A 57,671-nucleotide genomic window follows, 5' to 3' on the forward strand; every position below is an offset into this window, starting at 1 on the left:
AGCTCATCCAGTCTCAACAGCTCGAAGCTGCCGAAGTCGGCCGAAGCTTCACCCTGAAATACGGGGGCAAGCTGCTCCAGCACCTCCTCCGACTGCTCTCTTGAAGCGAGCAGCGGGAACGGAAGATGCTCCAGATTACGGGCGATCCGCATACGGCTGCTGATGACAATCTCGGAATGGCTGCCGCCGCAGCGCATCCAGTCACTCAGTGCTTGTTCGGTAAACCGGAGACTTGACATGCCCGGATCCCTCCTATATATCAAAGACTTTACTCTTGTGGCATTTCTTTTTCAAGCTTGCGGATTCTGTCCCTCAGCTCAGCTGCGGTCTCGAACTCCTCCTGCACGATACTCTGCTGCAATTCCTGCTTCAGCTCATCAATCTGGCGCTTGCACATGATCTGTGCGCCCGCCCGTTTGGGAAGCTTGCCGACATGCGCTGTACTGCCATGCACCCGTCTGAAGAGCGGGTCGAGCGTACTGTCGAAATACTTATAGCAAGAGCTGCAGCCGAACCGTCCCAGCTTGCTGAACTGTGAATAGGTCATGCCGCAGTTTTCACAATGCAGACCCTGCACATTCTGTGCTGCTGTCTTGCTCTTGCCTGCGCCTTCCAGATCCAGAAGACCGGAAAGCAAGCTGTGGATAGAGAAGCCTCCCGCAGTTCCGGGAATCAGTTCACCCTTCTCCCGCGCACAGCTTTCGCAGATATGAAATTCCGTCTTCTCCCCGTTCACAATCTTCGTGAAGTGGAGTGTAGCCGGTTTGACGCCGCATTCCTGGCATAGCATGAGCGGTGTCCCTCCTTACCATTTGACAAATTATTTGCCCAATAAAGAGATTAGCATAGCCTTCATAAGCTTGGCACGAATCTCATCCCGGTACGGCAGATTAACCGTCAGGCATTCCCGGGAAACCGCAGACCGCATCAGACACGCTTCACGTTTGGAGAGGAAACGGGCCTCCTCCAGCTGATAAATCAGCCCTTCGGCAGAATTCTGATCAATATCATTCCCTATCGTGGAGTTCAGATGTGCGTATAAGGCCACATTCTGAGGCAGCTCATAGCGCTGAATCCGGATATATCCGCCGCCGCCGCGTTTGCTCTCCACCACATATCCCTTTTCCAATGTGAACCGTGTGCTGATGACGTAATTGATCTGTGACGGGACACAGGAGAACTGGTCCGCCAGATCATTGCGCTGAATTTCCACCGTACCTTCGGGACTTTCATGCAAAATATTCTTCAGATATTGTTCAATAATATCGGAGATATTACGCATCACTCATCCTCCAGTGTATAAGCATTGGTTAAATCTGTGCTGCGCCAACGCCTGCCGTCAGAGACATGCTCTTAAGAACTTAACCCGGGCAATGTAATAAGAATCGGCTGCAATAGCCTCTGCACTGCGCTTTTTCTCTAAATGTTACATTCCTGAGAACGATGATATCCGGCCTGCGTTGACTTTGACTTTCTTTGACTTTTTCATATTATAACATATTCTCGCTGAATGCCAAGGGGTTACTCTTATTTTCTACGTTTTGGCTGTATTGTATTCCGGTTGCCTGCTTCGTTCACTGAATGGAGGCGTTATGTATAGGACAGCTCTTCCCTTTCCAAGGGAAGAGGAAGAGCCGTTCTCTGTCAGAAAAAATCGAATAATGCCGTCTCGGCCTGCGGAATCAGCGCTTCAAGCCAAGCTGTCGCCTCAGCAGTCCCGGATAATTGTCCGTACTTTGCCGCCTGAAGCGGGCGCTTGTATCCCATCAGCAGCACAGTAAGCGTGCCGATACTGCATTCCAGGTCAGCCTCTGACCGCTCGCCCTGAATCCGGGTGAACGTCGCTGCCCCTTGCTCCGACACAGTCCACTGCCATAACCCGTTGTTCCATGATGCATGCTTATCTTCAATATAAAGCACCCGCTCCCGGTCACCCTCCGGCACATTGAAGATCATGTTCTCCACAAAAGCCTTAGCATTGACGATACGCGCCATGAAGTATGGATAATTCTCCTGCGCAATCCGCGGATCGGGAAGCAGGAAGGGCAGAATGTCGTCAGCCGGCACCAGCTTCAGCTGTGCAGCCGTAATCATGGAGTCGTGATTGGCCAGGAATGTCCACAAGCCCTGGCGGGCAAGCTCGTTCCCATAGATAAACTCATCGATGACCAGCTCCTGCTGCACTATTTTATACAGCACATAGCCCTCCGGTTCACCCTGCTCTGAATAAAACACACAGGAATGCGTAGCATCATCAAGCACACTTTCCTTCCACCAGGTCTCAGTGCGCTGGAGAGTCCCGTTATACCTCATGGCGAATTGGTCGTACAACTGCTGGAATACTGCAAGATCCGGGATATCGCGCTTCACGCTGCCCTTAATCTCCGTCTTGTGCGGGAACTTCCCTACCGGAAGAGTATACTTCTTATATTCACAGTAGATCTCCCATCCGAATTTACGGTAAAAGGGAATCAGGAACGGATGCAAAAAGGACAACGTCTGACCGGCTTCATTCATCGTCTCGAGCGCATGGGTCAGCAGATGGGCTACATAGCCCTGCCGGCGGTTCTCCGGCCAAGTGGCTACACCGGCGATGCCCCCCATAGAAATGGGCTTGCCTTGTATATATACCTGTAACGGAAGAAGCGTCAGCTTCGCACCTATGCTGTCTCCTTCAAAAATCGCCCAGGTTTGTTCCGGCTTGAAGTTCTCCCTGGCGCGTACTCTATCTTCTGCAGAAACCTTATACTTAAAAGCATATTCGGACAAGCTCAGGCTGTCCTCAAATTCTCCGGCACGTAATTGCCTGATTTCCATGCTGTTCCCCCCGTTACATTCCATAAATTAGCTCCAGATATTTGCTTAATAGAGAGTATAACAAGCCAAGCCGCCGGATGCTAATAAAGGCTGGCCACCAGTTGCAAAAAGAATAGTTATCCACAGCTTTTGCACAGCAAAGCAAAAAACCGGAAAGAGTTTCTTTCCGGCTGAAATGAGTTATCCCCGATTACATTTTATCTATCCACAATATTCACTTTTTATCCACAAAATCGGTGTATTACTTATGTTTTCGCTTGACTCATCCACAATATTGTGCGTGATCCCCCCATGATCCGGGGATCATTCTGTTCCTGTAAAGGTATCCACATGTGCGCAACTTTTCTGTACTTACTGAAATCTATCCACAGCTTTTCCACAGCCCTGCCCGCACGCAAAAAAACCACTGTCGATTGCTCAACAATGGCTCATGTGCTTGGCAACGTCCTACTCTCCCAGGACCCTTCGGTCCAAGTACCATCGGCGCTGGAGGGCTTAACGGTCGTGTTCGGGATGGGTACGTGTGGAACCCCTCCGCTATCGCCACCAAACGGGCATTTACAGCGTAAATGCTTCAGGAATTGATTCCTGAAAACTGAATCCGAAACGAATTTGTGTGTTAGTCTTTTTGGATAAGCCCTCGACCGATTAGTATTGGTCAGCTCCATGCATTGCTGCACTTCCACCTCCAACCTATCTACCTCGTCGTCTTCAAGGGGTCTTACATGTTGGGAAATCTCATCTTGAGGGGGGCTTCACGCTTAGATGCTTTCAGCGCTTATCCCGTCCGTACGTAGCTACTCAGCCATGCTCCTGGCGGAACAACTGATGCACCAGCGGTACGTCCATCCCGGTCCTCTCGTACTAAGGACAGCTCCTCTCAAATTTCCTGCGCCCACGACAGATAGGGACCGAACTGTCTCACGACGTTCTGAACCCAGCTCGCGTACCGCTTTAATGGGCGAACAGCCCAACCCTTGGGACCTACTTCAGCCCCAGGATGCGATGAGCCGACATCGAGGTGCCAAACCTCCCCGTCGATGTGGACTCTTGGGGGAGATAAGCCTGTTATCCCCAGGGTAGCTTTTATCCGTTGAGCGATGGCCCTTCCATGCGGTACCACCGGATCACTAAGTCCGACTTTCGTCCCTGCTCGACTTGTAGGTCTCGCAGTCAAGCTCCCTTATGCCTTTGCACTCTGCGAATGATTTCCAACCATTCTGAGGGAACCTTTGAACGCCTCCGTTACTCTTTAGGAGGCGACCGCCCCAGTCAAACTGCCCGCCTGACACGGTCCCCGTACCCGATAAGGGCACTAGGTTAGAACCTAGATACGATCAGGGTGGTATCCCAACGGCGCCTCCGCAGAAGCTTGCGCTCCTGCCTCACCGGCTCCCACCTATCCTGTACAGATCGTACCCAAATTCAATATCAAGCTGCAGTAAAGCTCCATGGGGTCTTTCCGTCTTGTCGCGGGTAACCTGCATCTTCACAGGTATTAAAATTTCACCGGATCTCTCGTTGAGACAGCGCCCAAGTCGTTACGCCATTCGTGCGGGTCAGAATTTACCTGACAAGGAATTTCGCTACCTTAGGACCGTTATAGTTACGGCCGCCGTTTACTGGGGCTTCGGTTCACAGCTTCGGGTTTAACCCCTAACCGCTCCCCTTAACCTTCCAGCACCGGGCAGGCGTCAGCCCGTATACTTCGCCTTACGGCTTCGCACAGACCTGTGTTTTTGCTAAACAGTCGCTTGGGCCTTTTCACTGCGGCCCCCTCGGGCTATTCACCCTACCGAGGCACCCCTTCTCCCGAAGTTACGGGGTCATTTTGCCGAGTTCCTTAACGAGAGTTCTTCCGCGCGCCTTAGAATTCTCTTCTCGCCTACCTGTGTCGGTTTGCGGTACGGGCACCTTCTCCTGGCTAGAGGCTTTTCTTGGCAGTGTGAGATCATGACCTTCGCTACTATAATTTTCGCTCCCCATCACAGCCCAGCCTTACGATGTGCGGATTTGCCTGCACACCAGCCTCACTGCTTAGACGGACATCCATCAGTCCGCGTCACTACCCTCCTGCGTCACCCCATCGCTCATAGCGGATTACGGTGGTACAGTAATTTCAAACTGTTGTCCTTCGACTACGCCTGTCGGCCTCGCCTTAGGTCCCGACTTACCCTGAGCGGACGAGCCTTCCTCAGGAAACCTTGGGCTTTCGGCGGATCAGATTCTCACTGATCTTTTCGTTACTCATACCGGCATTCTCACTTGTATGCTGTCCAGCGCTCCTTACGGTACACCTTCAACCCACATACAACGCTCCCCTACCCCAGATGCAAAGCATCTAGCCATAGCTTCGGTGGTGTGTTTAGCCCCGTTACATTTTCGGCGCAGAGTCACTCGACCAGTGAGCTATTACGCACTCTTTCAATGGTGGCTGCTTCTAAGCCAACATCCTGGTTGTCTGTGCAACTCCACATCCTTTCCCACTTAACACACACTTGGGGACCTTAGCTGATGGTCTGGGCTGTTTCCCTTTTGACAATGGATCTTAGCACTCACTGTCTGACTCCCGGCAAGAAGTAAATGGCATTCGGAGTTTGACTGAGCTTGGTAACCCTTGCGGGCCCCGCACCCAATCAGTGCTCTACCTCCACCACTCCATTCACCGAGGCTAGCCCTAAAGCTATTTCGGGGAGAACCAGCTATCTCCGAGTTCGATTGGAATTTCTCCGCTACCCCCACCTCATCCCCGCATTTTTCAACATGCGTGGGTTCGGGCCTCCAGTGCGTGTTACCGCACCTTCACCCTGGACAGGGGTAGATCACACGGTTTCGGGTCTACGTCCACATACTCAGTCGCCCTATTCAGACTCGCTTTCGCTGCGGCTCCGGCTTCTCACCTTAACCTTGCATGTTAAACGTAACTCGCCGGTTCATTCTACAAAAGGCACGCCATCACCCATAGAAAGGGCTCTGACTTTTTGTAAGCACACGGTTTCAGGTTCTATTTCACTCCCCTTCCGGGGTGCTTTTCACCTTTCCCTCACGGTACTGTTTCACTATCGGTCGCCAGGTAGTATTTAGCCTTAGCAGATGGTCCTGCTGGATTCATACGGGGTTTCACGTGCCCCGCACTACTCGGGATCCGTCTCGGAGAGAACACAGTTTAGGCTACAGGGCTTTTACCTCTATCGCGGGCCTTTCCAGACCTCTTCGCCTACCATATTCCTTTGTAACTCCATGTGAGACGTCCCACAACCCCAAGAGGCAAGCCCCTTGGTTTAGGCTGTTCCGCGTTCGCTCGCCGCTACTGACGGAATCACTATTGTTTTCTCTTCCTCAGGGTACTTAGATGTTTCAGTTCCCCTGGTCTGCCTCTGCGTATCCTATGTATTCAGATACGAGTAACTGCGAATTACCACAGCTGGGTTTCCCCATTCGGACACCCCCGGATCAAAGCTTGCTTACAGCTCCCCGAGGCAGTTTCGTTGTTCGCCACGTCCTTCGTCGGCTCCTGGCGCCTAGGCATCCTCCGTGTGCTCTTAGTAGCTTAACCAATGCGTTTTCCCTAAGGAAAACCGCTTAGCATCGCCATTAATTCAAAACTTGTTTACACAAGTTCAGCTTAAAGGAATGTTCTAAAACGCAAATTCGTTTCGGTATCCAGTTTTCAAGGATCAAGTTGTATCTAGTATTTCAGACATAACAAATAGATGAAGTTTGTTGGTGGAGCCAAGCGGGATCGAACCGCTGACCTCCTGCTTGCAAGGCAGGCGCTCTCCCAGCTGAGCTATGGCCCCGCAAATTCCATCAAAACCGAACAAATGGAAACGCTCAAGGCTTTACGAAGTAAAGCCTGCTTCAGGAAGTAAGCTTCCTGAAGACTTTTATTTGAATGTCTTCGTTGCAGAAGACGATTCTCCATAGAAAGGAGGTGATCCAGCCGCACCTTCCGATACGGCTACCTTGTTACGACTTCACCCCAATCATCTACCCCACCTTCGGCGGCTGGCTCCCTTGCGGGTTACCCCACCGACTTCGGGTGTTGTAAACTCTCGTGGTGTGACGGGCGGTGTGTACAAGACCCGGGAACGTATTCACCGCGGCATGCTGATCCGCGATTACTAGCAATTCCGACTTCATGCAGGCGAGTTGCAGCCTGCAATCCGAACTGAGACCGGCTTTGCTGGGATTGGCTCCACCTCGCGGCTTCGCTTCCCGTTGTACCGGCCATTGTAGTACGTGTGTAGCCCAGGTCATAAGGGGCATGATGATTTGACGTCATCCCCACCTTCCTCCGGTTTGTCACCGGCAGTCACTCTAGAGTGCCCAGCTTCACCTGCTGGCAACTAAAGTCAAGGGTTGCGCTCGTTGCGGGACTTAACCCAACATCTCACGACACGAGCTGACGACAACCATGCACCACCTGTCTCAACTTTCCCCGAAGGGCACCTGATGCATCTCTGCTTCGTTAGTTGGATGTCAAGACCTGGTAAGGTTCTTCGCGTTGCTTCGAATTAAACCACATACTCCACTGCTTGTGCGGGTCCCCGTCAATTCCTTTGAGTTTCAGTCTTGCGACCGTACTCCCCAGGCGGAGTGCTTACTGTGTTAACTTCGGCACCAAGGGTATCGAAACCCCTAACACCTAGCACTCATCGTTTACGGCGTGGACTACCAGGGTATCTAATCCTGTTTGCTCCCCACGCTTTCGCGCCTCAGCGTCAGTTACAGCCCAGAAAGTCGCCTTCGCCACTGGTGTTCCTCCACATATCTACGCATTTCACCGCTACACGTGGAATTCCACTTTCCTCTTCTGTACTCAAGTCACCCAGTTTCCAGTGCGACCTCAGGTTGAGCCCAAGGTTTAAACACCAGACTTAAATAACCGCCTGCGCGCGCTTTACGCCCAATAATTCCGGACAACGCTTGCCCCCTACGTATTACCGCGGCTGCTGGCACGTAGTTAGCCGGGGCTTTCTTCTCAGGTACCGTCACTCCGGTAGCAGTTACTCTACCGGACGTTCTTCCCTGGCAACAGAGCTTTACGATCCGAAAACCTTCATCACTCACGCGGCATTGCTCCGTCAGGCTTGCGCCCATTGCGGAAGATTCCCTACTGCTGCCTCCCGTAGGAGTCTGGGCCGTGTCTCAGTCCCAGTGTGGCCGTTCACCCTCTCAGGTCGGCTACGCATCGTCGCCTTGGTGGGCCGTTACCCCACCAACTAGCTAATGCGCCGCAGGCCCATCCCCAAGCAGCAGATTGCTCCGCCTTTCATTCTTCTCTCAGGAGAAAAAAGAAATTATCCGGTATTAGCTACCGTTTCCGGTAGTTATCCCAGGCTTGAGGGCAGGTTGCCTACGTGTTACTCACCCGTCCGCCGCTAAGTCTGAAAGGAAGCAAGCTTCCTCTCAAACTCCGCTCGACTTGCATGTATTAGGCATGCCGCCAGCGTTCGTCCTGAGCCAGGATCAAACTCTCCAAATTGGTATTTAGAAAGAGCGATTGCTCATTTTGAAACTGACGATTCATTGAATGAATCTTGTAAAAATTAAAGCGTTCCATTTGTTCAGTTTTCAAAGAACTTGCTCCGTGCATTTCAACGTTATGTCTCTTGCACAGGAATTAGATCATATCATTTTATTGCGTTTGTTGTCAACTTATTTTTCTTTCGCCGCTCAATTCAGCGTCGATGTCTCATAAGCACAAGAGATAATATATCACGCGTTCCAAACGTTTGCAAGTCTTTTTTTACAATAGGATTAAGCATTGCTTTTTTTGAGTTAATAATGAATAGTTCACCGCAGCCCTGCACAAATTGATTCCCATAATACTTCATTTGTCGCTACAATAGGATTTATCTTCGTATCCATAGATAACTTACTTATTAACTGTTCCTGAAAGGAGTTCAAATGTCCAACAAGACCCTGCCTCAAGCTCCACCCGGCTCTTTGGGTGAATCACGCAATCTGCAGCAGGCTACCATCTACCGTATTTTGCTTGCTGTCAGCTTTGTTCATTTATTCAACGATTCCATTCAGGCATTAATTCCGGCGATGTTCCCTGTACTAAAGGATAACCTGGTGCTCTCTTATGCCCAGATCGGCTGGATTGCGTTCGCGCTGAATATCACCTCTTCGGTGATTCAGCCTATTATCGGCTTCGCCGCTGACCGGAAGCCGCGTCCGATCCTGCTCCCGCTGGGGATGTGCTGTACCTTTGCCGGGGTCTTCCTGCTCGCTTTTGCCGGTAATTATGTATTAGTGATTGTGTCCGTAATGCTTGTGGGCTTCGGATCAGCTGCGTTCCATCCGGAAGGCATGCGCGTGGCTCATATGGCTGCCGGTCAGCGCAAGGGGCTGTCGCAATCCATATTTCAGGTGGGCGGCAACGCCGGCCAGGCCTTGGGTCCTCTATTAATGAAGTGGGTATTCATTCCCTTCGGTCAGATGGGTGCTCTCGGCTTCACCGTTATCGCCGCTGCCGGAGTCGCCATCCAGGCCTATGTGGCCCGCTGGTACCGAGAGATGCTGGATGCCGGATACACCTTCCGCAAAAAGTCAGCGTCACGCTCTATCGACCCTGCCCGCAGCAAACGTATTCTGATTACAACGGTTATTCTGGTCTTCATCGTATTCGTGCGATCCTGGTACGGCGCCTCCATCGGCGGGTATTACGCCTTCTATTTGATGGACAAATACGGGATGACGCTGGATAAGGCACAGATCTATATCTTCATCTATCTCGCTGCCGGCGCTGTGGGCACCTTCTTCGGCGGACCGCTGGCAGACCGCTTCGGCCGACGCAATCTCATCCTGGTGTCGATGATCGGGACGGTGCCGTTTGCGCTGGCCCTGCCTTTTGTGAATCAGTTCTGGGCGGCCGTGCTGCTGATCATCTCCGGGTTCATTCTACTATCCAGCTTCTCCGTCACTGTGATCTACGCGCAGATGCTGTATCCGGGCAATATCGGTACGGTCTCGGGTCTGATTACCGGCCTTGCGTTCGGGCTTGGCGGAATTGGCTCTGTCGTAATTGGGCATCTGATCGATACGATCGGAATCGCCACGGTGTTCGTGGCCTGCGGATTCCTTCCGCTGCTCGGCCTGCTGGCCCTGCTGCTGCCCGGTGACAAGAAGCTGGAGGAATGGGCGGCGGAATAAGCAAATCTATTCATAGCATGGAGAGAACCTTGGAGAACATAGCAGCTGCAAGCCCGCTGCCGGCAGTCATGTAGTTGTCGGGATCAGAGCGGTCGAAACCCATCCATACCGCCGCTGTCCATCTAGGGGTATAGCCTACAAACCATAAGTCCCGGTTGGCCTTGCCGGGGACTCCCGGCAGGTCCAGCTGCGTGGTTCCTGTCTTACCGGCCACCGTAACGTTCATTTGCGCCCGTTTGCCCGTCCCTTCATTCACCGCCTGACGGAGCATCGCTGTCATATCCGCTGCGGTACGTTCCGAAATGGCCTGCTGCGGCGCAGCGACATGTGAATACACCACCTGATTCTGCGAATTCCTGATACTACGCACCAGATACGCCTTGTTAAGAATGCCTCCATTTGCAAAGACGGTGTAGGCTTGAGCCATCGTGAGCGGAGAAACCCCGCTATGCAGACCTCCAAGGGCAATAGCCAGATGGTTGTCTTCTGCATCGAGTTCCATTCCCAGCCTGGCTGCAAACCCACGGGCATAGCTGACCCCCACCTGCTTCAGCAGCCATACCGCTGGGGCATTAATGGACTGCTGCAGGGCAACCCTCATGCTCACCTGCCCACGATATACACCGTTCAGATTAGCCGGACTGTAGCTGCCATAGGTTGTTTTAATATCAGGCAGGAGACTGTCCGGCGTATATTTCCCGCTCTCCAGCGCCGGTCCATAATCTATAATGGGCTTGAGCGCGGAGCCTGGCTGCCGGGAAGGAGTTACGGCTCTGTTCAGACCGCCTGTACGCGGGCTTCGCCCGCCCAACAGTGCGGCCACTTCACCGGTCCGCTGGTCCATGATGACCATGGCTGCTTCTGCTCTCTGGTTTTTGCCATCCGGCGGAAATGCCTCTTCCTGTGAGAAGGCCCGCTCCATAGCCCGCTGCGCCTCAATATTCATGCCCGTCACCAGTGTATAACCGCCTGTGCTTAGCTCCTTTTGCGATAATCCTGTCTGCCGCATCGCTTCCTGAATTGCCGCATCCATATAGGACGCCCCGACAATCTCAGTCTTATCCTTAATCGGAGGTACGTAGGTGCTCTTCATTGCTGCCGTCATCTGCTCGGTTGTTATCAGCTTGTGCTGCTGCATAATCCGCAGGACCAGATCCCGTCTGCCTGTTGACAATTCAATGTTGTCTGCCGGGTTATAGATGGAAGGCCCTTTGGGAATAGCCGCCAGTGTCGCGATCTGTCCAATCTCCAACTGCTCCAGATCAGTTATACCAAAATAACGCTCCGCTGCAGATTTCACCCCATATTGCCCTTGCCCCATATAAATTTGATTAAGATACAGCTGCAAAATCTCATCCTTCGATAACTGCTTCTCCAGCGCCAACGCTATTGAGGCCTCGTTCAGCTTACGCAGCAGATTCTGCCCCCGGTTCAGATACAACCCCCTTGCCAGCTGCTGAGTGATGCTGCTTCCACCCTCCGATACCCCCATACGTAAGGTATTGTTGACTAATGCGCGGGCTATTCCCTGGTAGTCCAGACCCTTATGACTGTAAAAGCGGCGGTCCTCAACAGCAATGAAAGTATCGATGAGCAGCTGCGGCATCTCTCCAAGTCCTGCTTTGATTCGGTAGCCTGTCTCAGGTAGCGGTATTCTCCGCAACATTGTTCCGTCAGAGGCCATAATGACACTTGATTCCGGTAAAATCATTTTCTCCGGATAACGATCCAGCATCAGCTTTCCATAATGACTCATATAAATAATTCCTGCTAGCATGAGAATAGCAAGGATGACTGTCAGATCAAAAACGGCATAGCAAATACGCAGCAGCGATCTCCGTCCTGTTCTCATACCTGCCGAGTCCAATGCTCCAGAAGCTTTTCCATTCCCAATGCCTCCTGCTTAGCCATCGCCAGCTGCTGCAGAACTGCAGCAGGGATATTACAGACCTCTTCCTCTGACTCCGCCACTGTCAGTTCCAGCATGCGGATCAACGCCCGTGTCCGCAAAATAAGCGCCATGAATTCTTGTGCATCCGGCTCCGGCATTAGTATTTGCGGTGCAGGGGCCGCTGCTGGCCGCAATCCGGCCTGATGAATCCGGCGCAGACTGGCAGCCAACCGTCTGAATTCCCCACCCGATTGCACCTCAAGGTCCGCAAGCTCACAGGCGCCGTGAACCGCCAGTTGTTCCGCGGCGCGCAGCAGCGCGGTAGTATCGTTGGCTGCTTTTTGTGAACGGAGCAGGAACAGCCCTGCACATACAACGGTGAACATCATGACAGCCGCCGGTCTTGCGCCGATATGATTGATGATCCAATGCATGAAACGGACAAACAGCGCAGCCGATTCCGGCGTATACCAGGAGTAGAACATAGTAAAAATCCCCCGCATAAGCAGCAACAGCCCTGCACTAAGCAGAACGCTACCGCAGAATATGTAGAGGTAAAGTGTGCGGATCGTGTGTATTTTTGACATCAGCCAACTTCTCCTGCCTCCCCGGGTCTCATCCCATAGCCCAAGGATATCGGCTAAATCTTAAGAAACACCATTGCCATTTCTTAAGAAATACTGAAGATTGTCAGGAGGATACCGGAAACCGGGTAACAAAGTCAGTCCGGGATCTGGTGCTGTGAGCCGTAATCTCCCCATGGTGCCTTTCCACAATTCCCTTGGCAATCGCCAGACCCAATCCCGAGCCCCCGGTAACCTGCGATCTGGAGCGCTCCGCCCGGTAGAACCGCTCAAAAATATGTGGAAGATCCCCCTCCGCAATCATCTCGCCGAAATTGCTGATCCGCACAACTGCATCGTTACCTTCACAGCTGAGTCCAATCTCAAGCCTTCTTCCATCCTTCCCGTACCGGATCGCATTGGCAATCAGATTCTCATAAGCACGCACCAATTCGTAAGGTGCCGCTTCAATCCACAGCGATTCGGTATCATCCTGCAGTTCATAAGTCATGCCTGCACGGGTCAGTGCCGGAACCGATTCCTCCGCAAGCTGGCGCATAAATGCCTTGAGATCGAGCCGTTCCAGCACTAGCGGCAGTCTGCTGCTGTTAACCCGCGTGTATTCAAACAAGTCGTCAATCAGCTTGCGCAGCACCAATGACTTCTGATAGGCAATCCCTACATAGTAACGTATCTCCGCCTCTTCCCGGCAGCGGTCCTGCTCAATATACTCCAAGAAGCCAAGCACCGAGGTCAACGGAGTGCGGAGATCATGCGATACACCGGTAATTAGCTCGTTTTTGGACTCGACAGCCTTGCGTTCTTCCAGCAGCGAATGCTGTAGCCGCTCAGACATAATGTTGATGTTCTCCGCAAGTACCCCCAGCTCGTCCGACGTTCGGACCTCAATCCGGTGCGATTCATCAAGCTTCGTGATCTGCTGGATACCGGTGGTGATCTCTTCGAGGTACGAGACGATTTTACGCGTATAGATGAAAAAGAAGATCAGGAAGCTGGCAATCCCGACAGCGGTCATCAGCGGCGCTGAACCGATATGGTTGATCATCCATTTCAGAGTACGCGAATACAGTGCGGAGGGCTGCGCCGGCTGCAGATAAATTAAAGAGTTAACCAGCCGATAGCCCGCCAAAAGCAGAGCTGCCCCCGACAAAATACTCAGCACAAAGGCCCAGATAAACTTCCAGCGGATGGTGCTTATATATTTGGTGTTCACTACAGTTCCCCTCAGCTTTCAGGATGGATGATCCAGTTTGTAGCCAATGCCCCATACGGTCTGCACATAACGGGGCTGCTTTGCGTCCAGCTCGATTTTGTCGCGGATATTGCGGACATGCACCATCACGGTGTTGCCACCATCCAGAAAAGGCTCATTCCACACTTTCAGATAAATCTGCTCCATACTGAGCACCTGTCCCTGATGCCGCGCCAGAAGTTCCAGGATAGAAAACTCGCGGGGTGTCAGCTTCACCTTGCGATTGTCCACACTTACCTCATGCCGAAGTGTATCTATCAGCAAATCTTCAAAGATCAGTTCGTGCTCATTCGTTCTGGCAGAAGTGTCCCGATTCAATTTATGGTAACGGCGCAGCTGCGATTTGGCCCGCGCCACCAGTTCCAGCGGATTAAACGGCTTGCCCACATAATCGTCTGCACCGATGCTGAGTCCAAGGATTTTGTCCATATCGGCATTCTTGGCGGAGAGCATAATAATCGGCATGTTGCGTTCTTCACGAATCTTCATGCAGGCGGCAATCCCATCCATGTGTGGCATCATCACATCGAGTATAATGAGATCCACCTCTTCCTTGCCAAGGCATTCAAGCGCCTCCCTTCCGTCAAATGCCTTAAGCAGCCGGTACCCCTCATTGCGAAAATAGATATCCAGCAGTTCCACAATCTCCACTTCATCATCCACCAGCAGTATCGTTTCTTGGTTCACGGGCATTTAATCCTTTCCTTAGCTCTTTCCATTAGTCTATAAGAAAAAGTTCAGGGAAGGCAACCATACGGTCGGGCTTGATCGGGGTAATATTATTCAGCAGTGTTTTTTTGCGGTACAATTAGTTAAAACTTAAATTAATATGATATTGGACACTTATTCATCAACGGGAGGGACTGCAGGTGAAAAAAATATTGACCGGCATCCGTAAAGGATACGGAAAGAAGCTCGTCTCGATTCACTTGTGGAATGCCTGGCTGGTCTTAATTCTTGCCCTTAGCGGTCTGATGCTGGTAGGCGGCTTCTGGAGAGAGCTGCTGGGTGAGGGCAGAGTGTGGCTGAAATGGGGCCATATCATGTTCGGTCTGGCGCTGTTGATCCCTGTGGTCTATTATCTGCTCCTGGCGGCGAAGCACTGGAAGCGGCTCAAGGGTAAACCTGCGCAAAAAGCCAACGTCCTCTTCGTGCTGACGCTTTTGATCGGCTGGCTGATCTCAGGGGTTGTGCTCTGGCAGTTCAGACTTACCGGGCCGAGAGCAGCGAATACTGCGTTATTCATTCATGATCTGCTGACCTGGGTCGGCCTGCCAGTCATCATCTATCACTCCATTACACGGGTGAAGTGGCTGAAGGAGCCCAAGAAGCGCACGATTGTGGCAGAAACTGTACCTGTTGAAGAGGCCTCTTCTCCCGCAGGACGGACTCGGCCTGCGGCTCCTTCTGAAGCCCAGCCTATGTATTCACGCCGTGGGTTCATTAAGGTTGCGGTAGGCGCAGGGCTTGCTGTCACGCTCGGCCCAACTTTTGTCCGCTGGATCGGTAAATCCCTGCAGTTTCCCGGCACAGCCGACTATGCGGCAAGCAATGCCAATGCATTGGTTCCCGATCCTATTCCGCTGGCGGAATCTGCACCTCCTATCGGCGGGGGAGCCGAGGGCAGCTTTCGCGTATATACGGTCACGGCCATTCCCGCGTTCGACAACTCCAACTGGTCTTTTACCATTGATGGCCTGGTGGATAAGAAGCTGAACTGGAACTGGGAAGAGTTCGTCAAGCTGCAGCGCGAGGTGCAGGTCAGTGATTTTCACTGCGTGACCGGCTGGTCTGTGTACAAAAATACATGGGAGGGCCTCCCCCTCTCGAAGCTGCTAGATATGGCCGGTGTGCAGCCTGGGGCCGTCATGGTCAAGTTCTACTCGGGAGACGGTGTCTATACGGACTCACTCACTCTGGATCAGGCGAGGATGGACGATATCATGGTGGCTGTGATGCACGATGGCAAACCTATCCCCAATCAGCTCGGCGGGCCGGTTCGTCTCGTTACTCCGCAAATGTATGCCTATAAATCAGTCAAATGGCTGAACCGCATTGAGTTAATCAATGAAGATTATGTCGGGTACTGGGAACAGCGGGGATACGATAAAGATGCCTGGCTGCCGGGTGCGAAGCGGGTGTAATGTAGCTTCTGTCCTCTATTTCAGAAAAAACCTCCTTTCCCAATCCGGGATTTGGAGGTTTTTTTGTTCTTGCTTCATGGATCACAGGCTTTTGAAGGAAGCATCGTACAGGCGGAAGATGGTTTTGTAGCCGGACTCGTCAATCTTGATTCCCACATCCAGGCGCCCCGATATTTCCAGCGGACCTGAGGTGTAGCGGAGCTTACTGCCTTCAGGAACAAACACGATCATAATCTTGTTCCAGTAGGTTTCATCCCCATTATCGAACGGACACTCTGCACCCGGTTCGGGAATAAGCAGGAACCAGTTTTTCTCAAAAGAAAGGACCTCACCCATGAATCCCTTAATGGTAACCTGCTGTCCGCTGAGATCCCAGAAGTGCTCTGAGGGCCGGGTCTGATCGTCTCCGTCAAAAAAACCGTTCCAGTCTATGGCCTTATTCCCTGTGGAGGTGGCACTCACGGTAGACGCTGCCTCTGCTGCCGCAGACGGTGACGGTGAAGGGGACACGCTCAATGCCGGAGCAGATCCAGCCTTGACGGGTTCTGCTTCAGCGCTGCTCCCCCCGGTACCCTTAGACGCTGCCGCTGGGCGGGGGCTTTGTACAGAAGAAGAGGCGGCTGGACTCGGCGTAATGGTTACATTCTTCCCGGAGGGCTTCCGGGTAGCCGTTCCAACAGGTGCAGCAGTAGGCGATGGAGACGGCTTGAACGTAACCGTCACCTTGGTCCCGGTATCCGTACCTTTGGATGGCGCAGCGGATGCAGCAACTCCGCCCTCGGCAACTGGAGCAGGGGCCTGCGGGGAAGGGGATGCGGACGACTCAGCCTCCGCCGTGACTTCCTCAGTGCTCTGCGGAGCTTCCACCACCGCCGCAAAGGACTCCCCGTTCCCATTAGCAGCAGTATTCTGGCCACATGCCTGAAGCAGCAGCATACCTGTCACAGCTCCCGACAGCAGAAGCATTCTTCCTTGTAGTCGTATCAATTGAACGTACCTCCTATGATTTGAACAAGGCGAGCGGATGCATCCGGTACATCCGGAAGGCCGGTCCAAGCGAGGACAGCAGACCTATAGCCAACGCCCCAAGCACAATAAACCAATGCTCCGGTGTCCAATGGTAAGGCTCGATTTGAATGCCCGCCTGCGAGAACAGCATGTCCTTGAGCAGAAAGGCACAGAGATGACCGATCACAAGCCCCGCGATGAGTCCGGTTGCTGTTACCACCAGGCCTTCTGTGGTCAATGTCAGCCATACATAGGCCCGTGATTTTCCGAGAAGACGTAGTATTCCGACATCCTTGGTCCGCTCCGAGGCTGCTGCAACGAGAGATAATAGAATCGCAATACCTGCGAGAAGTACACAAATGGCGGTCAGCATCCCCAGCAGCCGGGAGCCCTGATCCACTGCATTCAACACCTCGGACACGGCCTTGCTGGTATACGCCGCCTGGACACCATTGCTGCCATCGAACGCCTGCTTCAAATCATGGGCCCCCAGCAGACTGGCCGGCTTAACCAGCACCGCCGTAATCTCCCGTTCCTCAGGGGACAGCCCGTGCACAGCCCAGGCATAGTCTACTGTCGTAAAGACCGCACGGTCATCCGGAGTATGGAGTTCTGGAAGAATACCTGCTACCCTGTAGCGAAAATCATCATGGGCATGCCCGGCTTGCTCTCCAGTCCCCTCATCTTCGGCTGCCGCATGTCCTCCTGCTTCTTCGGCCTCATGATCCCCTTCATGCTCAGCCGCTGCGGATTCGTGGTCTTCTCCCTGTACAAGTCCATGCGCCCCCGCAAAGGTATCGCCTACCTTCAGTCCCAGCGACCGGGCCACGTATGAGCCTACAATCGTATCACCAGTATCGGCATACATCTTGCCTTCCTGTAGTCTGCTGCCACCGTAACGGGTGAAGAAATACCCGGAATCTATCCCGACAATCGGATAGCCCTTGTAGTTGTCGCCCGTAGTCATCGCAAAGGCAGCTTCCACAGACGGGTCACGCCGGGCCTCATCCAGTACAGCGAGCGGGATATTCCCGGTTGGTGCACCGATATGATAAAAAGTATTGAGCACCAGTTGTGTCTCACTGCCCGCTGCGCCTATGACAAGATCAAAGGGGCCATAGCCTTTCTTGGCTCCCTGCTCTACACTCTGCCGGGACAGGACAAGTAACACAATAAAGGCAACTGTAATCGCCACAGCACACACGGTAAGCAGAGACAGGAACCGCCGGTGCAGCACATTGCGGAGGGTGAGCCGGAACAGGCTCATAGTGAAATCCCCTCCCTGTCTATCCCGCTGAACGAAGACCGCTGCCGGGCTAATACCTCCCGGCGTACTTCATTGATATCTTGAATGTTCAAGCGGCGCGGAAACCGTTCAGCCATATTGAGGTCATGGGTTACCACGATTAAGGTGTGTCCATGGGCCTTGCTAAGCTCCAGGAGCAGAGAGGATATCTCATCGGCCGTCTCCCAGTCCAAGCTGCCTGTCGGTTCATCTGCCAGCAGAAGCGGCGGGTGATTGATCATGGCCCTTACAATAGCAACGCGCTGCTGCTGCCCGCGTGAGAGCTGGGATGGCAGATGCCTTCCGCGGCCCCCCAGGCCCACCTGTTCCAGCCAGCCGTCCACTATGCGCCGTCTCTCCTTTTGCGAAAGCCGGGCCGTCATGGCAATCTCGACATTCTGCCGCGCGGTCAGCGAAGGAATCAGATGGAAGTCTTGAAGCACATAGCCTATAGCGGAAGCACGAAAGGCATCGCGCTTCGCCTCAGTTAACTCGTGAAGCGGCTGCCCATCTACGGTAATTCTGCCGCTGTCTGCACTCATAATGCCGCTGATCAGATGCAAAAGCGTGCTTTTACCGGACCCGCTGGGTCCGGTAATGGCTACACGCTCTCCTTTTTCAACATTCCACCGGGGGATATCGAGGATCGGCACAGCTCTGCCGTCCACTTTGAATTGTTTGGTCAAATTCTGAATCTGGAGCAATAGGAGCCACTCCTATCTGAGCACAATGCGTTCGGACAGCGCATCCCAAGTTAAGGTCGTGCCCTTCAACTGGTTGAACGCACTAAGCGGAAGGTAGAGTACGTTGTTATCCACATCCACCGTGTATGCGGCCGCTTTGCTGTTCAGCTTCGCTGTTTTCCCGGTCAGATCTACCTCGATGGTATTCTTTCCAATAGTAAGCTTGGCAGCAGAAGTGCTCCCTGTATATGTTCCTCCAAGCGCCTTCACCAGAGCCTGAGCCGGATAGAGCACTTCATTGTCGCGGCTGATTTTGAATTTCGGATAAACATATTTCGACTGCAGCTCTGCGGAACGCTTGTTCAGATCCAGTCCCAGTATTCCCGCTCCCATAGTTGCGATCTGCGTATTGTCAATCTGCCCCTTCACCTTGTCAGCAATCGGGCCATACGCCCACACCCCAACATCCACCGCAGAGTGGCCGTGACCCGACCAGCCGACCAGCAGGCGTTTGGAAATCACTGCATTATATGCGCCTTCCCGTTTGTACGAAGAACCGTCGCCGTTCATAATCTGGGTAACTTCCTCGTCCGTCAGATCTGTAATCCAGGTATTTGCCGTTACGATCTTGCGGATCTCTTCCGGTGTCTGCGCGGCTTCAAGATCTGCTGCCAGACTCTCGGAGGAATGCTTCTGCTTGTTCCACAGATCGATGTTGATCTCATAGATATTGTCACGCGAGAGTGAGAGGCCGCCTGTCTCATGATCAGCAGTGACCACCACGGAGGTGTTGCCGTTTTTCTTCGCAAAATCAACCGCTGTCTTGAAGGCTGCGTCAAAGTCGAGCGCTTCCTGCACCAGGGTCGGCAGATCGTTGGCATGACCGGCATGGTCGATACGCCCGCCTTCAATCATCATGACGAAGCCGTCTTTATCGGCGGACAGAATATTCAGTGCTTTGGAGGTCATCGCCGAGAGGCTTGGAATTTCCGGAGTGCGGTCTGGCGTATAAGCCACATGGGAGTTGCCGAACAAGCCTAACACCTTGGTATTCTTGGAAGTAAGGGCATTTAAAGCTGTGGTATTCTCAACGACCGTATAACCTTTGGCTTTGAAGTCAGGCAGCAGGTTCTTATCCGTACGTTTGCCCTTCTCATCCTTGGTCAGGAAGAACTGCTTCCCGCCGCCCATCAGCACATCCACGCCGCTCTCCAGGTACTGTGAGGCAATCGCCGATTCATTGTCACGGTTACGGACATGGGAAGCGTACACGGCAGGTGTGGCATGGGTGATACGGGCAGTGGTCACAAGGCCGGTGGCCTTGCCTGCGCTCTCCGCAGCTTCGATTATAGAAGCAAAGGGTCTTGAGACATCCTCATTAGAGACGCTGATGCCCGCATTGTAGGTTTTATGGCCCGTAGCAAATGCAGTACCGGCTGAGGCGGAGTCTGTGACGATCCCGGATACGATTTTACCGCTGTCCTCTCCCCGGTCTGCATATGTAGTAGCTTGTCCCACGTAGTATGGATCGAGGTTCAGGTGCTTGACACCCTTGGTATATTGCTGAAAATATCTTGCCGCAGACACTTGGGCCGGGCCCATGCCGTCGCCGATCAGAACGATAAGATTCTTAGACTGGGCCTTGGCAGTGCCCCCGGAATTAGCCGGGCTCTTGGCCGCACCTGCAAGGGTTGCTCCTGATACTACGGCTGCCGCCAATCCTCCAAAAATCATGCCCCTCATTAACTTGTTCATCATATACCCCTTCCTCATTGTGACGGTTCTAATCCCAAGCTTACCTTGGAAAGATTAACTAACTGTCAAAATAAGTATGGAGTTGTATTAAATTATCAAATGTTCACATGAAAGCGGAAGGGTAGCCGTCTGCAAAACAAAATCAGCCTACCGGGTAACAAATGCTGGTGACTTCCCCTGTACATCCGGCCCGTTCACCCTCGCTTGCCGCAATGTGGTCGGTTTTTCGATTTCCTATACATCAAAAAAAGCCCTGCGCCCCTCCGCCCATAAGCAAAGGAAACACAGGACTTATATATTCTCTTACATCTCTAGCAGCCGGATCAGCTCGTCTTCATCCTCAATGACTTGAATGCCGAGCTGCTGGGCTTTGGCCAGCTTGCTGCCTGCCTTCTCACCGGCAATAACCAGGTCGGTCTTCTTGGAGACGCTGCCGGATACCTTGGCTCCCAGAGCTTCCAGGCGTTCGGCAGCTTCCTCGCGGGTCATTTTTTGCAGGGAACCGGTCAGGACGACTGTTTTGCCGCTGAAATAGGTATTCGTATTGACTACACGCGACGCTTCAGGAGCTTTGGCCTCTACCCCCAGCGCCCGCATACGGTCGATGCTAACCACTACGAACGGGTCTGCAAAATAATTCACGATGCTCTCCGCCACAATTCCCCCGATATCCGGCAGTCCGGCCAGCTCCTCCGCGGTAGCAGACATGACAGCTTCCAGGCTGCGGTAATGGTCGGCCAGCATTCTTGTCGTGGCTTTGCCGGTATTAGGAATACCGAGTGCATAGAGGAAGGATGCCAGATCTCTGCCTTTGCTGTCTTCGAGTGCCTTCAGCAGATTCGCCGCTTTCTTCTCTCCGAACCGCTCCAGCTTCACCAGTTGGTCGAAGGTTAGCTCATACAGATCCGCAGGCTCCCGTACACTAAGCTCCTCATGCAGCTGAGCCGCCGTCTTCTCACTGAACGTTTCAATATCCATGGCATCTCTGGAGGCAAAATGGGTAATCCGGCTGACAATCTGCGGCTTGCAGTCAAGCTTGTTATTGCAGAACAGATGAGCGCCGCGCATCTCCAGCGGGAATCCGCAGGCCGGACACTCCTCAGGGAATAGTATCTCCCCGCCGTCACTCTCTTCTGTCACCTTACCCAGAATCTCGGGGATGACATCATTGGAGCGGCGGATGAACACCCGTGTGCCCAGTGCAAACTTCAGATTCTTGCGCTCAATATCGCCCACGTTGTTAAGGGTGCAATTCTGCACCGTAACCCCGGCTAGTTCTACAGCCTCCACCCGCGCGAGCGGAGTAACTTTGCCGGTACGTCCGACATTCCAGCTGACAGATTCCAGAATGGTTGTGGTCTCTTCCGCCTCGAATTTATAAGCAACGGCCCAGCGCGGGAACTTGTCGGTATAACCCAGCGCTTCACGAATACGGAAATCAGTAACCTTAATGACCGCTCCGTCAATAAGATAATCCAGACCGGAACGGCTCTCTTCAATCTCTGCCAGTTGCTCGGTTACATCATCGAAATTGCTGAAGTAGTTGAGGTAAGGGTTAACCTTAAACCGGTTGCTGCGCAGGAAATCCATCATCTCCTGATGATCGGCGAACTGTACGCCTTCTGCATACCCCACATTATAAAAGAAAGCATTCAGCCTGCGGTCGGCAGTCATCTTGGGATTCAGGTTGCGCAGCGCGCCCGCCGCACCATTGCGTGCATTCTTCAGCGGCTCTGCTGCGCGGGTATTATAATCCGCCAGTACTGACAGGTTCATAATCCCCTCGCCCTGCACTTCAATAACGCCTTCCTTGAACGGAATATTCAGCGGAACGGACTTGATCGTCTTCACCTGAGCCAGAATCCCCTCACCTGTCACCCCGTTGCCACGGGTAGCTGCTTGTACAAGCGCCCCATCACGATAGGTCAGGTTCAGCGTCAAGCCGTCGAACTTCAGCTCCACGGCATAACACGGCTCCGGCAGCGGATTCTCCGGGTTCTTGGTATTATAATCATTCACCAGCTTCAGCACACGGGTGTTCCAAGTACGGAGCTGTTCAATATTCTGCGCCTTGTCCAGACTCCACAGCGGTGCCAGATGGCGATGCGGTGTGAAGCCCTTCAGGAGCTCCCCGCCTACCCGCTGGGTCGGGGAATGCGGCAATACGATTCCGCTCTCCGCTTCCAGCGCCACCAGTTTGTCGTAGAGCACATCGTATTCCTTGTCACTGATCTGTGGAGCATCCAGCGTATAGTAGTGATAATTGTATTGATTCAGCTCGGCTACAAGCTCTTCCATCGTGAACATCATATCCATCCGGCATATCCCTCCGTCAAATAGGTTTCCTACGGTTAGCGTGATCCAAAAGCACTGCCGTTAATCGCAAGCTTGATTTATTCAACTTTGGTGATCGGCGCAAAGCCGGCCAGCAGCCGCTTAACGCCTACCGGCGCCGGGAAGGCAATCTGCAGCTCCGTATCGTTGCCGCTGCCCTTCACGGCTACAATGGTGCCGGTGCCCCATTTGCCGTGGGCGACCTTGTCGCCCGCCTTGAAGCCTCCGGCCTCCGCAGCCGCCCCGGCCCCGCCCGTCGTGCGCTGCGCGCCTCCGGTCGTCACCACCACACGGCCCGCGCCTGGCACCGCGCTTGCCGAGCTGCCGCTGCCGAAGCTGGCGGACCCGCCGCCTCCCGGCGCGTTCCCGGCAGCAGCGGTGCGGCTGCCGAAGTTCCCCCGGCTGCCTCCGCTTCCGCCGAAGCCCCGGCCGCCATAGGCACCGCCTGCCTCCGCGCCTCCGCGCCGGAAGCGGTCCGATTCACGGACAGTATCTTCCTTCAGCTCCTCCGGAATCTCCTCCAGGAAGCGGGACGGCGCATTCGCGTTCGTCCGCCCGAACAACGTGCGCATCCGTGCGCAGCTGAGGAACAGCTGCTTCTCCGCACGGGTAATGCCCACATACGCCAGCCGGCGTTCTTCTTCCAGTTCATCATTGTCCTGGAAGGCACGGCTGTGCGGGAACACCCCTTCCTCCATCCCGATGATGAAGACGGTCGGGAACTCCAGCCCCTTCGCGCTGTGCATCGTCATCAGCACCACCGCATCACTACGTTCTTCTTCATCATTCACGCTGTCGATGTCCGCAACCAGCGCCAGGTCGGTCAGGAAGGAGACCAGCGACTTGTCTTCATTGTTCTTCTCGAATTCCATCGTAACGGACAGGAACTCGTCAATGTTCTCCAGGCGTGAACGGGACTCCAGCGTATTCTCATTCTGCAATTCAAGGCGGTACTGCGACAGCTCGAGAATCTTCTCAGTCAGCTCTGTCACCGAGAGGAATTCCACCATCCGGTGCAGGGCTTCGATCATATCGTAGAATTCCACCAGCGTGTTGCGGGTGCGTCCGGCGAACCCGAGATCATCCACCGTCTGCAGCGCCCGGAAAATCGAGACGCCCTGGGCCGCAGCCGCTGCCGCCAGCTTCCCAACGGTTGTATCTCCAAGTCCCCGCTTAGGAACATTGATAATCCGCGTCAGGCTGATATCATCATCAGGATTGGACAGCAGGCGGAGATACGCCAGCAGATCCTTGATTTCTTTACGGTCGTAGAACTTGATCCCCCCGACGATCTGGTAGGGAATATCTGATTTGATCAGAATTTCTTCTATTACACGGGACTGGGCGTTCGTACGGTACAGAATCGCATGGTTCTGGTAAGCCTGCCCCTGCTTCACATTCTTGCTGATCTCCCCGGTGACAAAATATCCTTCGTCATGCTCAGTGTCGCCACGGAACACCTTGATCTTCGCGCCTTCATCGGAGTCGGTCCACAGCTTCTTCGGCTTGCGGCCCGTATTGAGGGCAATTACGCCGTTGGCGGCATTCAGAATGTTCGAGGTGGAGCGGTAATTCTGCTCCAGCAGAATCGTCTGGGCTTCGGGGTAATCCTCTTCGAAGTTCAGAATGTTCGAGATATCTGCCCCGCGCCAGCGGTAGATGGACTGGTCACTGTCCCCGACCACGCAGATCCGGTGGTGGCCTTCAGCCAGCATCCGGCAGAGCATGTACTGCGCACGGTTCGTATCCTGGTACTCATCAACATGAATATACTTGAACTTCTTCTGATAGAAATCCAGTACATCCGGCTTCTCCTTGAACAGCTCGATCGTCTTCATAATCAGGTCATCGAAATCGAGAGAGTTATTGCTTCTCAGCCGGTGCTGGTATTTGGAATACACCTTAGCCACCAGGCCTTCAAAATAATCGCCAACCTTCTGCTCATACTGCGCCGGTGTGATCAGCTCATTCTTGTTCGTGCTGATGACGGCCTGGATGGCCTTTGGTTCGAACTTCTTGGTGTCGATGTCGAGATCCTTCATACAATTGCGGATGACGGACAGCTGATCTGTCGAATCCAGAATGGAGAAATTCGAGGTGAAGCCAATCTGATCGATATCCTTCCGCAGAATCCGCACACACATGGAGTGAAAAGTGGATACCCAAATATCCCGGCCCTCCGGCCCTACCAGCTTGGAGACACGATCCTGCATCTCCCGGGCGGCTTTATTCGTAAACGTAATCGCCAGAATCGCCCAAGGCGGTGCCTTACGGTTCGCGATCAGCCAGGCAATCCGGTGGGTCAGCACGCGGGTCTTGCCGCTGCCTGCGCCAGCCATGATGAGTAAGGGTCCTTCAGTTGCTTCTACAGCCTGACGCTGCGGGGGATTCAGACGGCTTACGGCGTCCTGTATGTTAACAAGTTGCATGTGTTACATGCTCCTTTCTGAATATAAGTTATATAAGACGCACTTAAGGTTTGAACTCGAAGCTTGGTCGTCGCTGCGGTGAACATTCGGACATGATCTATAAACTCTACCAGTCCATCTGCGGTGTATCCCTTACAGCCTGGACCGTCAACAGCGCTTGTTCCACATTGCTATAAATAATATTGCCGACCACTACTGTATCACATAGCGCGGCTACATGCATGGCTTCCTCTGGACCTGTAATTCCGCCTCCATAGAAAAGCTGGCTGTGCTCAACCACTTCCCTGACCTCGCGCACAATCTCCAGATCTCCATAACGTCCGCTATATTCAAGGTAGACCACCGGGAGGTTCATCAGCTTGTCTGCAATCTGCGCATAGGCTCCCGCACCAGCCGCATCGAGCGAGCAGTCGGCACCGGTCAGACGCGCTACCGAGGAATCGCTGTTCAGCACAATATAGCCCTCTGTCAGCAGCAATTCCCATGGGATCAGACTGCCGAAGCGTTCAATGGCCCGGCGGTGATGGCCGAGAATCCATGAAGTATCGTCAGTGTTGAGCACCATGGGAATCATATACAGATCAAAACCGGGCACAGCGGCCTCCAGATCCGAGATCTCCAGCGCGCAAGGCAGGTCATACTGCCGGATTCTCGCAAGCAGACTCACTGTATTCTCATAAGTCACGCCAGTAGAGCCGCCTACGATAATCGCATCGGTTCCCGACTGGCACACAGCGGCCAGCTCCTTGTCACCCAGCACACGGTCCGGGTCCAGCTTGAATACATGCCGCCATGGCCTGATCATTTGCCGCATCTCGTTCATCTTTGTCCATCCTCATTGTTCATCTAAGTGAATATACACACTCCTGCGCACGCACAATCCGTATCTCTAGTCTAAGTCAGTACGAAGGGGAGTGTCAATTTAAAAGAGAACAAAATGCGAACATTTTTTCGCATATTTGCCTTAGCCTTCTCCTCGATCAGCGGAGACCCTTAATCCGGTTCAAATCATTTTCCGGGACAAAATCAGTATAGAATCCGTTGACGCCCAGCCGGGACAGCTCCACAATCTCCTGCTCATCGTTCACGGTATGCACGTAGACTCTGGCGCCCGCTTTTTTCAAGTTACGCACAAAGCTCTTGGTAGCCCTGGTTGTCGGCATCGTGATGTCCACGCCGGTCTGCTTGACGAATTCAATGACCACCTCGTCGCTGTCCTCTGTCTGGTATAGGGTATAGATGATTTCCGGAAAAGCGTACACCTGCTTCACAACCTCCAGCATCTCCCGGCTGTAAATCTGCGGAACAATCCGCTCCAGCAGCGCTGGGTCCTTCTTCCGTGCGGCTTCTACAATGAGCTGAAATTGCTTCGTTACCTGTTCCGGTTCCAGCTCCTTCGTGTCCGTAACAATATAGGTATCCGGGTAGATCTCCATCAGATTGACGATTTTCTCAATATCCAGCGGAGAGTAGAGCTCCAGCACCGGGCTGTTCATCACTTCATCGTGAGTCAGCACCTCTCCCTGCTTGTCAGGAGGAAGAACCTCCTGTTGACCCAGTTTCTTACTCATACCTGTAGTCCATTCATGACGGGCCACGAGCTGTTCATCACTGGTAAGCAGCAGGTCCGCCTCAAAGATCCGGGTCCCCTGCTCATAGTTCGCAATAAAAGCGTCCTTGGTATTGGTATACGCCTTGTCATTGATTCCGCCCATGGCATGGGCAATGACCCTGTGGGCCGCGAAGCCTGTAGCTGGCTGTTTTTCTTTTCCTCCAAGCATCAATACAAGCAGAAGTGTAACAGCCCCGATCATAGTAATAGAAGCAATAAGCTTTGTTCTCTTCATGATGGCAGTCTCCTTTGCAAGTAGTAGAGAGTCGGCTGAAAAAAGCAAAAACGGCTGTGTCATCCTCAAGGGGCAGCAACCGTTTTTTAGGGGAGAATAGAATATAGATAAGATCGTGTATTAATAAGCGTTCTTGAAGCCATTACGAATAGTCTTGGCAATAATCCGGATGTCGAACAGCAGAGACCAATTCTCGATATAGAAAATATCATGCTTGATCCGGTCCTCAATCGAGGTATCCCCGCGCAGACCGTTACTCTGAGCCCAGCCGGTAATCCCCGGCCGCACATGATGCTTGACCATATACTTCGGAATCTCGCCGCGGAACTGCTCTACAAAATAAGGGCGCTCCGGCCGCGGACCAACCACACTCATCTGCCCGAACAGCACGTTGAAGAATTGCGGCAGCTCATCCAGACTCGTTCGGCGGATAAACGTACCAAAGCGGGTCCGGCGCGGATCTTCCTTCGTGCTCCAGCCTGTGTCCACTTCACCATCCGTCTGCATTTTCATGGAACGGAACTTGTACATCATGAAATTACGGCGGTTCAGCCCCACCCGCTCCTGCTTGAAAATCACCGGCCCCGGTGAAGTCAGGCGCACTCCGAGCGCAACAATCAGCATCACGGGAGACAGCATGAGAATGGCGAACAAGGCGAACACAATATCAAACGCACGCTTTGCCATTTTGTTCCCAGCCATATCCAGCGGAATATCGCGTACATTAATCATCGGCATCCCGGCAAAGTTATCGAAATACGGACGGGCCGGCAGGTAATCGAAGAAGTCGGGGATAATCAGCGTCCGCATCCCGGCTTTCTCACAAGTTGCAATAATAGCCGGGTATTTCGAGTGGGCATCCAGCGGCAGCGCCAGAATCACCTCATTGACAGGAAGCATCTCCAGCATAGCCTCCAGCTGATCCACTGTGCCCAGAATCGGCTTATAACGCTGCTCCTCAATACCATCCCACTGATGGAAGTCATCCAGGAAGCCAATCGCCTCATAGCCCAGCTCCGGATACTGCTCCAGGTTGTTATAGAATCTTTTACCCAATGTGCCTGCACCAAGAATCAGGACGAACTGGCGGTTGAAGCCTTTTTCACGCAGTGACTTCAGCATCTTCTTCAGCACATAACGGTACAGCATAATGGACAGAATATTGAAGCCCATGTAGATCGCCAGGTATTGCCGGGAGACATCAATCTCCCTCAGGAAGAACATCAGGCCCAGCAGGATAAAGATCCCCATGGCATGCACCTGGAAAATCTTCAGGAATTCATCAATGAACCGCTTCTTCCGCTTGGGCAAATATAGAGATACCACAATACCAATCAGTACGGTTATGGCCCCATAGATGATGCTCCAGTAAGCATAAGATTCTATAGGCAGCGTCCGGTAGGATTCCAGCAGGCCGCTCTTGAACTTCAGCCACCAGGCTGCAATGAAGGACAGCTGGATCACCAGGAAGTCAGCCACCATATATAATTGAGTCAGGAACTTTTGATTCCGGCGGATCATAATCTCACCTCAGCCTTCGATTCATTGCGGATACCAGCTTCCCCTGGAGCATTAAGACTCTGTGCGGGTGTAGGTATCTTACGTGGAGCAATCAATGCGTTGCGCAACAGCGAAAGAGTGAACTTAACGCCGACGCCCGCATAGACCGCTCCATTTATCATACTGTTGTAGCGGCTGCTATAATGCTTCTTATGAAATAAAATCATGGCCCGGTGAAACTCATACACAATCTTGAACGGTCTGCGGCGCGCACTGCCACCCTTCAGATGTACGATGGACGTCTGCGGATAATAATAAATCCCCCAGCCCGCTTCCTTGATCCGGTAACACCAATCCAGATCCTCTCCATACATGAAAAACGTCTCATCCAGCCCGCCCACCTGCTCAATCGTCTCCCGGCGCAGCAGCATGAATGCTCCAACCAGACAATCTACCGGATATTCGTCATCCGGGTCCAGATAGCCGAGCTGATAGCCGTTGAACTTCGGACGGTCCGGGAACAGCTTACTGAAGCCAAACGCATAATAAAAGGACGCAGACGGTGTCGGGAACCCTCTCCGGCAGGCCTTATCGAGCGACCCGTCCGGCAGAATCACCTTACACCCGGACGCGCCAAGATCAAGGCGGCTGTCCATGAACGCAAGCATCGTCTCCAGCGTATCCTTACGGATCACGGTATCTGAATTGAGCAGCAGCACATAACGCCCGGAGGCGACCTCCATCCCCTGGTTATTCCCCTTGGCAAAGCCTACATTCTCCGAATTGGCGATTAACAGCACCTCCGGGAACTCCTTGCTTATCATCTCCACCGAGTCATCCTGGGAGTTATTATCTACTAGAATAATTTCATAGGAATACCTTGTCTCCGAATCATATACCGACCTCAGACAATCCATCGTCAGGCGGCATGTGTTGTAATTTAGAATCAATATACTAACATCTACATTCACTGCTATACTCTCCTGACAAATATAGTAATCTATCGACAATTATTATAACACAAAAACCCCGCTGATAGGCAGCGCCTATTCAGGGAGGTTTTTACAAGGCTATCAGTCATTCCCCGGCAGGCTTGACTCTCTCCTGAATATATCGGCGCTTGCGCTTCAGGGCTGCTCTCTGTGCAAAAAAGGATTTCCAAGCTCCCAGCAGCTTAGGCTCTTTCAATAGCGAGTAGCCATGTGCGGCGATCTCGTAAGGAAGAGAATTTAGCAGCGTGAGCAGCAGTGTGCGGGAGGGCTCGTTCTTGTATATCATTTTATACCGATTAATATAGGAGATCCGCTTGATGAACATCGCTTTACCACTCCGGCCGGACGTCTTCCACCCCCGCTCATGGTAGCCTAGCGCTTCCGCATCATAGTAGGCCTTCCAGCCAAACAATTCTGCACGCCAGGCCACATCCACATCTTCCTTATACGCAAAAAAATCCGCGTCGAAAAACTCCCCCTCCACGCTGATATCCTCAATCATCCGCCGCGCGTACATCGCCGCTGCACCGGAGACACCCAATACTTCGCCAGACTCATTCCACTGGTCAGCAGGCTCTCCCGCTCCACGGTCAAATGCCCTCCGCGCCTTATTCATCCGCAGTCCGGTACTATCCACCAGCGAATGATCCGCCTTCAGCAGCAGCTTGCCTGTAGCACTCCCAATCCGGGAATCGGCTTCCATCCGGGCAACCAGCTTGGATATATAATCCGGGGCCAGCGTAAGGTCCGGGTTCAGCACCAGCACATAATCGGTCGTAGTCCCGGCAATCGCCTGATTGTGCGCGGGGGCGAAGCCGGTGTTATGTTCATTTTCCAGAAGGACCAGGGTTGGGGGAGGGGGGCTGTCTTTAGAATCTCCATAGTTGGTTACTGTTATGTCAACGGAGTATAAAGGATCTAAGCGCGTATGCGCTGAACCCTGACTAAGCTCATGATAGAACGACCTTACCTTCTCCGCCGAACCATCCGTGGACGCATTATCCACCACCACAATATTTTTGACCGGATAATCCTGTCCAAGCACAGCCGACAAGCATTCCGCTATATCATCTGCGCTGTTATAAGTAACAATATGCACACTGACTGTTTTAAGTTTCATGGGGTACCTCGAATTCCATATATTCATTGTACGAACCTGTTACTCCCATTATAACGAAAACAGAGGTGCCGGGCTATGGAAGGTTGTTGAATTGACCCCACCAATACTATCGAATTACAATAAGAAACCCCTAACCATTAAGATGGATTAGGGGTTCTTCAACATATCCTGCAGCTATTTCAGCTCCAGCAAAAATTCTCTCAGCCCTTCACGCCATGGACGGATATCCTGGAACCCGTTGGTACGGATCGCTAGATGCTCCATCACCGAGTTGCGTGGACGAGGCGCCGGACGGGGGAATTGCTCCGTCGCACAAGGTTCAAGCTTCGCTGTAAACTTCAGCCCCAGAAGTTCCTCTGCTTCCGCAAAGATGGCCTGGGTGAATTCATACCATGTGCAAGACTCTGTGTTCGAGGCGTGGTACACTCCATACTTTTCAGTCTGGATAAGCTCAAGCAAGAATCTTGCCAGGTCCACCGTATAGGTAGGTGAGCCCTTCTGGTCATCGACAACCTGCAGCAACGGCTTTTCCTGCCCCAGCTTCAGCATGGTTTTGACAAAGTTATTGCCGTATTTGCCATAGACCCAAGAGGTACGTACGATGAAATACTTGGAGGATAACGACTGGACTAATACCTCTCCGGCACGCTTGGACTTCCCGTAGATACTCTTGGGGTCGGTATTATCATATTCATGGTAAGGTTGCTCCCCCATGCCATCGAATACATAATCCGTGCTGATATAGACCAGCTTAGCCCCTGCCTTCTCAGCAGCCAGCGCCACATTCCGGCTTCCTGTAGCATTAATCAGGTACGCTGCATCCACATCAGTCTCAGCTGCATCCACTGCCGTGTGAGCCGCACAATGAATGACAGCATCAGGCATAAAAGCCCCGATGATCTCCTGGCACTGGTCCAGATCAGTAATATCCATCTCCTGACGGTCACAGCCTAGCGCCTCATAATCCTGACCCTGAAGCAAAAGCATAAGATCCTGCCCCAGTTGCCCACCAGCCCCTGTAACCAGTACCTTCGTCTTCGCCATTACAAGGAGTCTCCCAGACGGCTGCCGTACTGAAGTGCAGCATACTTCTGGTATTCACCAGACTGAATGCGGGTCCACCATTCCTTGTTATTCAGATACCACTGAATAGTTTCCTTAATGCCAGTTTCGAACGTGTGCTTAGGATTCCAGCCTAGCTCGTTCGTAATCTTGGTTGGATCAATGCCATAACGGCGGTCATGTCCGGGACGATCCTGAACATACGAAATCAGCGAATCCGGCTTGCCGAGCTCTTGAAGCACAGTATTCACAATATGCACATTCGTCCGCTCATTGTTACCGCCGATGTTGTACACTTCACCATTCACGCCTTCATGAATAACCAGATCAATTGCGCTGCAGTGATCCTCAACATACAGCCAGTCACGGATATTCATTCCGTCTCCATACACAGGCAAAGCCTGATCTGCCAGCGCACGCGAGATCATCAGCGGAATCAGCTTCTCCGGGAACTGGTAAGGACCATAGTTATTCGAGCACCGGGTAATGTTAACTGGCAACCCAAAGGTTTCATGATAAGCACGCACCAGCAAGTCTCCGCCTGCTTTACTTGCAGAATACGGGCTGTTCGGCGTCAGCGGTGTTTCTTCCGTGAACAGACCTGTAGCACCAAGTGATCCATAGACCTCATCCGTGGACACTTGAACAAACTTATTCACACTATATTTCTTAGCCGCATCCAGCAGCACCTGAGTACCCAGCACATTCGTCTTCACGAACACTTCCGGCTCCAGAATACTCCGGTCTACATGAGACTCAGCAGCAAAGTTAACCACTACATCCACACCGTCACCGATCAGCTTATCCATCGCCGCCACATCGGTAATGTCTGCCTTCACAAACGTATAGTTCGGATGATTCTCAATCGATTTCAGGTTCTCCAGATTTCCTGCGTAAGTCAACGCATCAACGTTGACGATCTGGTAATCAGGATGTTGCTGCAGCATATAGATTACGAAGTTGCTGCCGATGAAGCCGGCTCCGCCGGTAATGAGGAGTTTCATTTTGTACCCACCTTTATAAGTAGTTAAGATTAATGGCATTTTCATAATCGGGAAATTATCTGTTATGACTTAAAAACTCTAGGTCTTTCCATAGTATGCCCCGGTCATTCTCAGTGGAATAAAATTCGTCTATTTAGAATTTGACTTAGGTAAATATTACTTGTTATTTGCTTTTTATAATTAGCTTAGAAAGAACAAAAGTGACTGGAATAGTCACTACAACAACAATTAAAGGTACGATTTTTGTAGATAGATGTAAATGTTCTACTAAAATATATAACATTAATAAATTAATGAAATATTGTATTAAATATACAATAGGAAACTTAAGAAATTTTTTAATCGATATTTTCTCTTTGAATACAAATACTGTATTCAAGTAATAGGACAGAAATATTCCGGAAACGTAAGAAACCGTATAAGATAAAGAATAATTCAGAAAAAGGAGCAGTAGCAAATACATTAAATATGTAGTTAAAGTATTAATCCCACCACTTACGACAAATTTCAAAAATTCTCTATTCAAAAGTTTGGTCAATAACGTAGGACGGCCGCTCTCTACTTTCATCTAATATCCTCCATAGATATTCACCAATAATACCCAACATAATCATAATTATTCCCAATAAAAAAGTAATTAAGGCAATAATTGTAGTCCAACCTTGAAGCTCAATAAATCCAGACAAAGTTCCCACTATTACAAAAACTCCGTACAAAAAACTTAAAATAGCTGTTATAACTCCAATAAAGGACATAAAACGGATTGGAGAATATGAGAAGCTTACAAAAGAATCAATAAAAAGCTTTATTTTTTTTGAAAGTGTCCATCTCGACTTGCCCAATTTCCTTTCCTGTCTTACATAAGGAATTTGCACTTGATCATGTCCAAGCCAATATATAAGACTCATAATATTAGTATTTTTTTCTTGGATCCTAACCACTTCATGAACAACCTGTTTATCTATTAACAAAAAGTCGAATCCGCCCTTTGGATACCCCTTCAAAGCAAATTTCTCCAGCAACAAATAATAAGTATTGGAGAACAGTTTCTGAGAAAATGATTCTTCCCTGTCTTCTCTTGTAGCAAGCACAACTTTTTTTCCGGATTTCCAGTATTCTATCATTTCTTTAAATAATTCTGGAGGGTCTTGTAAGTCAGCCGCAATGATCCCAACGCAATCGCCAGTAGTATAGCTCAGGCCTGCTTGTATTGCGGACATTGAACCAAAATTACGACTTAACTTGATGACTTTAATTCGTGGATCCTGTTTTTTTGCCTCCATCAAGAGCGAAAACGATCTATCCTTTGAGCCATCATCAACAAATACAAACTCAAAATCACAATCCGGTATAATACTCTCTAAGTCCTGCAATCGCGGAATAGTATGTGGAATATTCAATTCGTTATAATAAATAGGTACAACAATCGATAACTTAATTCGGTCTATACTCATTTACAACCTCCACAATTCTTTTAACATCATCCATTTCCATCACTGGACTTATTGGAAGGCTCACAATTTCAGAATGAATTTGTTCAGAAAGGGGGAACACCATCTCACACCACTCTTTATAGGCCACTTGTTTATGTGGAGGAATAGGATAATGGACCATTGTCTGAATTTCATTATTAGTCATATAATCAATAAAATGACTTCTTGACGAGGTCCTCACAACAAATATATGCCACACATGTGATAACGGTCCCTCTTCTACGCTTGGTAACACAATATGGTTATTATTGATATTATCTAAATAATACATAGCTATCTTTCTTCTAGAGTCATTATCTTGATCCAGATATTTCAATTTTATACTTAGGATAGGAGCTTGAAACTCATCTAATCTGCTGTTATATCCTTTAAATAGATTTTCGTATTTCTTATGCGATCCATAATTCCTTAAAGCGTGAAGATCTTTATACAGATTTTCATCATTTGTTGTAATAGCCCCAGCGTCTCCTAAAGCACCTAGATTTTTACCCGGATAAAAACTAAATGCTGCAGCATCTCCCAAGTTTCCAACCTTTCTGTTACCATAAACAGCACCATGAGCTTGAGCACAATCTTCAATTATCTTTAAGTTATATCTTTCTGCAATAATTATTATAGGTTCCATATTGCATGATTGGCCATACAGGTGAACAACCAAAATCGCTTTAGTATTAGGAGTTATACTTTCTTCAATCTTGTTAGGATCCAAATTGTATGTTAATAAGTTTGGTTCTACTAATATTGGCGTTGCTCCATTTGCAGATATAGATAATATGGATGCAATATAGGTATTAGAGGGTACAATCACTTCATCACCAGGACCAATATTGTATGCTCTCATAATTAACTCCAAAGCATCTAATCCGTTAGCTACTCCCAGAGCAAATTCAGTACCGCAATAAGTAGCAAATTCCTTTTCAAATGCTTTAACTTCCTCACCAAGAATGTACCATCCAGAGTGTAGAACTTTATGAACACTATCTAATATTTCCGTTTCATGACGCAGATTAATCTTCTTTAAATCAAGGAAAGGGATCATTTTAACCCACCTATTCTATTTCGAGTATTTTATTAGTTTTCAATAATAATCTTGTTTTTTAAAGAGTATTGCTTACCGCAAGCTGGACAGGAGAATTGTTGATTCAATTTTTCACCACAATTACAAATATATCCTTTGAATTTAGCTGGATTTCCATACCAAAGTGTATTATTAGGAATATTTTTAGTTACCAGTGAGCCTGCCCCTACCATGGCATACTTGCCGATAGTGTTCCCTGCAATTATTGTTGCGTTTGCACCTATAGAAACCCATTCTTCAAGAACAGTTTCAAGAAATTCACTTGGGTACTGCTTGGAGCGGGGTCTTAGATCATTAGTAAAGGTAACATTGGGTCCAATAAAAACATTGTCTTTTATTCTAACGCCATCCCAAATATAGACTCCTGATTTGACAGTAACGTTATCACCCAAAACCACATCATTTTCAATGAAAGTATGGTCATTCACATTACAATCGGAACCCAAAACAGCCCCCGGTAAAATATGAGCAAATGCCCAAACACGAGTATTCGCACCAATATTTTCTGACTCCACAAGGGCTTGGGGATGACTAAAATAATTTTTCATTCTCCATACACCTCAACAAATTTATCATAATCACGTATATAGTCTTCCGAGTCATACAAATGAGATGCTAGTACCAATAATACACAGTCAGGCGAGAAATCATACATTTCATGCCAGTCATTGGGTTCCAGAATTAGAATTGTATTTGGTGATTCCAGTATTATTTCTTCAGTCCTTCCAATATTATCTAAATGAACTTTGCAATTTCCTGAAACACATATTAACGCTTGTCGGGTTTTGTAATGGGCATGGAACCCCCTACGAACCCCTGATATAGTGCCATAAATATAAAATACCCTTTTGAACTCAAATGGGATATGTTTATTCTCTTCAAGTACAGTCAGTTGACCTCTTTCATCCCCTAGCGACTCCATATTAACTAATTTACTTATAATTGTCTGCAAATTCATTCCCTCATTTCATTAAAAATTCAAGCCAGTTAATTCTTCCAGTCTGGATGTCAATCAAAAAGGATATATTCATAGCTAATGCCATAAAGATAATACAAATTAAAACATATTGAATAAATTTTTTATAGTTGAAAAAATTAGTGTCACTTCTTATATTATTGTAAGCATATTTAGCCCCCCAACCTACGAATGGCAATAACAACATAAAGAGTGGGTAACCAAATCTTGATTCTATTATAGTGGTCCCAATAAACGACCAATAAAAAAGAAATGAGCTTACAAAAGATATTATAAAGAAACTCTGTTGTTTGTTAGGCTTTTTGTTTTTCAATATTTTGAATAATCCATAGAATGCTATAATCCAGAATAAATAAAGAAAAAATGAAGAAATCAATCTACTGGATGGATAGTAATCAGTTATATATGTATCAACATATCCCCAATCCAATACTCCAAATAAATGTGAAGAATATACTATTAAGAAACCCGGAAAATCTTTGTAGATTAAATCATACATTCCCTTGACTGACTGATTGACAGGATGGGGGGAAACAAAAAACATACCTGGTTCCTCGTTGTTGATGATAACCGTTCCATATTTTAAATTTTTGGTTGCCAAATTACTTTGAAACTCATACAAATTTGTATTCACTAAGGGCGTCCAGTTATCAAACTGTTTCACATTGTTATATAATTGCGGGAAAAATATAATTAGTGAAATAATAGAGATCAGAAGAACTTTTAATAATGAAACATCCTTTAGGATTAATGTCCGAATTATTAGCAAAATAATAATAATTGGAACTAAGATCAAAGACGCAGGTCTTATCATGACTGCAATATACGCTAAAGATATAACCCAAAAATATGTCGAAATTTTACTGAAATTCCCAAAAACCAATCTTATTATAGAGAGGACGATGCAGCAGGTTGCTAAAACATCGGTAAGTAATAATGTGGTGGATTGAATAAGATATGGATTAAGCAAACCAAAGCCTAAAATGGAATAATATCCCACATTACTATCATTTAAAAGAACAGTTTTTTCAGCAATTGTAAGAATTGTATATGTGTAGACCGCAAATTGTAAAACACTAATTAGTGTCTTAATAACTTCCATATCACCATTGGTAAATATACTAACACAAGATATTATTAAGGGGTAAAAGTAAGTTCTAAGCGGTTCATTTATGTTAAGCAGCCCTAAATTCAATATATTTTTGCTGACACTTATATATCCAATCTCGTCATAATAACTAACAAAGTAGTTCTGTCTCAAATAATATATAAATATCAAGAAAGATAAAACAAGAAAATAATACTTACCTTTTTTGTCTTTAAGACAATTGCTTAGCATCGTACCCCTCCGAAATATATAAATTAATAGTCCTCATAAAAAAACACCCTTGTAACTTTCATTTTCTAAAACCTAACTGAGTAATCAATTTAATTGCATATAAGAATAAAATTAACCATACAAATAAAGTGATATAAAAACTAATAATGAGAACTTGAGGAAAAAACTCAAATTCGACTTTATGACTCCCTTTATTCACTTGCGTTCCCATTGTCCCATCTTCATTAATTATTAAAGGGGCCGTTATTCCATCTATTTTGACATTCCAACCTTTGAAATAAGACTGGGTTAACCCAACCTTACCAGATTCCTCTAAATAAAAATCTCCACCTATCTTATTTCCTTTAACGTATATATAATCAGAACTAATTTTATGTCTATCATTAATGCTAGACCACAAAACCGGATCATCTTTTTGTGGAAGTAAGTTTAGTGAATAAGCAGAATTTAAATTTTTTAATTCAAAACCACCTATATATCCTCCATTTTGAAATTGCTGATTGAAAACTGTATACGGGAAGGTCGCTGGAAATGGTTTTGAATCAATATACTTATTCAACACCCAAGTTTTGTCTGGTGAATGATACATAATTTCAATGGCCTCAGAATATGAAGATTGACGCTCTATTTTCCCCAAGGTATATGTACCATTACTAAATACTCCAAACGAAGAAAATATTAGTACTACAATAAAAAATATTTTATTAGAAAATTTCGGAGGGGATTTTTTTATTGAAATATAATACAAGATCAATATTATGAATGATATAATCAACTCTTTTCTAGTACCTGAAGGCAGCTCAAACTTCAAGTTAACAAACATCTTTAGAAAGGAAATTTGTGCTAGTATTAGTAGTATTAAAATACTGATAGTTAAGAGCACCTTTTTATACTTTTTATAATCAAACTTAATTGAACTCAAGTTAGATGCGACCAGCATTATTAAATAAAAGAAAAACAAAAATCGTAATCCTGCAGGAAACCTAAAAGTATCAACAAATGGTATTAAATTATAAAGCGTTTTATAGATAAATAGATTTTTACCAAGCGATAACGATAAAGTTAGCAAAACTAAAAATATTAACTTTATATTTTCCTTACTAAACCGAGTAATGCAAACAAATATAGTGATTGGTAATGAGATATACATATTTGTCATTGATACATCAGCATTACTAATATAAGGTGACAGTTGATTGAATTTTGGAGATATCAACCCTATTAAATTATCAAAAAACAATGAATTAATAGTTGCCTCACCCCACCCTACAGAAGATCTTGTTATTGAATCCATTACTTCTATAGTGCTAACAATGGTAACTAAACTAGTCCCTAATATTACAACTATTAAAACAAAAAATGAATAGAATATATTTTTAAGCATTATAGAAATATTAATGAAATTTCCCCTAATTTTTTTTATATCAAATAAAAATTCAATGAATAATACAAGTAGCATAAAAATCACGAATACAGGATAGCTATTTAGAACTAACAATCCAATAAAAGCTCCTAAAAAAACCACATTCCTTTTATCCGAGTTTTTTACCCATAATTGATAGAAATATTGTACAAATGGTATTAAGGCAGCAGCAGCAATAAAAGTTATATGCTGGGCATTTCCAATAAATAAGCCACAGGTTGCATATGCTACACCTAGTGCGGAGCAAACCCACTTCGATGAACAATAATTAGCTGTAGCTAAATACACTCCTATTGATGCTATTATTGCTATAAATACAAACTGAACTTGTAATAGATATTGAGAATAACCAATTAACCCAAATAATAAAGTTAATGGCGACCAAACTGGGACACCAAGTAAGTGAGATAGTGGCACTCCTCTAAGTTGATAGAACTCCCACAAGGGTAAATTACCGTGTTTTATATGATTTGACAAAGAAACCATAATAGGGAATATCGCATCATACGTGTCCCACTTTAACCACCATATACCAAAGAGTAGAGGGCTATATATTATAGTTACACTGATTATCATTGCGATGAATGCAATTTTCTTTGTTAATCTATGATAAAAACGCTCCATGTATTTAACCCTCTCTACCTCATCTATAACCGCTAATGTTATTAATTATCATACATATAGAATGACAAGTTCATAAATAACATTAGCAGCTCATATATTCGTTTTCCAGTTATCTAAGTATTTTCTTTGCATATCTAATCATTTTATTCCTGGCTTTAAAGAAAAAAGATTTGAAGGTTAGTCCTTTAACTTTATAAATCAACATTGGGGGTCTATTCAATAGATATTCCGCATCTTTAAATATAGAAGCCATATTAATTTCAAACTTTTTATTAAAGTGCTTTTCTCTTACAACTATTAGATATTTATCAAACAATTCTTGTCTCTCTGTACTACTCACTACACTTGAAGGAATTCGATATAAGGAGGTTAGTTTCTCTACATACAAAAAATCGTATTTCAAAGCATATTTTAACCACAAGTCCCAATCTTCTAGAACCTCTAACTCAACATCTATTCCACCTAAATCATCATAAATCTCTCTGCTAAATAAAACCGTTTGAATGGGGAAGTAATTATGATGCATCAGCACCAATCTGTTAAATGGTTGTCTGTGTTGAACGTTGTGAAATAATTCTTTGTATTGGTAAGGATCCCTTGAAGTGATTTCCGTCGGAACCTCAAAACTTATAGAGTAAGCAGCCTTTTTGTCGGGATTTTTCTGCAATTGAGAAATTAAAACTTCAACATGATCTGCGTAGAGTAAATCATCATCATCTAGAAAATTAAAATATTTTCCCGTAGCTGTTTCCATTGCTATATTACCGACTACACATCTTCCAACCCTATCATGCGTAGCTTTATAAACTATATTTAGATCTGCAAATTCCTTTAATATTAAACTTTCTGAAATGGCTGGACCGTCTTCAACTACAATAACTTCAATGTTGCTGTATGTCTGATTTCGAACACTTATCAAAGCTTCTCGCAATACACTAGGTCTTCCACATGTTCTTATTAGAATAGATACAAGAGGCGTGTTTTCAGGTTTTTCATTGATGTAGAATGCGCCTTCTCTTATAATTTCATAATCCCACATTTTAAAATCAGCTTGAAATCTAACTGATTTTGCATTTTTAAATTTCCACTTTCTAAACCTATATCCTTCAAAAGGGGCACGAATTATATTTTTGAACACTTTAGCCTTATGATTCTTGGAAGGTCCCTTAACTACAAGTAATCCACCATACATAATATGGCCCTTAATAATATCCTTAATATCTCCAAACTTATAACGAAGCATCAAGTTCATGAATGTACTATTATAAAATTGATTAGGCTTAACTTCATTTGCACTCATATACGTATAATGATGAATTATACATTTAGGCACATATATCAGCTTAAAGCCATGAGCTCTAAATCTCCAGCTTAAATCAACATCTTCACCATACATAAAAATCTTCTCATCAAACATACCTATTTGTGTGAAATAGTCTCTTCTAACTAAACAACAAGCACCACTAGACCAACTTGTCTCCATACTTACAGGATTATAGATTTTAGGATGCTCGTAAGGAAATTGCCTCGCTTCCCACAACCCAATACTATCATCAGAGTTATCGACAGCCTTCATGAGTTCTATAATGCTGTTTTTGTCAACCTCAGTATCAATATTCAAGAAAAAGACATAATCTTGATTCGTATTTTTAACTCCATAATTATTAGCTTTACCAAACCCGAGATTTTTATCTAAAAAATGGTATTCATAGCCACCAAAATCTTCTTTTCCATCAAATGATTCTATTAATTCTCTACTTCTATCGTTTGAACAATTATCAACAAAAGTTAAATGTAATTTATTTAAAGGATAATTTTGATTGTATAAGCTCTTTAAAAGCTGATTGATCCATTTCTCAGAATTATACGATATTAATATAATATCTAAAGTTTTCAATGATAGTCCCTCTCCTGCCTAAAATTTAGCTAAATAAGCTCCTTATATACCTAAATATAGAAGTTATTCTCCATGAAAATGAACTTTTCAGACTACTAATCTCTAATTCAAGTTCTATATTTTTTCGGTTAATAGACTCTAACTCATTACTCATCTGGTTCATAAATTCTAATTTCTCATTCTGGGCATCGAACAAATTAATTATGAGATTGTTTGATGTCTTTAGTTCTAGCTGCAGAATTGCAATCATTTTAGCCATTTCTTCTAATCCATTAGTATTTCTCAGATCATCTAATCTTTTTTGGAGATTATATAATAACTGGGGCTTAAGTTTTGTTTCAAATAACATCTCAACCTGAACACGAAACAGCTTATAGTTCTCCATATTTTCATGGATAAAATCTTTTTGTAATTGAGGATCTTCACCAAATGAGAACAAATCCAACCCGTCTTCATGAACTTCGATTTCCAAGTCATGAATGGCTACTAAATTGTTATTTTCAATAGCCTCTAATTTATTAGTAACGGCATCCATGCCCCACACTTTAAAAGAACGTAGATTTGCAAAGCTGGGGAAATTAGTTGGATCTAAACGAAGTGACATCAAATCCCCTTCATCCAACTTAAACTCAAAGACATAATTATGGTATTCCCCATCCGCTTGCAGTGGAAGTCTTTTTGAATTTCGTTCTTTGAATCCCTCACCTGTGTTCCAAAACAATTGTATAAAATTCGCAAATCTATAACTCTCTTTTTCAATATAATCCTTACAATCATCAGATTTCTTAGACTTGTTTTTTTCTGAAACAGTAACGAATTGATATACATGAGCATCAGTTTTATTTTTCAAGTACTCCTCTATTGCACTTGGAACCATACTATAACTACTTGACAATTCTGTCTGCTCCGGCAACATACAAATCTTATGAAGTTCCAGCAATGACAAGTCTGCTGAAAGGAGTAGTTTTTCCAAGTTATCGCGAGTAAAAAAGGTTAAATGTGTTCTGTCTAATAGCCCTGTTTCTTTGTATTCAAATTTCCCTTGCATTAGCTGTAGTATTACAGCTGTATGCCCAATGTGGGGAACAGAGATTAAAACCTTCCCATCATCTCTTAATAATTTCTCAGTTAAGTTCCCCAGTATCTCTTCGGGCTTCACCAGATGCTCTAGGACGTCTGCAAATATCAAATAATCAAAATATTGGAATTGATCTTCACATTGTTCTAACCACTCTGTTTTATTCAGATCAGCTATAATCATCTTGTCACAGAACATTTCAGCTTTGGCGGCTGCTAACTCATCAATTTCCAGACAGTATACTTCACACTTCAACTCATTCTTCAAGTACTCTGTCATGTAGCCATCTGCGGGTCCAAACTCAAACACCTTTGAATTCGGCTTCACATTCCTTAGTATTACCGATAGTGGAGTATCCGTTTCTAAATCTACAGAATAATGATACTTCAACTTCCATCCTCCTCGACCTTCCAAGAATGTTCTAGAAATAATAAACCCTCAGCAAAATAGGAAGAAGAGCCTAGATTAAAAGAAGCATACCTCGCTTTGTAATCCAATCTAATTAAACCAGAACTTTCAAAGAAGCCTATATCCAAATAATATGTTCCAGGTAAAAGAGAAATTTTTTCATAAGTCAACACTAGTTTATACGTTCCTGATTTAGAAGGAAGTGGATACTGGTCTAATTTCGTGTTGAGACCACAAACATATTTGTTTTCCCTATCGAATATTGCAATACCCCCAACTAAATTTTCAATACTCTGATGCAACTCATAACTCACTTCAATTATAATATCGTCATTAAATTGAAACTGCTTCGTTGACTGCATATCTTTATTGAAGAATTTCACTTCTCCAATTGTTAAAGTATTACTTTGAAAATCTATACTTTCTTGTTGAGTATCAGATGATTCATCGGGTATATCCAACATATTTTTCATATAATCCTCATATAATTGAGAGACTCCATTCACATCTCCCCTCATATGAACTTGTCCGTCCATCATCCAAATAACTTCATCACAAAAATTACGGATTGAATAGGTATCATGACTAACAAATAAAATTGTCTTCCCTTCTTTTTTAAAACTTTTCATTTTCTCAATACATTTCAACTGAAATTGCATATCCCCTACAGACAAGGCTTCATCTACAATCAAAATGTCGGGATCGACATTAACTGCACAAGCAAACGCAAGTCTTACATACATCCCAGAGGAATATGTTTTAACAGGTTGATCTATAAAGTCTCCAATGGCGGCAAACTTCTCTATAAGAGGAACTCTCTCTTTCACTTCAGTCTCTGAAAGCCCCATGATCGCTCCATTAAGATAAATATTTTCACGCCCTGTAAATTCCGGGTTAAATCCACTCCCCAATTCTAGTAGTGCAGAAATTCTACCGTCAACATCAATATTCCCTTGAGTCGGAGTCATTGTACCTACTATTAATTGAAGCAAAGTGCTTTTGCCGGAACCATTTTTCCCAATAATACCTATAGTTTTACCTTTTGGAATTTGAAAGTTAACATTTTTCAGGGCCCAAAACTGATTTTTTAGTTTATCTTTATCTTTTACAAAGAACTGCTTCAGACGATCAGTTGGTTTTTCATACATTAAGAATGATTTGCTAATATCATTAATTTCAATAGCATTAGAGGACATCTGCAAACCCTCCCTTTGTCTTTCTAAACCAGACGAAACCTAATGCAAATACTATAGAGCCTAGGACTAGACCTAAGATAGTAAATTTCCAATTTGGAACTTGTCCCCACATTAAAATTCTCCTCATATCTTCAACCACATACGTCAGTGGATTAAAGTAATATAAAAATCTAAGTTTTTCAGGAATGATACTTATTGGATAGAATATAGGACTAAGAAACATAAGTGCTTGCATTACTAGACCAATTAGTTGTGTAATATCCCTTATAAATACTCCTAAAGAGGATAAGAGCCATGAAAATCCTGTTGCAAATAAAACGATAGGCAAAAACACGAGAGGTAAAAAAATGATAGTCCAATGAAGAGAACCAATAAACAACAGACCTACTACCAAAATCCCTATACTAATAATTGTATGCACTAAAACAGACCGCATTAATACTATTGACAAAATCTCTAAAGGAAAAACTACTTTTTTCACCAAATTGGTATTACTGATCATTAGTGTTGGTGACTTCGTAACTACCTCAGAAAAGAAGTTAAAAACAATTAAGCCACAAAATAATACTAAAGCAAATTCAAATTTATTATCAGAGGCAGATGCTCCCCACCTATTATTAAATACGAAGCCAAAAAAATATGTATAGATCGCCAACATAAAGAGAGGTGTAACAAAGGACCATAATATTCCCAAGTAAGAACCTTTATATCTTTGTAATACATCCCGTTTAACTAACTGTTTCATCAAATGTCTATTCTGTCTAATCAATTTTAAAAAATTTCTCACTTTTTTTCTCCCTAACTATAATGAATTTGGTATTAGTAATTTTGTATTAGCAAATGATACTTATAACTAAATCGCAATAATTATCATCCTAAAAACTAACTACTGCTCCTATGTTGGCCGAGACATGTCTCATATGCTAAAATATCCTCGTACCTACAGATAAAGGAGATTATAAACGTGTCGAAACCAGTATACGGTAAAAATGCGGTTCAGTCGAGAAATGTTGAAAAGATATCCAGTTACATATGGGCGTTAGCGATAGGGTTCATTGTTTTTTTGGTCTGGGCCCCGTTTCAAGTAGGATTATTTAATGGGCAGCAGATTGACTTTGAGAAGCCTATCTATCTGTCTTCACTCCTAAGTAGCCTGATGCTGCTGGTGTGGATAGGCCTATACTTCACCAAGTTCAGACTGGAGGGACAGCGTGATGCGCTGGCTGTGGCCTCGCTGCTGTTGCCTGCTACCTATGCGTTGTCGCTTATTGGCGCTGCTTCGCATTATATGGCGATGAACCTGCTGTTTGTACAGAGCATGTATGTCGCAATATTCATTATAGCGTTATATTTGCTCCAGCAAAAGCAACTAAATGTTGTCATTCAAAATGCCATTCTGGCGATCGCTTATTTCATCGTCGGTTTCGGTCTGCTGAACTGGCTTGGCAGCTGGAAATTTGCCGGGGGGCTGATAGGCTGGTTCTCCAATACGGTGCGTGATGGTAAATATTTAGATGCAGTCATGACGGACTCTAACGGGCTGCGTCTGACCTCCATTTTCCAGTATGCCAATACTTATGCAGCCTTCCTCATGGCATTCCTGTTCGTGGCAGTGTATGCCCTGGCACGCTCCAAAAAGTGGTATGGTACGCTGACGCACAGCTTCATGCTGGTACCGATTATCGTATCTCTTCTGCTGACCTTGTCCCGTGGGGGACTTGTCATGCTGCCTGTAGTGTTCATCCTGCTCCTGTTGTTCCTAAAGCCTGCGCAGCAGATTCTCTGGATTATTCATCTTGCGCTATCTGGCCTTGCGGCTCTGCTGGTTACCAACCCGCTGACCACACTTGGAACAGAACTAAACTCGGCTTTTAACTCCTCGGCTGCGCTTAAGGCGTGGGCTTACCTGCTTGGAGCCTCAGCGGTGGTGGCAGCTCTGGGCTGGGTGATTCAACGTTATATGGCTCCTTGGCTGCAGGACAAGCTGAGTAGCTCGGAAACCCGTAAATTCACGGGTCTTTGGATTCCACTTGGCTCAGTTGTAGCTGTGGCTATCATTGGTTTCTTGCTGATCGGGACAGGCTTGAAAAGTATTTTACCGGATAATATCGAGACTCGCCTGGAGAACATTAACTTCAAACAGCATAGTGTATTAGAACGTTTTACTTTTTATAAGGATGCTATGAAGGTAGTGAAAGATTATCCGGTTCTCGGATCAGGCGGGGGTGGCTGGTCTGCCTTATACGAAGAGTACCAGAACAACCCTTATATAAGCCGTCAGGTCCATAATTTCTTCCTGCAGTATTTAATCGAAGTCGGGATTGTCGGGTTCATTGTGTTTATGGGCTTTATCGGATATATTTTCTTCAAATACATCCGTGCCTACCTGAAGCGTGACAAGGATGAGTTCAATAACGGGTTCTTCTTCTACATTATTGCGCTATCTATCCTTGTACACAGTCTGCTGGACTTTAATATGAGTTATGCATTTATGGGTATTCTGGTGTTCATCGGTTTAGCTGGAATGGGCGCTGTAATAGATAACAAACCGCTCCGCCAGAGCTGGAATAAAGCCGGAATTCGGATGGGATACATGGCTGTACTGACCATCGGGACGATATTCCTGCTGTTCCTGTCGATCAACTACATCGGGTCCAGCGATGCTGCTCTCAAGGGTAAAAATTTAGTTTCGGTTAGTACTTCCTATGAGGAGATCAAAACTCCTTTGGTCAAAGCATTAGATGCCCGTCCATACCATCCGGAAGCAGCATTATACTTGTCCACTCTTGACATGCAGGTATTCAAGCAAATTCAAGATGAGCAATATCTGTCTGAAGCATCCAATGTGTTGACGCGCGCTCTGAAAGATGAGCCTTACAACAAAAATCTGTTGGCTCAATTGGCCAGCTATTACGATCTGAAGGGCCAACCTGACATGGCATTGGCAGTATACAGTGACAATGCCTACAAGTTCAACTGGGATATCACTTGGTATGAGTCATTGATAAATCGTGCCCAGACACTTGCTACAGCAGCTAGTGAGCAGAAGGATGAGGCCAAGAAACAGGAATACCTCACCGCTGGACTGGATGCGTATAAGCATGTTGTGGATGGCGTAGAGCATTTAAAAACCTTGCCTCCTGAGCAGCTGCAGGGCCGTCCTTTCTCAGTTACCCCTGCCATTGCACTAAATGTGGGTAAGCTACAGGTCATCTCAGGACAAAATGATGTGGCTGCTGCTACGTTGAAGCTTGGTTTAAGTGACGATTACAGTGATACCGCTAACCGCGAAGTAGCCCGCTGGTATTTGGCGGCACTGAAGAAAGCAGGAGCAGCAGTCGATCAGCCAGTCTATGACAAGCTGGTTGCCGCAGATCCGGCTGAGGCCGCAGCCATTGAGGCTGTTGTGAAGACACAGTACTGATCGGAATAGCAGAACAGTTATAGAAAAAAGCGGCTTACTGTCTGAGTACAGTAGGCCGCTTTTTATGATGATTTAGGAGAGGTTGGATAAGTATACGCATGAAGATAAGCGATAGTTTTCTTACCTGCTAAACAGTCTCTCCTCGTTCTCGATAACCTGCTTCAAATACTCCAACAGCCCTTCCTTAAGCTCTTCATGCTGAAGTGCGTAGTGAATGCTTGTCTGGATAAAACCCATCTTCTCACCGACGTCATGCCGTCTGCCTTCGAAATCATAAGCTATAATCCGTTCCACTTCACTTAAACGGGAAATCGCATCTGTAAGCTGAATTTCCCCACCTACACCTACCTGCTGCTCACCCAGCATATCGAAGATACGCGGAGTCAGTATATAACGTCCCAGGATCGCCAGGTTGGATGGAGCGTCCTCACGCTTAGGCTTTTCTACAAGCCGGTTGGCTTTATAGACACGTTCTGCTAATTCAGATCCGTCTACCACCCCGTAACGGGAAACATCCTCCCAAGGTACGGGTTGAACGCCGACGATGGAGGATCTGTACTGCTCGTACACTTCGATCATCTGCTTCAGGCAGGGCTTGTTCGACTCCACGATATCATCCCCCAGCAGGACGGCAAAGGGCTCGTTACCGATGAACTTCCGTGCACACCAGATAGCATGTCCCAGGCCGCGCGGTTCTTTTTGGCGGATATAGTGAATGTCGGCCATCTCTGAGGATTTGCGCACCGATTCCAGCAGCTCCCACTTCTGCTTCTCTGCCAAATTGAATTCCAATTCGAATGAATTATCGAAATGGTCTTCAATTGCACGCTTGCCTTTACCCGTCACAATAATGATATCTTCAATCCCGGAAGCAACCGCCTCCTCAACAATATATTGAATCGTGGGTTTGTCTACAATTGGCAGCATTTCCTTGGGCATCGCTTTGGTCGCAGGCAGGAAACGGGTTCCCAGACCGGCAGCAGGAATAATCGCTTTACGGATCTTCATCTCAGGGCTCCTTTAACAGATATACTCATAATCTCAATTATAACAGTTCCTGCTGATTTTGGGCAGTATACTAAGGCAGGGACAAACAGGGGCGGAGCGTTTCGGGTGAACACCCGGCGTTGACGGTCTCATTGGATGTTGATATAACAGCACTATAACAAGTATTTTGTAGAGGAGGGTATCCATGTTAGACCTATCCAGTCCGGTGTGGCAACAGCTTCACGGCCCTTTTGGCTCGTCGGAAGCGGTCCCTGGCTTGCTGCAACAGTTGCAGGAGGATTACACCACAGAGGTTAAAGATGCGCTGTACTGGGAGCATCTTTTACATCAGGACACGATTTACAGCATCACTTTTGCCGCATTGCCTTATTTGGCGCAGCTTGCCCGGCGGTCGGATGATCCCGAAGTTCGATTGGATATCTACGCGACCTGCGGGATCTTCGTGACGAATCAATTGACAGTGCACAGTGGAAATCTTCCTGCTGAATTTGCTCATCAGAACCCGCCGCTTGCTGAGGAGCTTGTCCAAGAGATTTATACAGACTACCTATCCGCTGTGGATAATCTGGGCAAGCTGTCAGAAGAGATCTTCCGCTACGCAGAAGGGGCTCAAAAGGATGACCTGGAGAAGCGATACATCCTCGCTGCGGATGCTGCTTACCGGGGAGATCGGGCAGTAGCGGGTATATTGTTGACCTATGCGGAAGGCGATGAATACATGGTCGGATGCCCGAGCTGTTATGAGGAAATGTATATCTGGCCGGATGAGAACAGCCCCGGGATGACCGCCTATTCTGACGACCCGGTATTCAGCGGCAAGGAGAATGGTCAAGCTGTTACGCCTTCCGCGCTTGGCAGCGTCAGTTCGAAAGACAGCCCGTTAGCACGCCTATGGCAAGCAGCTCATGCCGTCAAGAACGGTCAACTGATGGAACAATTGCCTTATCTCACCGGAAAGGTGAACTGCCCGGCCTGTGGTGAAGCTCTGGACATCTGGCCGGAGCTGTTGCCGTTGTAAGGGAGCACGGGTGGATAAAAGACTTGGCGGGATAGTTAGGGATACAAAAACAGGCCCGGAAGAATCGGGAGCCATCTGGTTAGATGGCCTCGGTTTCTGCCGGGCCTGTTATTATGGCCTTAGCTGATTGAGTGCATGAAACGTGCGAAAACAAGTCCACCCTTGGGGGAATGGGTCTAATTCATTTACTTCGCATTCACCAACTGCCCGCGCGTAACCCCAAGCTGGTTGGTAGCCTTCAGGCTCTTCCAAACCTGGGTGCCGGAGATTTCGCCACGTAGTGCGCGGCTGTAGAGGCTGATAACCTCTGCCACCTGCTCTGGGGTCTCCTCCAGGAACTCAACACGGAAAGAAGCTACGCCTAGCTCACGGAAGTGATTGAGGTATTCAGCGCCCGACTGCTCTACCGCGTTATAGACGGTGTTGCGGCAGCCTTCATCCACACGGACGGGATGGGACATGCCGATGCGGTCCTGTAAGGACGCACGCTGCTCCTCACAAGGACGGCCACAGTTGGTGTAGTCCGTGCCTTCACTCATGAAGGTACAATAGACGCAGTGTTCTGTATGGAACATCGGCAGATGCTGGTGGATAACAACCTCCATGCGGGAGGTGTCGCTGTGCCCCAGCAGGTCGACCATCTGCTGAATGTTCAGGTCATACGACGGTGTCACCATGTCACAACCGGCGTCAAGGAACAGATCCACAGCCCGGTGATTGGCGATATTAAGCGAGAAATCGCCAATCAGCCGGGGATGCGCAGCCTCCGGATGCTCCATGCGGTGGCGCAGGTAATAATACAGCGCACCGGTGTTGCGGACCAGCACAGCATCCGGCTGCAGCCGCAAGATGTTGGCATGGTAGCCGTTCTCGTTCGGCATATGGATGCGCGGTGTGGCCAGCGCAATGCTGGCCCCTGCAGCCCGCACAGCGTCTACTGCCGCCGGGAACTGCTTGATGAACTCGAAATCGGCGTATATATGCGTTACGCCGGCTTCGAGCGCAGCCTGTACCTGCGGCAGGCTGCGGCACAGCGCGGTGAGCTCCGCTTCACCGCTGCCCGCTGCGGCGCCCCTGCGGGAGGCGCCGCTGTAGACCTCGACCTCCCGTTTCACATACACGGGAGGTTTCGGGCGCTCGCCCGCAAGCAGCTCCACCGCCTGGCGGCGGATGCTGTTCAGCTCGCGCATAGGCACGATCACATCGCCTTGCAGATGCGACTCCAGCGCTTCAAGCTGGAACAGGGTCCCGCCCAGGCGGCCGAATTGTTCTTCCAGCAGCGCGGTATCCATCGGACGCTTCTGCGCTGTCTCCAGCGCGAGCTCCGAGTCCACACGGACAGCAACGTTCTTCTGAACGTCTGTCCACCAGGTCGTCAGCTTCTCGCCTACGCAGCCCTGCACTCTTACATGAACCGGGAATACCCGGTACGGCTTCTCGGTCTCGTAGGACTGGCGCAGCGCCTTGTCGAGCGCCGGGTCGTTCGTCTTCCAGATGCGGTCCCCCACATGTAGACGGCGCAGGTCTACGTCACTGCGGCCGGGAACGATATCAATGATCCAGCCCTCACCCGCTTCGCCTTCCAGCTTGACGCCCTTGCGGCGCAAATCGTAGACGCGGCCGCCTTCTTCCTTCTTCGTCGGATCACCGGCGTCGAACACAATCCCGTCTCCGCGCTTAAGCGGAGCATGGATACGGCAGACTACTCCATCACGCAGGATCTGCTCCACGGTGCCCAGGTACACCCCACGGCTCTTGGGGAAGGTACCATCGACTAATTTCTTATTATTGGTGCCTTCAAGGAAACCGTTCGTGAACCCGCGCGAGAAGCTCTGTTGCAGCTCACGCATATCCTCCTTCGAGGTAGGCGTCCAGTTACCTTCAAAATACTTATCGATCGCCTTACGGTACTTACTGACCACATTAGCGACATACTCCGGGGTTTTGAGCCGGCCTTCGATTTTGAACGAAGTCACTCCGGCTTCAATCAGCTCCGGCATCAGGTCGATGGCAGCAAGATCCTTCGGAGACAGCAGGTAAGTCACATCGCCCATCGGCTTCACTTCACCGTCGATCATCAGATCATACGGCAGACGGCAAGCCTGGGCGCATTCCCCGCGGTTCGCCGAGCGTCCGCCCCACATTTCAGAGGTTAGACACTGGCCCGAGTAGGATACACAAAGCGCACCATGCACGAAGACCTCCATAGGCAGGCGGGCTTGTTCGCCAATCGTGCGGATTTGCTTCAGATTATTTTCACGGCCGAGTACGACGCGTTCCAGCCCCCAAGGCTTCGTGAATTCCACCGCTTCTGGCGAGGTAATCGTCATCTGTGTAGAACCGTGAATCGGGAAGTCCGGAGAGATCTCACGAATCATTTTCACCAGCCCCAAGTCTTGAACAATAACGGCATCCACACCCGCATCCACGCAGGCATCAATCAGTCCCTTGGCATCCGGCAGCTCATTCTCGAACACCAGTATATTAAAGGTCAGGAACCCCTTCACTCCATAGCTGTGCAGAAACGCCATAATCTCCGGCAGCTCGTCCATCCGGAAGTTGTTCGCTCTGGCCCGTGCATTGAATTTCTCTACGCCAAAAAAGACAGCATCCGCCCCGTTCGCCACCGCTGCACGCATGCAGTCCCAATCTCCCGCCGGAGCCAGTAGTTCTACGTCTTCTCTGCGTATTCCTTGCTCTTTCATTTATATCCTCCCAAACCGCCTGTTCGGCGGGTCATTTACAGCTTTTTAACTTATTAATTGTATCAAATATCACAGCTGTCTGCCAGTAAAATAGAAACACTTGGATTTTGCTTTCCATACGGTTCTATCTTAAGATAAGCTGGAGCTCCTGCTTTAATAGACAAATGAAGAAGAACCAGCGTAAAATATGAATAGAAAAGAATAAATACGCAAAAGATCTCACGGTTCCCAAAATTTATATGCAGCAAAAGGAGAGTTGAAACAGTTATGAAAGGCATAATTCTTGCGGGAGGAAGCGGCACCCGGTTATACCCTCTCACAATGGTAACCAGCAAACAATTACTGCCGGTCTATGATAAACCCATGATTTATTATCCCTTGTCCACATTAATGCTGGCAGGCATCCGAGAAATTCTGATCATCTCTACTGCTGAGGATACACCACGGTTCGAGCATTTGCTCGGTGATGGCTCCCAATTTGGAATTTCACTGCAGTACATGGTCCAGCCGAGCCCGGATGGGTTGGCACAGGCTTTTATTCTGGGCGAATCGTTTATCGGAGAAGACTCTGTAGCGATGATTCTCGGAGATAATATATATTACGGAAACGGCATGACCAAGATGTTGAAGCAAGCTGCCGACAAAACAAGCGGGGCGACCGTATTTGGCTACCATGTGCCCGATCCCGAACGTTTTGGCGTGGTGGAATTTGACGGAGACGGCAAGGTCCTCAGCATCGAAGAGAAACCGGAGCATCCAAAATCTAATTATGCGGTTACCGGCCTTTACTTTTATGATAACCGGGTGATTTCTATTGCCAAGGAAGTCAAGCCGTCACACCGCGGCGAGCTGGAAATCACTTCAATCAATGAAGCCTATTTAAAATTGGATGAGCTGGATGTTGCCCTGCTGGGGCGCGGGTTTACCTGGCTCGATACCGGAACCCACCAGAGTCTGGTGGATGCCACCAACTTCGTCAGAACCATTGAAGATCATCAAGGGATTAAAATCTCTGCACCCGAAGAAATCGCTTATGTCAATGGCTGGATCACCAAGGAACATCTCCTGGAATGCGGACATAAGCTGAGCAAGACCGGATATGGCCAATATTTAATTAAGGTCGCTACAGGTAAAATCCAATTTTAAACCATAGAAAGAGTGGATACGATGAAGTTTATCAAAACCCATCTGGAGGATGTTCTTGTCGTTGAACCGGCAGTCTTCGGAGACCACCGCGGCTGGTTCATGGAGACCTACAGCGAAGCTAAATTCCATGAACAAGAGCTCCGATATCAGTTCGTTCAAGACAATCAATCTTATTCCGCTGTAAAAGGTACTCTGCGCGGACTTCACTTCCAGCTAAATCCGAAGGCACAGACCAAGCTTGTACGCTGTACACGCGGTTCGATCTTTGATGTGGCTGTTGATATCCGTCAAGGCAGTCCTTCTTACGGCAAATGGTTCGGCGTTGAGCTAACTGCTGAGAACAAGAAGCAACTCCTCATCCCCAAAGGGTTCGCCCACGGCTTCATGACACTAAGCGAGGATGTCGAGGTTCAATACAAATGCGATGAGCTATATGCGCCTGAATGCGACGGCGGGATTCTGTGGAATGACCCCGACATTGCCATTGAATGGCCGATCGATGTCACCCCTGTTCTTTCCGCCAAGGATGAACAAGCGCCGCTGTTAAAGGATGTAAAGCATAATTTTGTTTATCATGCTTAAGTAATTATTTCATTTGGATCTAACAAAAACAACGTCCCTGCTGATCGGCAGCCTGGGACGTTGTTTTTTTATACCCCCTCCTACTCCCCCACCCACCCAAACGACCCCAGCACCCGCTCCAGCACCGCCTGCTGGCTCGCCGTAGCGTTGGCGGCGTTCAGCGTGACAGTGAGCGTATAGACCACCTCATTGCGGCTGAACACAATGATCTTCGTGCTCGCCGGGATGCTATTCTTGGTCTGCTCTACCGTGAGTATGGTGGCTGGCATACCGGCAAAGGTGGTTTCTGTGACGCTTTTTACCTGCGGGCCCTTGGGATCTTGCTTGGTGTTCTGGTAATAGCTCTGCAACTGGCCGACGGCATATTCCGGCGTAACCTCGGGGCTGGCGTAGAGCTGGAACCGGCCGCCGGTGAAGCGGTATTCCACGCTCTGGCTCTCAAACAGATCCTGAACCGGGCTCCACAGCCGCGGAATCTCGAGCTTGTAGCCGTAGGTCTTGGAGATCTTGGTGACTGACTTCTGGCTGAGCTGGGTATAATCCTCTGACGCCAGGCGTCCGAAGTTACTCTTCGTCTGGGCAAAATCAATATCGATCGAGTTCAGTACCTCAGTGAAGCGCGCCTTGTCACCACTCTGCTCGGGCCCAGAAGCCGCAACATATTCAAAATAATAACGGTACCCGTTCTTCAGCAGCAAAATCTGATATTCCGTACTCCACCCGCTGCCCGGGTTAAGCCCGATCTCGTTAATCAGCACCGGCTCACCGGAGACCTTGCCCGCTACGCTGTCCTTCAAGGTGTAGGCCTCAGCCACATAGGTGTCACGGAGCTGAGACAGCAGCTCCTGGTTCCAGCTTGCCAGCGTGGAGCCCGCAGGGGCGGAGCTTACTTTTACACGCAGATAACTCCCCTGTTTGCCTGTATAGTATAGCTGCTGGTCATCCGCACTCCAGTCGGCAGGAACCTTGAGCGCAATCCCGTAGTCATCGTTGTAGCCTTCGCGCAGCCCGTTGCGGATCGTGGAGAGATCGCGAATGCTCCGGTCGGATGCGTCAAAAGAGGGCTGAAAAGAATTCAGCAACGCCGCATATTTGCCCAGATCCTTATAATTGGCTGCATTGTCATCTGTCAGATAGATCTCATACAGCCTGCCTCCGGCATAATATTGCCTGCCCTCCCAGAGCGCGCCGCTCGAATCCTTGCTCACGGTCCGGGCGTAAGGAACCTTGGCCTTAGACACAGCCTCCCGGTCCAGCACAATCTCCCCGCCCTCCTCCGAGGAGCGGACCAGATTCTCCAGCAGCCCTTCGGCATCAAGCGGAACGGCAAGCGGCGAAGCGTGCACCTCCAGATAATACCCATTCTCTGCACTCGTAAAAGTCGCTACGCTCTCATTCCCTCCACTGTCGCCCACGACCAACCCTGGCGGATAGTTCATGCTCCACTCCAGATAACTGTTGCCGATCCGGGTTTTGCCGGCGTCACTGTCAATCCCGCTTTGCGCTTCAATGCCTACTGCTGCCACTGGGGGAGATAACGTAATTAGTATCCCTCCGCCCTCCGTCGGAGTCATCCGCGCACCCAGCACTCCAGCTACGAATCTCAGCGGCACCATCAGCACACCGGATACCATACGCGGCGGCGCGGCGAGCTTAATTTTGACACCATCCTTCCAAGCAGTCATGCTGCCTATCGTCATCGCACCGGTATGCGGCCCGTACATAACCTTCACCACATCATCGCCTGTGAGGGAGACAGTGCTGCCGAAGGCTTTTTTGAAAATACCCAGCGGGACCAGCAGCGTTCCATTCTCAGCAAAAGGCTTCGGAATCGTGACCGGCTTCCCGTTAACCGTTGCAGAAGCACTGCCCGCTTGAAGACTAAGCTGTAGCAGAGCCCCCTCCGCCGCCTGGACTTTTCCCACAGGGAATAGGCTGAGCACCAATAATAGCACTACAACAACAGTTACTCCGCGCCGTAGATGTGCCAACCTCCTACCCCGCCCGGCTGTACCTGCCGCCTCCTCACTCTGTCGTCTGATCATCGGTCTCCCCCTCCGTCTTAGCGGCACTCACCAGAGGGTCGCCTTGTCCAAGAACAAGGCTTCTGGCTACGATATCGCCGTCACTCTGCATCAGCAGCTTGACCACTGCCCCCGGCTTGTACTGTCTGAATAACTCATTAACGTCAACAAGTGAAGTCACCCGGCGTCCGTCTATGGCGTACAGTGCATCTCCTGCCGTGATTCCTGCTTTGCGCGCTTCCGCCGTAAGCACCTTCGTCACCGTCAAGGGCTCCTGCCCCGGCAGTCCGACAATTACGGGCCAGCTCTCCTCAAGCTCAATTCCGAGGCTCGGACGCCGGACCTCTCCATATTGGAGCAGCTGATTCATGATGTACTTCACCGTATCTACGGGAATCGAGAAGCCCATATTTTCCACACCCACGGCTGCGAACTTCATACTATTGACCCCGAGTACCTCCCCCTTCATATTGACCAGCGGTCCTCCGCTGTTGCCGGGATTGATGGCCGTATCGCTCTGGATCAGCCGGTACGCCGCATCTACCGAACGGTTAAGACCGCTGATCACGCCTACCGTTGCCGAATTTCTCAGGGAAAAAGAGATCGGCGTCCCGATCGCTATAACCTTCTCCCCAACCTGAAGATTGGCGGCGTTGCCTGCGAAGGTTGCGGGCTTTAGGGCTTTGGCTTTGATTTTGACCAGTGCAAGATCGCTGAATTCATCCGAGTATGTATCTGTGATGTTATAGCTCGTCCCGTCTGAGGTGACCACTACCGCCTTCTCCAGCCCTGCCATCACATGGGCATTGGTAATGATCCATCCGTCTGCTCTGACGATAATCCCCGAGCCGTGGGTCAGATTGTAACGGTCATCCGGTCCGCCGGTTTCTCCTCCCGCTTTGCCGATAATGCCGACTACAGACGGCGAGACTCTGCTTATGATTTGCGGAACCGGGTCTGCTGTTGCGGGCTGGCTCCATTGCCCCTTGCTCTCCTTGTGCACCGTACCTGCTTGTCCGGCCTTCATCACGTTGACAGCCGCGCCTCTCTCAGCCTCTAATGTTCCTATCCCGCTGTAGACCGCCCCATGAACAACACCGGCTGGACTTACGAATCCCGACAACACCAACAGCATAGTGCCCAGCAGTACTACCCTACTCCGGGCAGTCCAGTTCCTCCCCATTCCCATGGCTCTCCCCTTCTTCCCTGCACAATATTTTCCAAGTGGAAACGGCATTGACGTCCTTTTTAAAGGACCGTACCGTTTCAGCGAGAAAGATAATAATAATTATAGCGCGAAGCATATAGATTCTTATCTTCAAAAAAAGACGCCTTTAGGATCGCCGCTGGCGGTAAAGGTGTCTTTAAGATGAGCTTGCCT

At 48.3% G+C, this 57,671-nt stretch carries 42 protein-coding genes, 1 tRNA gene and 3 rRNA genes (1 of these 46 running past the window's edge); 6 read left to right on the forward strand and 40 right to left on the reverse strand.

Going from position 1 to position 57,671, the window contains the following annotated elements; translation table 11 throughout:
- The 8 genes from NYE26_RS27805 to NYE26_RS27840 form a co-directional block, all read right to left on the reverse strand.
- On the reverse strand, positions 1 to 239 hold the 5' portion of the coding sequence (locus NYE26_RS27805) for a protein arginine kinase (protein ID WP_339251630.1). The gene continues 826 nt to the left of window position 1, outside the view; 239 of the gene's 1,065 nt are visible here — the first part of the coding sequence; the start codon lies at positions 237 to 239; its stop codon lies beyond the left edge, outside the window.
- 29 nt (positions 240 to 268) lie between these two features.
- The gene (locus tag NYE26_RS27810) at positions 269 to 790 is read right to left on the reverse strand and encodes a UvrB/UvrC motif-containing protein (protein ID WP_076081723.1); all 522 of its coding nucleotides are present in this window, start codon (positions 788 to 790) and stop codon (positions 269 to 271) included.
- 30 nt (positions 791 to 820) lie between these two features.
- Positions 821 to 1,282 (reverse strand): CtsR family transcriptional regulator, encoded by a 462-nt coding sequence (locus tag NYE26_RS27815; RefSeq protein WP_036721901.1) that lies wholly within the window; start codon positions 1,280 to 1,282, stop codon positions 821 to 823.
- Between the two features lie 362 nt (positions 1,283 to 1,644).
- Positions 1,645 to 2,817 carry a GNAT family N-acetyltransferase gene (locus NYE26_RS27820; protein ID WP_339251633.1) on the reverse strand — a complete coding sequence of 391 codons (1,173 nt, stop codon included), beginning with the start codon at positions 2,815 to 2,817 and terminating at the stop codon, positions 1,645 to 1,647.
- A gap of 434 nt (positions 2,818 to 3,251) precedes the next feature.
- Positions 3,252 to 3,368 (reverse strand): 5S ribosomal RNA (gene rrf / locus NYE26_RS27825).
- Positions 3,369 to 3,445: 77 nt separating this feature from the next.
- Positions 3,446 to 6,373 (reverse strand): 23S ribosomal RNA (locus NYE26_RS27830).
- Between the two features lie 168 nt (positions 6,374 to 6,541).
- Positions 6,542 to 6,617, reverse strand: a tRNA-Ala gene (locus tag NYE26_RS27835).
- Positions 6,618 to 6,744: 127 nt separating this feature from the next.
- Positions 6,745 to 8,305, reverse strand: a 16S ribosomal RNA gene (locus tag NYE26_RS27840).
- The 16S, 23S and 5S rRNA genes sit together here with 1 tRNA gene alongside, the layout of an rRNA operon.
- 425 nt (positions 8,306 to 8,730) lie before the next feature.
- Between NYE26_RS27840 and NYE26_RS27845 the strand changes: the two genes are divergently transcribed.
- The gene (locus NYE26_RS27845) at positions 8,731 to 9,981 is read left to right on the forward strand and encodes an MFS transporter (protein WP_076083515.1); all 1,251 of its coding nucleotides are present in this window, start codon (positions 8,731 to 8,733) and stop codon (positions 9,979 to 9,981) included.
- Positions 9,982 to 9,991: 10 nt separating this feature from the next.
- On the opposite strand, the gene NYE26_RS27850 is transcribed toward NYE26_RS27845, so the two are convergent.
- The 4 genes from NYE26_RS27850 to NYE26_RS27865 all read right to left on the reverse strand — a co-directional run bounded on the left by NYE26_RS27850 (position 9,992) and on the right by NYE26_RS27865 (position 14,395).
- Entirely contained in the window at positions 9,992 to 11,833 is a 1,842-nt protein-coding gene (locus tag NYE26_RS27850) for a PBP1A family penicillin-binding protein (RefSeq protein WP_339251636.1), read from the reverse strand.
- Positions 11,830 to 12,459, reverse strand: coding sequence for a hypothetical protein (locus tag NYE26_RS27855; protein ID WP_339251638.1), 630 nt, complete (start codon positions 12,457 to 12,459; stop codon positions 11,830 to 11,832). The genes NYE26_RS27850 and NYE26_RS27855 overlap by 4 nt, the downstream gene beginning before the upstream one ends.
- Positions 12,460 to 12,562: 103 nt before the next feature.
- The gene (locus NYE26_RS27860; protein WP_339251640.1) at positions 12,563 to 13,669 is read right to left on the reverse strand and encodes an ATP-binding protein; all 1,107 of its coding nucleotides are present in this window, start codon (positions 13,667 to 13,669) and stop codon (positions 12,563 to 12,565) included.
- A gap of 18 nt (positions 13,670 to 13,687) precedes the next feature.
- Positions 13,688 to 14,395: a response regulator transcription factor gene (locus tag NYE26_RS27865; RefSeq protein ID WP_036694776.1), complete on the reverse strand. Its 708-nt coding sequence runs from the start codon at positions 14,393 to 14,395 to the stop codon at positions 13,688 to 13,690.
- Positions 14,396 to 14,577: 182 nt separating this feature from the next.
- Here NYE26_RS27865 and NYE26_RS27870 point away from each other — a divergent pair, with 182 nt between their 5' ends.
- Positions 14,578 to 15,852, forward strand: a complete 1,275-nt coding sequence (locus NYE26_RS27870) for a molybdopterin-dependent oxidoreductase (protein WP_339251641.1) — start codon at positions 14,578 to 14,580, stop codon at positions 15,850 to 15,852.
- Between the two features lie 81 nt (positions 15,853 to 15,933).
- On the opposite strand, the gene NYE26_RS27875 is transcribed toward NYE26_RS27870, so the two are convergent.
- The 24 genes from NYE26_RS27875 to NYE26_RS27990 form a co-directional block, all read right to left on the reverse strand.
- Complete coding sequence (locus tag NYE26_RS27875; RefSeq protein ID WP_339251643.1) at positions 15,934 to 16,839, reverse strand: hypothetical protein; 906 nt, start codon at positions 16,837 to 16,839, stop codon at positions 15,934 to 15,936.
- 13 nt (positions 16,840 to 16,852) lie between these two features.
- The gene (locus NYE26_RS27880; RefSeq protein WP_339251645.1) at positions 16,853 to 18,127 is read right to left on the reverse strand and encodes an FtsX-like permease family protein; all 1,275 of its coding nucleotides are present in this window, start codon (positions 18,125 to 18,127) and stop codon (positions 16,853 to 16,855) included.
- Positions 18,124 to 18,849 (reverse strand): ABC transporter ATP-binding protein, encoded by a 726-nt coding sequence (locus tag NYE26_RS27885; RefSeq protein WP_339251647.1) that lies wholly within the window; start codon positions 18,847 to 18,849, stop codon positions 18,124 to 18,126. The genes NYE26_RS27880 and NYE26_RS27885 overlap by 4 nt, the downstream gene beginning before the upstream one ends.
- 12 nt (positions 18,850 to 18,861) lie before the next feature.
- Positions 18,862 to 20,601: an alkaline phosphatase gene (locus tag NYE26_RS27890; protein WP_339251649.1), complete on the reverse strand. Its 1,740-nt coding sequence runs from the start codon at positions 20,599 to 20,601 to the stop codon at positions 18,862 to 18,864.
- Positions 20,602 to 20,886: 285 nt separating this feature from the next.
- On the reverse strand, positions 20,887 to 22,899 hold the full coding sequence (gene ligA, locus NYE26_RS27895) for an NAD-dependent DNA ligase LigA (protein ID WP_339251651.1): 2,013 nt from the start codon (positions 22,897 to 22,899) through the stop codon (positions 20,887 to 20,889).
- Between the two features lie 77 nt (positions 22,900 to 22,976).
- Positions 22,977 to 25,346 (reverse strand): DNA helicase PcrA, encoded by a 2,370-nt coding sequence (pcrA, locus tag NYE26_RS27900; protein ID WP_339251653.1) that lies wholly within the window; start codon positions 25,344 to 25,346, stop codon positions 22,977 to 22,979.
- 106 nt (positions 25,347 to 25,452) lie between these two features.
- Positions 25,453 to 26,160 (reverse strand): heptaprenylglyceryl phosphate synthase, encoded by a 708-nt coding sequence (locus NYE26_RS27905; RefSeq protein WP_036721273.1) that lies wholly within the window; start codon positions 26,158 to 26,160, stop codon positions 25,453 to 25,455.
- A gap of 166 nt (positions 26,161 to 26,326) precedes the next feature.
- Positions 26,327 to 27,193: a phosphatidylinositol-specific phospholipase C/glycerophosphodiester phosphodiesterase family protein gene (locus NYE26_RS27910; RefSeq protein ID WP_209868286.1), complete on the reverse strand. Its 867-nt coding sequence runs from the start codon at positions 27,191 to 27,193 to the stop codon at positions 26,327 to 26,329.
- A gap of 120 nt (positions 27,194 to 27,313) precedes the next feature.
- Positions 27,314 to 28,714 (reverse strand): undecaprenyl-phosphate glucose phosphotransferase, encoded by a 1,401-nt coding sequence (locus tag NYE26_RS27915; protein WP_339251657.1) that lies wholly within the window; start codon positions 28,712 to 28,714, stop codon positions 27,314 to 27,316.
- Positions 28,711 to 29,664, reverse strand: a complete 954-nt coding sequence (locus NYE26_RS27920) for a glycosyltransferase family 2 protein (RefSeq protein ID WP_339251659.1) — start codon at positions 29,662 to 29,664, stop codon at positions 28,711 to 28,713. Before NYE26_RS27920 ends, NYE26_RS27915 begins: the two co-directional genes overlap by 4 nt.
- Positions 29,665 to 29,770: 106 nt before the next feature.
- Positions 29,771 to 30,805 carry a glycosyltransferase family 2 protein gene (locus tag NYE26_RS27925; RefSeq protein ID WP_339251661.1) on the reverse strand — a complete coding sequence of 345 codons (1,035 nt, stop codon included), beginning with the start codon at positions 30,803 to 30,805 and terminating at the stop codon, positions 29,771 to 29,773.
- 174 nt (positions 30,806 to 30,979) lie between these two features.
- Positions 30,980 to 31,849 carry a dTDP-4-dehydrorhamnose reductase gene (rfbD, locus tag NYE26_RS27930; protein ID WP_339251663.1) on the reverse strand — a complete coding sequence of 290 codons (870 nt, stop codon included), beginning with the start codon at positions 31,847 to 31,849 and terminating at the stop codon, positions 30,980 to 30,982.
- On the reverse strand, positions 31,849 to 32,871 hold the full coding sequence (gene rfbB, locus NYE26_RS27935; RefSeq protein WP_339251665.1) for a dTDP-glucose 4,6-dehydratase: 1,023 nt from the start codon (positions 32,869 to 32,871) through the stop codon (positions 31,849 to 31,851). Before rfbB ends, rfbD begins: the two co-directional genes overlap by 1 nt.
- Before the next feature lie 163 nt (positions 32,872 to 33,034).
- The gene (locus NYE26_RS27940) at positions 33,035 to 33,439 is read right to left on the reverse strand and encodes a GtrA family protein (RefSeq protein ID WP_339251667.1); all 405 of its coding nucleotides are present in this window, start codon (positions 33,437 to 33,439) and stop codon (positions 33,035 to 33,037) included.
- The gene (locus NYE26_RS27945) at positions 33,390 to 34,325 is read right to left on the reverse strand and encodes a glycosyltransferase family 2 protein (protein WP_339251669.1); all 936 of its coding nucleotides are present in this window, start codon (positions 34,323 to 34,325) and stop codon (positions 33,390 to 33,392) included. Before NYE26_RS27945 ends, NYE26_RS27940 begins: the two co-directional genes overlap by 50 nt.
- Entirely contained in the window at positions 34,306 to 35,403 is a 1,098-nt protein-coding gene (locus tag NYE26_RS27950; protein WP_339251671.1) for a DegT/DnrJ/EryC1/StrS family aminotransferase, read from the reverse strand. The genes NYE26_RS27945 and NYE26_RS27950 overlap by 20 nt, the downstream gene beginning before the upstream one ends.
- Positions 35,404 to 35,435: 32 nt before the next feature.
- Positions 35,436 to 35,990 carry an acyltransferase gene (locus NYE26_RS27955; RefSeq protein WP_339251673.1) on the reverse strand — a complete coding sequence of 185 codons (555 nt, stop codon included), beginning with the start codon at positions 35,988 to 35,990 and terminating at the stop codon, positions 35,436 to 35,438.
- Positions 35,987 to 36,400 carry an FdtA/QdtA family cupin domain-containing protein gene (locus tag NYE26_RS27960; RefSeq protein WP_339251675.1) on the reverse strand — a complete coding sequence of 138 codons (414 nt, stop codon included), beginning with the start codon at positions 36,398 to 36,400 and terminating at the stop codon, positions 35,987 to 35,989. Before NYE26_RS27960 ends, NYE26_RS27955 begins: the two co-directional genes overlap by 4 nt.
- Before the next feature lie 4 nt (positions 36,401 to 36,404).
- Positions 36,405 to 37,757 carry a hypothetical protein gene (locus tag NYE26_RS27965; protein WP_339251677.1) on the reverse strand — a complete coding sequence of 451 codons (1,353 nt, stop codon included), beginning with the start codon at positions 37,755 to 37,757 and terminating at the stop codon, positions 36,405 to 36,407.
- 58 nt (positions 37,758 to 37,815) lie between these two features.
- Positions 37,816 to 39,804, reverse strand: coding sequence for a YfhO family protein (locus tag NYE26_RS27970; protein ID WP_339251679.1), 1,989 nt, complete (start codon positions 39,802 to 39,804; stop codon positions 37,816 to 37,818).
- Positions 39,805 to 39,913: 109 nt separating this feature from the next.
- Positions 39,914 to 41,701 (reverse strand): glycosyltransferase family 2 protein, encoded by a 1,788-nt coding sequence (locus tag NYE26_RS27975; protein ID WP_339251681.1) that lies wholly within the window; start codon positions 41,699 to 41,701, stop codon positions 39,914 to 39,916.
- A 25-nt stretch (positions 41,702 to 41,726) separates the two neighbouring features.
- Entirely contained in the window at positions 41,727 to 43,169 is a 1,443-nt protein-coding gene (locus NYE26_RS27980; protein WP_339251683.1) for a methyltransferase domain-containing protein, read from the reverse strand.
- Positions 43,166 to 44,383, reverse strand: a complete 1,218-nt coding sequence (locus tag NYE26_RS27985) for an ABC transporter ATP-binding protein (RefSeq protein ID WP_339251685.1) — start codon at positions 44,381 to 44,383, stop codon at positions 43,166 to 43,168. The genes NYE26_RS27980 and NYE26_RS27985 overlap by 4 nt, the downstream gene beginning before the upstream one ends.
- Positions 44,373 to 45,170, reverse strand: a complete 798-nt coding sequence (locus NYE26_RS27990; protein ID WP_339251687.1) for an ABC transporter permease — start codon at positions 45,168 to 45,170, stop codon at positions 44,373 to 44,375. The genes NYE26_RS27985 and NYE26_RS27990 overlap by 11 nt, the downstream gene beginning before the upstream one ends.
- Before the next feature lie 177 nt (positions 45,171 to 45,347).
- Between NYE26_RS27990 and NYE26_RS27995 the strand changes: the two genes are divergently transcribed.
- Complete coding sequence (locus tag NYE26_RS27995; protein WP_339251689.1) at positions 45,348 to 47,807, forward strand: O-antigen ligase family protein; 2,460 nt, start codon at positions 45,348 to 45,350, stop codon at positions 47,805 to 47,807.
- Positions 47,808 to 47,927: 120 nt separating this feature from the next.
- Here NYE26_RS27995 and galU read toward each other — a convergent pair whose 3' ends face one another.
- Entirely contained in the window at positions 47,928 to 48,815 is an 888-nt protein-coding gene (galU, locus tag NYE26_RS28000; protein ID WP_339251691.1) for a UTP--glucose-1-phosphate uridylyltransferase GalU, read from the reverse strand.
- A 184-nt stretch (positions 48,816 to 48,999) separates the two neighbouring features.
- Here galU and NYE26_RS28005 point away from each other — a divergent pair, with 184 nt between their 5' ends.
- The gene (locus tag NYE26_RS28005; protein ID WP_339251693.1) at positions 49,000 to 49,833 is read left to right on the forward strand and encodes a hypothetical protein; all 834 of its coding nucleotides are present in this window, start codon (positions 49,000 to 49,002) and stop codon (positions 49,831 to 49,833) included.
- Positions 49,834 to 50,018: 185 nt separating this feature from the next.
- On the opposite strand, the gene NYE26_RS28010 is transcribed toward NYE26_RS28005, so the two are convergent.
- A complete protein-coding gene (locus tag NYE26_RS28010; RefSeq protein WP_339251695.1) occupies positions 50,019 to 52,538 on the reverse strand; it encodes a DUF3656 domain-containing protein in 2,520 nt (839 codons plus the stop codon).
- Positions 52,539 to 52,805: 267 nt separating this feature from the next.
- Here NYE26_RS28010 and rfbA point away from each other — a divergent pair, with 267 nt between their 5' ends.
- Complete coding sequence (gene rfbA / locus NYE26_RS28015; RefSeq protein WP_339251697.1) at positions 52,806 to 53,684, forward strand: glucose-1-phosphate thymidylyltransferase RfbA; 879 nt, start codon at positions 52,806 to 52,808, stop codon at positions 53,682 to 53,684.
- 21 nt (positions 53,685 to 53,705) lie between these two features.
- Positions 53,706 to 54,266, forward strand: coding sequence for a dTDP-4-dehydrorhamnose 3,5-epimerase (gene rfbC, locus NYE26_RS28020; RefSeq protein WP_339251699.1), 561 nt, complete (start codon positions 53,706 to 53,708; stop codon positions 54,264 to 54,266).
- Positions 54,267 to 54,346: 80 nt separating this feature from the next.
- Here rfbC and NYE26_RS28025 read toward each other — a convergent pair whose 3' ends face one another.
- Positions 54,347 to 56,257, reverse strand: a complete 1,911-nt coding sequence (locus tag NYE26_RS28025; protein ID WP_339251701.1) for a stalk domain-containing protein — start codon at positions 56,255 to 56,257, stop codon at positions 54,347 to 54,349.
- A 34-nt stretch (positions 56,258 to 56,291) separates the two neighbouring features.
- Positions 56,292 to 57,473, reverse strand: a complete 1,182-nt coding sequence (locus NYE26_RS28030) for a trypsin-like peptidase domain-containing protein (protein ID WP_339251703.1) — start codon at positions 57,471 to 57,473, stop codon at positions 56,292 to 56,294.
- Positions 57,474 to 57,671: the final 198 nt, after the last annotated feature.

The sequence above is a fragment of the Paenibacillus sp. FSL P2-0136 genome (assembly GCF_037975325.1).
GTDB classification, from domain to species: Bacteria; Bacillota; Bacilli; order Paenibacillales; family Paenibacillaceae; genus Paenibacillus_AQ; species Paenibacillus_AQ silagei.

What these genes read in the sequence shown, in the direction of transcription:
- NYE26_RS27925 (WP_339251661.1), bottom strand. Translation starts at nt 30,805, where the DNA reads ATGAAACTTAAAACAGTCAGTGTGCATATTGTTACTTATAACAGCGCA.
- rfbA (WP_339251697.1), top strand. Translation starts at nt 52,806, where the DNA reads ATGAAAGGCATAATTCTTGCGGGAGGAAGCGGCACCCGGTTATACCCT.
- NYE26_RS27915 (WP_339251657.1), bottom strand. Translation starts at nt 28,714, where the DNA reads ATGATCCGCCGGAATCAAAAGTTCCTGACTCAATTATATATGGTGGCT.
- rfbC (WP_339251699.1), top strand. Translation starts at nt 53,706, where the DNA reads ATGAAGTTTATCAAAACCCATCTGGAGGATGTTCTTGTCGTTGAACCG.
- NYE26_RS27905 (WP_036721273.1), bottom strand. Translation starts at nt 26,160, where the DNA reads ATGCGGCAAATGATCAGGCCATGGCGGCATGTATTCAAGCTGGACCCG.
- rfbB (WP_339251665.1), bottom strand. Translation starts at nt 32,871, where the DNA reads ATGAAACTCCTCATTACCGGCGGAGCCGGCTTCATCGGCAGCAACTTC.
- NYE26_RS28010 (WP_339251695.1), bottom strand. Translation starts at nt 52,538, where the DNA reads ATGAAAGAGCAAGGAATACGCAGAGAAGACGTAGAACTACTGGCTCCG.
- NYE26_RS27890 (WP_339251649.1), bottom strand. Translation starts at nt 20,601, where the DNA reads ATGAGGAAGGGGTATATGATGAACAAGTTAATGAGGGGCATGATTTTT.
- NYE26_RS28005 (WP_339251693.1), top strand. Translation starts at nt 49,000, where the DNA reads ATGTTAGACCTATCCAGTCCGGTGTGGCAACAGCTTCACGGCCCTTTT.
- NYE26_RS27815 (WP_036721901.1), bottom strand. Translation starts at nt 1,282, where the DNA reads ATGCGTAATATCTCCGATATTATTGAACAATATCTGAAGAATATTTTG.
- NYE26_RS27960 (WP_339251675.1), bottom strand. Translation starts at nt 36,400, where the DNA reads ATGAATTTGCAGACAATTATAAGTAAATTAGTTAATATGGAGTCGCTA.
- NYE26_RS27910 (WP_209868286.1), bottom strand. Translation starts at nt 27,193, where the DNA reads ATGAAGAGAACAAAGCTTATTGCTTCTATTACTATGATCGGGGCTGTT.
- NYE26_RS27950 (WP_339251671.1), bottom strand. Translation starts at nt 35,403, where the DNA reads ATGATCCCTTTCCTTGATTTAAAGAAGATTAATCTGCGTCATGAAACG.
- NYE26_RS27970 (WP_339251679.1), bottom strand. Translation starts at nt 39,804, where the DNA reads ATGGAGCGTTTTTATCATAGATTAACAAAGAAAATTGCATTCATCGCA.
- NYE26_RS27850 (WP_339251636.1), bottom strand. Translation starts at nt 11,833, where the DNA reads ATGAGAACAGGACGGAGATCGCTGCTGCGTATTTGCTATGCCGTTTTT.
- NYE26_RS27845 (WP_076083515.1), top strand. Translation starts at nt 8,731, where the DNA reads ATGTCCAACAAGACCCTGCCTCAAGCTCCACCCGGCTCTTTGGGTGAA.
- NYE26_RS27855 (WP_339251638.1), bottom strand. Translation starts at nt 12,459, where the DNA reads ATGTCAAAAATACACACGATCCGCACACTTTACCTCTACATATTCTGC.
- rfbD (WP_339251663.1), bottom strand. Translation starts at nt 31,849, where the DNA reads ATGGCGAAGACGAAGGTACTGGTTACAGGGGCTGGTGGGCAACTGGGG.
- NYE26_RS27985 (WP_339251685.1), bottom strand. Translation starts at nt 44,383, where the DNA reads ATGTCCTCTAATGCTATTGAAATTAATGATATTAGCAAATCATTCTTA.
- NYE26_RS27810 (WP_076081723.1), bottom strand. Translation starts at nt 790, where the DNA reads ATGCTATGCCAGGAATGCGGCGTCAAACCGGCTACACTCCACTTCACG.
- NYE26_RS27955 (WP_339251673.1), bottom strand. Translation starts at nt 35,990, where the DNA reads ATGAAAAATTATTTTAGTCATCCCCAAGCCCTTGTGGAGTCAGAAAAT.
- ligA (WP_339251651.1), bottom strand. Translation starts at nt 22,899, where the DNA reads ATGGATATGATGTTCACGATGGAAGAGCTTGTAGCCGAGCTGAATCAA.
- NYE26_RS27820 (WP_339251633.1), bottom strand. Translation starts at nt 2,817, where the DNA reads ATGGAAATCAGGCAATTACGTGCCGGAGAATTTGAGGACAGCCTGAGC.
- NYE26_RS27945 (WP_339251669.1), bottom strand. Translation starts at nt 34,325, where the DNA reads ATGAGTATAGACCGAATTAAGTTATCGATTGTTGTACCTATTTATTAT.
- NYE26_RS27965 (WP_339251677.1), bottom strand. Translation starts at nt 37,757, where the DNA reads ATGCTAAGCAATTGTCTTAAAGACAAAAAAGGTAAGTATTATTTTCTT.
- NYE26_RS27940 (WP_339251667.1), bottom strand. Translation starts at nt 33,439, where the DNA reads ATGAAAGTAGAGAGCGGCCGTCCTACGTTATTGACCAAACTTTTGAAT.
- NYE26_RS28030 (WP_339251703.1), bottom strand. Translation starts at nt 57,473, where the DNA reads ATGGGGAGGAACTGGACTGCCCGGAGTAGGGTAGTACTGCTGGGCACT.
- pcrA (WP_339251653.1), bottom strand. Translation starts at nt 25,346, where the DNA reads ATGCAACTTGTTAACATACAGGACGCCGTAAGCCGTCTGAATCCCCCG.
- NYE26_RS27880 (WP_339251645.1), bottom strand. Translation starts at nt 18,127, where the DNA reads ATGAGCCTGTTCCGGCTCACCCTCCGCAATGTGCTGCACCGGCGGTTC.
- galU (WP_339251691.1), bottom strand. Translation starts at nt 48,815, where the DNA reads ATGAAGATCCGTAAAGCGATTATTCCTGCTGCCGGTCTGGGAACCCGT.